Origin of the sequence: Pseudomonas sp. KCJK9111, from assembly GCF_046231935.1 — a bacterium.
Lineage (GTDB): Bacteria > Pseudomonadota > Gammaproteobacteria > Pseudomonadales > Pseudomonadaceae > Aquipseudomonas > Aquipseudomonas parafulva_B.
In genome coordinates, this window is the sequence record NZ_JBJJMO010000023.1 from 1 (window position 1) to 55,411 (window position 55,411).

Consider the following 55,411-nt stretch of genomic DNA (forward strand, 5'->3'; position numbering starts at 1 on the left):
TAACGCCAGGGCATTGCGTGCAGCCAAGGAGCGGCACTGATGTCCAGCCAAGCCCTTATTTCCTCCCGCGGCGTGCTCGACAGTGCACCGCCCTTGCTGCCAGCCAAGGTTCTGCACAGCGATGCCCAAGCGCTGCAAGCTGCACGTGAAGTCGCCGCTGTCGCGCGCGAACAGGCTGCCCGTCGGGATCAGCAACGCGAACTGCCCTGGGCCGAAATCGAATTGTTTACCCGCAGTGGCCTGGGGAGCATCAGCGTTCCGAAGGCCTACGGCGGCCCTGATGTGTCGTTCGAAACCGTGGCCGAAGTGTTCCGCCTGATCAGCGCTGCCGATCCCGCGCTGGGGCAGATCCCGCAGAACCAGTTCGGCATGCTGCAACTGCTGCGCCTGACAGCCACGCCGGCGCAACAGGCAGTGCTGTTTCGCAGCGTGCTGGACGGCTGGCGAATCGGCAATGCAGGCCCTGAGCGCGGTACCAAAGACACCCTCACCCTCAAGGCACGGATCAACCGCGCAGGTGACGGCTATCGCATCAGTGGCGAGAAGTTCTACTCCACCGGCGCGTTGTTCGCCCACTGGGTGGCGGTCAAGGCGCTGGACGAGGAAGGTCGCCAGCGCCTGGCCTTCGTGCGCCGCGGGACCCCCGGGTTACGTATCGTCGACGATTGGTCGGGGTTTGGTCAGCGCACCACGGCCAGCGGAACAGTACTGCTCGATGACGTTCCGGTAGAGGCAGACCTGGTTATCGACAACTGGCGTCAGCGGGAGGTACCCAATACCCAGGGCGCCGCCTCGCAGCTCATCCAGGCGGCCATCGACGCAGGCATTGCCGAGGCCGCCATCGATGACGCCATTGCTTTCGTGCGCACAAAGTCGCGCCCCTGGGTCGAAGCCCAGGTAGAGCGCGCCAGCGACGACCTCTATGTCATCGCCGACATCGGCCGCCTGAAGCTTGAACTGCATGCTGCCGAGGCGCTGCTGCGCCGGGCCGGGCAGGTGCTGGACGAGGTCAACGCAGCGCCGGTGGATGCCGAGTCGGCTGCCCGTGCGTCAATTGCGGTGGCCGAGGCCAAGGTACTGACCACCGAGATTGCCCTGCAGGCCAGCGAGAAACTGTTCGAACTGGCTGGCAGCCGCGCCACCCTGGCCGAGTTCAACCTCGACCGCCACTGGCGTAACGCCCGCGTGCACACCCTGCACGATCCGGTGCGCTGGAAATACCACGCGGTTGGCGCGTACCACCTCAACGGCACCCTGCCCGCGCGGCATTCCTGGATCTGATGGGTAGCCTGCAGGACCGCTGCGCGGTCCGGGGCACCGGAGACACACCATGACCACACGCATCATTACCAGCGACGGCGAAGCCTTGGCCGTCGCCTTGGACATCGCCCGCCAGCTACGCCCCGACAGCGCGGTGCGCGACCGTGAGCGGCGTCTGCCACACCCTGAGCTGGCGCTGTTCACACGCTCGGGCCTATGGGGTATCAGCGTACCCAAGGCCTACGGCGGGGCGGGCGTATCCAACGTCACCCTGGCCAAGGTCATCGCCATCATCGCGCAGGCCGACGGCTCGCTCGGGCAGATTCCGCAAAACCATTTTTATGCCTTGGAAGTGCTGCGGGTAAACGGCACGCCCGAACAGCAGCAGCGTCTGTACGCCGAAGTGCTGGCAGGCCGGCGGTTCGGCAATGCCCTGGCAGAACTGGGCACCAAGACAGCCAATGACCGCACCACACGCCTGAGCCGCGAAGGCGATGGCTTTCGCATCAATGGTCGCAAGTTCTACGCCACTGGCGCGCTATACGCCCAGCGCATACCCACCTCGGTGATCGATGACCAAGGCGTTCAGCACCTGGCATTCGTGCCTGCCGACAGCCCCGGCCTGCAGGTGATCGACGACTGGAGTGGCTTCGGCCAGCGTACCACCGGCAGCGGTTCGGTGGTGTTCGATAACGTCCCCGTCAGCGCACAGGACGTCGTACCGTTCCAGAGCGTGTTCGATCGCCCCACCCCGGTAGGCCCGCTGGCGCAGATTCTTCATGCCGCCATCGATACCGGCATCGCCCGGGCAGCCTATGAGGACGCCTTGCATTTCGTGCGGACCCGCAGCCGGCCATGGGTGGACTCAGGCGTGGAGCAGGCGAGCGACGATCCGTTGACCGTCAAGAGCTTCGGGCAGCTGGCTATCCGCTTGCACGCTGCCGAAGCCTTGCTCGAACGCGCAGGCCACTACCTGGACAACGCGCGTGACGACAGCACGGCCGAAGCCGTAGCCGCGGCTTCCATTGCCGTAGCAGAGGCACGGGCCATCAGCACGGAAATCGCCCTGTCCGCCGGCACCACGTTGTTCGAGCTCGGTGGCAGTCAGGCCACGCTGGCCGAACACAATCTCGACCGCCACTGGCGCAACGCCCGGGTACACACATTGCACGACCCGGTGCGCTGGAAATACCACGCCATCGGCAACTACTACCTCAACGAGCAAAACCCACCGCGCCGGGGGACCATCTGATGGCCCGGCAGATCCTGCTCAATGCCTTCAACATGAACTGCGTGGGGCACATCAACCATGGCTTGTGGACGCACCCGCGCGATACGTCGACCCAGTACAAGACCCTCGAATACTGGACCGATTTGGCGCGTCTGCTGGAACGGGGCCTGTTCGACGGTCTGTTCATCGCCGACATCGTCGGTACCTACGATGTCTACGGCCAGTCGCTGGACGTAACGTTAAAGGAATCCATCCAGTTACCGGTCAACGACCCTCTGCTGCTGGTGTCTGCCATGGCCGCCGTTACCCGCAACCTCGGTTTCGGCCTCACGGCCAACCTCACGTATGAAGCGCCTTATCTGTTTGCACGCCGTCTCTCGACCCTGGATCACCTGAGCAATGGCCGAGTCGGCTGGAACATCGTCACTGGCTATCTGGACAGCGCTGCGCGCGCCATGGGCCTGACCCAGCAGCCTGAGCATGACCGTCGCTACGACCAGGCCGATGAATACCTCAAGGTGCTGTATCAACTGCTTGAGGGAAGCTGGGCCGACGATGCCGTGCTGGCTGACCGCGGCCAACGCATCTACGCGCGCCCCGACAAAGTGCGCAAGGTCCATCACCACGGGGAGTTCTACGATGTCGAAGGCTATCATCTGTGCGAGCCGTCGCCACAACGTACGCCGGTACTGTTCCAGGCTGGCAGCTCCCCGCGCGGCCTGACGTTTGCGGGCAACCATGCCGAGTGCGTGTTCATCAGCGGCCAGGACAAGGCTTCAACCCGCGCCCAGGTGGACAAGGTGCGCGCCGCTGCCAGGGCTGCGGGTCGCGACCCAATGGCAGTCAAGGTGTTCATGGGCATTACGGTGATCGTGGCGCCCACCGAGCGACAAGCCCTGGCCAAGCACGCCGAATACCTGCGCCATGCCAGCCCCGAAGCCGGCGTCGCGCATTTTGCCGCCTCCACCGGCATCGACTTTGCGGCTTTCGATCTGGACGAGCCGATTGCCTTTACCCAAGGCAACGCCATCCAGTCGGCCACCCGCCAACTGCAGGAAAACACCTGGACCCGACGCCGCCTGCTGCAACAGCACGCCTTGGGCGGTCGCTACGTCACCTTGGTCGGCGACCCCGAGCAGGTGGCTGATGAGCTGATCGCATGGGCCGACGAAACCGGCCTGGACGGCTTCAACCTGACCCGCACCGTCACACCGGAAAGCTTTGAGGACTTCATCGACCTGGTGATTCCGCCGCTACAGGCGCGCGGCCGCTACAAGACCGCCTACGCCGGCGGCACGCTGCGCGAAAAGCTGTTCGCAACCGACCATCCCTACTTGCCAGCCGATCACCCTGGCTCGACCTACCGCTTTGCGCCTGCCCCCGCCTCGACTGGAGCCTTGCACCATGCTTGAAAAACTATTTCGTCCCATTGCGGCCGTCGCGATTGCCTTGGGCTTCTCCAGCGCAGCCCTGGCCGATGAGCCGCTTAAGGTCGGCACCACCTCAGCCTTTGCCATCCCGCTGGAAGCCGCCGTCGAAGAGGCGCACAAACAAGGGCTCGAGGTGAAGCTGATCGAATTCAGCGACTGGATAGCCCCCAATGTCAGCCTCAACAGTGGCGACATCGACGTGAACTACTTCCAGCACATTCCCTTTCTGGAAAACGCCAAGGCTGCTGCCGGTTTCGATCTGGTGCCCTACGCCCCAGGCATCATCAACAACGTGGGCCTGTATTCCAAGCGTTATAAAAGCTTCGCCGACCTGCCCGAAGGGGCCAGCGTCGCCATCGCCAACGACCCGATCAACAGCGGACGCGGCCTGCAATTGCTGGCCAAGGCTGGCTTGATCACGCTCAAACCGGGTGTGGGCTACAAGGCCACCGAACAGGACATCACGGCCAACCCGAAAAAGCTCAGGATCATTCAGGTCGAAGCGGTCCAGCTGGTACGGGCGTATGACGACGCGGACCTGGTGCAGGGCTACCCCGCCTACATTCGGCTGGCCAACAGTTTTGACGCCACCTCGGCCCTGCTTTTCGATGGCCTGGAGAACAAGGAATACGTGATTCAGTTCGTCATTCGCCCACAAAGCAAGGATGACCCTCGCCTGGCCAAGTTCGTCGACATCTACCAGCACTCGCCCGCTGTACGTGCGGCCTTGGACAAGGCTCATGGCACGCTCTACCAGGCCGGTTGGGAGTGACAGCGATGAGCCATTCCACTGCACGGCGAGCACTCGAGTCCCCTGCACCACCCCGTCAGGCTGAACACTTGGACCTGCGCCCTGACGTCAACCACGCCCATGTGCGGTTCATCGGGCTGGGCAAGACGTATCCAGGCCAGAGCCAGCCAGCCCTGCAAGGCATCGACCTGAACATCCGGCGCGGTGAAATCTTCGGCATCATCGGCCGCAGCGGGGCGGGTAAGTCGTCGCTACTGCGCGCCATCAACCGGTTGGAACAGCCTACGCAAGGCCGGGTGCTGATCGACCAGGCGGACATTGCCAGCTACGACGAGGACGCCCTGGTGGGGTTGCGCCGAAGCATCGGCATGATTTTCCAGCACTTCAACCTGATGTCAGCCAAGACCGTATGGCAGAACGTCGAGCTACCGCTGAAGGTGGCCGGCGTCGCCAAAGCGCAGCGCCAGCACAAGGTGCGCGAGCTGCTGCAACTGGTTGGCCTCGAGGACAAGCATCACGTTTACCCTGCGCAGTTGTCCGGCGGCCAGAAGCAGCGCGTGGGCATTGCCCGCGCGCTGGTGCATGACCCAAGTATCCTGCTGTGCGACGAAGCGACCTCGGCGCTGGACCCGGAGACTACCGCCTCAATCCTGCAACTGCTACGCGACATCAACCAACGCCTGGGCCTGACCATCGTGCTGATCACCCATGAAATGGCCGTGGTGCGCGACACCTGCCATCGGGTTGCGGTACTGGAGCGTGGCCAATTGGTCGAGCAGGGCGAGGTCTGGCAGGTGTTCGGCGCGGCACGGCACGCCACCACGCGCACGTTGCTGGCGCCCCTGCAACCGACCTTGCCAGAGGCCTTGACCGCGAACATCAAGGCTGCGCCAGCGAGCCCCGACAGCGCCATCGTGCTGAAGCTGACAGCGTTCGGCGAGCCCGATCTGTCGGCATTGTTCGCCGAGTTGGGCGGACGCGTGCGGTTGCTGCAGGGGGGTGTGCAATCCATCGGCGCGCATACGCTGGCGCAACTGATCGTGTCGGTGCAGCACTCGCCCCATGACGCCAACCGCCTCCTTGAACGCAGTCGGCGCTGGGCCGAAGACGTGGAGGTGCTGGGCCATGTGGGTTGATCGTCTGCTGGAGGGTTTGCTCGACACGCTGCTGATGGTGGGCGTTTCTTCGCTGATCGCCTTGCTGGTGGGCGTACCGATGGCCGTCATGCTGGTGACCAGCGACAAGGGCGGCATCTATGCGGCGCCGCTGCTCAACCGGGTGCTGGGCGCGTTCGTCAACCTGTTTCGCTCGGTGCCGTTTCTGATCCTGATGGTTGCCCTGATCCCCTTTACGCGGTGGGTGGTCGGCACAACCTACGGCGTCTGGGCGGCCATCGTGCCCCTTACCATCGCGGCCACGCCCTTTTTCGCCCGCATTGCCGAAGTCAGCCTGCGAGAGGTCGACCACGGCCTGGTGGAGGCGGCGCAGGCCATGGGGTGCCGACGCTGGCACATCGTCTGGCACGTGCTGCTGCCAGAAGCCCTGCCAGGCATCGTCGGCGGCTTCACCATCACCTTGGTGACGCTGATCAATTCATCCGCCATGGCGGGCGCCATCGGTGCCGGAGGGTTGGGGGACATCGCCTACCGCTATGGATACCAGCGCTTCGACAGCCAGATCATGTTGACGGTGATCGCCATGCTGGTGGCCCTGGTGGCACTGATCCAGCTCGGTGGCGACCGGCTGGCCCGAGGGTTGAACAAGCGATGAGCGAAGGCGAAGGGCTGCCGCCAAGCCAGCCCCTGGCCTCATTCCCAGCGCAGGTCCTTTGCGGCGACCGGCCGGCCGAACCAGTAGCCCTGCCCCAACTGGCACTGCTCCTGCAACAGGAAGCTGGCCTGCTCTTGCTGCTCGATGCCTTCGGCGTGCACTTGCATGCCCATGCTGCGGGCCAGGGCGATGATCACACGCACGATCGCGACATCATCTTCATCGCACGGCAGCCCGGTTACGAAGCCTTGGTCGATCTTGAGCTTCTGCACCGGCATGCGCTTGAGGCGTAGCAGCGAGGAATACCCGGTGCCGAAATCATCGATGGCCAAAGTCACCCCCAGCTCGCGCAAGCGGTGAAGCTGCTCCAGGGCCACTTCCGGGTCTTCCATCACCGCACTTTCCGTGACCTCCAGCTCAAGCAGCGCTGGCGCCAGGCCTGTTTCATGCAGCACATCGGCCACCTGCCGGTACAACTCATGCTGGCCAAACAGCCGGCTCGAGATGTTCACGGCCACGAATGCCAGTGGGCGGCCTTCCTGCTGCCAGTGCACCATCTGCAGGCACGCCTGGCGTAGCACCCAGGCATCGATTTCGGCAATCAGACCGGTGCGTTCGGCAATCGGAATGAATTCGCCCGGTGCCACCAGGCCCCGCTGGGGATGCTGCCAGCGGACCAGCGCCTCGACCCCAACCTGGCTGCCCAAGGCCAGGTCGTGCACTGGTTGGTAGAACACGCGTAGCTCATCCTGCTCAAGGGCGCGGCGCAATTCCCCGGCCGTTTCCACGCGCAACTGGGCGTGCGCGGTCAGCTCCTCGGTGTACAGGGCGTAGCAGGCACGACCGTTGGTCTTGGCCTTGTACAGCGCCGAATCGGCATTGCGCAGCAACTGCTCGGCACTCAGGGCGTCGCTTGGGAACAGGCTGATGCCTGCGCTGACGCTGATGAACAAGCGATGGCCCTCGAACAGGAAGGGCTCGCGCATGCGTTCGATGATGCGCTGGGCCAGCTTTGCCGCCTGCCCCAGGTCTTGGCAGTGCTCGGCCAGGACGCCGAACTCGTCGCCGCCTAGGCGCGCCAGGGTGACCCCGCTGCTCACCACTTCGCCCAGGCGGGCGCCCACCAACTTAAGCAACTGATCGCCGATCGTATGACCCAGCCCGTCGTTGATGCTTTGGAAATGATCGAGATCCAGAAGCAGCAGCGCACAACCGCGCTTCTTGGCCTGGGCCGCAGCCAACGCCTGTTGGACCCGGTCGGTGAACAACAGGCGATTGGGCAGGTCGGTCAGGGGATCATGGTGGGCCAGGTAGGCCAGCTCCTGCTCCGAATGCTTGATGGCGCTGATGTCACTGAATACCGCCACGTAATGGCTCAGTTCGCCTTCGTCGTCGCGAATGGCGCGGATGGTCTGCCATTGAGGATAGATTTCACCGCTTTTGCGGCGGTTCCAGATCTCGCCGCTCCACTCCCCAGTCTCGGTCAGGGCCGCATAGATCTGCTGGTAGAACGCGGCGCCATGGTGCCCCGACTTGAACTTGCTCGGGCGCTGGCCGATGACCTCATCCTGCTGATAGCCGGTGATGCGCATGAACGCGCGGTTGACGTGCACGATCACCCCCTGCCGGTCGGTCACAAGGACCCCTTCCAGGGTGCAGTCGAACACCGCTGCGGCCATGCGCAGGCGCTCACGGTCTTCGCCGCGCAGGCGCGCACCGGCACCGATGAAGTTCAATAGCCGCACGCGCGAGACGTAGATCAGCAAGGCGCTGAGCAACACCCAAACCACGACGTTGATCTGGCGCCCCACCGTCAGGGCCAGGGGGTCTTCAGTCATGCTGTGCAGCACCACCTCGGCCAGCACCAGCCAGAGGATCGAGAGCACCACATAGAGCGCAGCCATGCGCAAGGCGTCGCGAACGGAAACAGACATGTCGGGTGGAATTGCCCATGGAAAATGTTGGGGGATTATAAAGCTTCTGCTGCCCGACGTGCGGTTGCCGCTTTGCAAAGGACTGGCGCCAAGGCATGCCGGGCACCGCCGCCCCGCTGAAACATCGCGTGGTGAGCTTTGACTGGTTTTATTTCCCGACCCAGGGATAATCGCACCTTTCCCCTGAATTTCGAGGGTATCTCTACCTATGTGGTACAACGGCCTGCTCGACTTGTCGGCCTGGCAACTGGTCGGCATCACTTTGTTGATGACCCATGTGACCATCGTCAGCGTCACGGTCTACCTGCATCGCTATTCCGCGCATCGCGCGCTGGAACTCAATACCGGGCTCAAGCATTTCTTCCGCTTCTGGCTGTGGCTCACCACGGCGCAGAACACCCGTGAATGGACCGCTGTCCATCGCAAGCACCACGCCAAGTGCGAAACCCCGGACGACCCGCACAGCCCAGTCTACAAGGGCTTGAGCACGGTGCTTCGTAAAGGGGCCGAGCTCTACCGCGAAGAGGCGCGCAACCCTGAGACCCTGCGCATCTACGGCAAGAACTGCCCGGACGACTGGGTCGAACGCAACCTCTACTCCCGCTACAAGCTGGGCGGTATCGTGCTGATGGCGCTCATCGACCTGCTGCTGTTCGGTACCGCCGGCATCACGATCTGGGCCGTGCAGATGATGTGGATTCCCTTCTGGGCAGCCGGGGTAGTCAATGGCCTGGGCCATGCCGTGGGCTATCGCAATTTCGAATGCCGCGACGCTGCGACCAATCTGGTGCCTTGGGGCATCGTCATTGGCGGCGAAGAGCTGCACAACAATCACCACACCTACCCCAACTCGGCCAAACTTTCGGTCAGGCGCTGGGAATTCGACATGGGCTGGGCGTGGATTCGCCTGTTCTGCCTGCTGCGGCTGGCCAAGGTCCAGCGCGTGGCCCCCATCGCCCACCGCGTTGCCGGCAAGGCCAGCCTGGACATGGACACCGCCATGGCCATCCTGAACAACCGCTTCCAGATCATGGCCCAGTATCGCAAGCTTGTGATCGGCCCGCTGGTCAAACAGGAACTGGCCCGCGTCGATGCCTCGGTCAGCCACCACTTCCGGCGCGCCAAACGCCTGCTGTCCCGTGAGACCAGCTTGCTGGAGGATCGCCACCATGTCCGTATCGAGTCCATGCTGGCGCACAGCCAGGCATTGAAGACCATTTACGAGAAACGCCTGGCCCTGCAGCAGATCTGGGCGCGGACCAGCGCTAACGGCCACGACATGCTTGCCGCCATGAAGGATTGGGTACATGAGGCCGAGACCAGTGGCATTCACGCCCTGCGCGACTTTGCGTCACAGTTGAAAACCTACTCCCTGCGCCCGACCGCTGCCTGACCTCCGTTGATCGATACGCCCCGTTCTGGGGCGTAAGTTGAGGAACTTCACTGCTCTGTTTCGACTCGAACTGCCCACACCGGCCGGAAGGTGGCCGCACCTTTACCCGTCGAGCGCGCTCTGTGCACATGGCCAAGAACAATCCCAAGATTCTGCCCGGTACTCCTCCCCCCGACGCTGCTCAAACCCTGCTGGCACTGATGCATGCCCAAGGCGAAGTCGCCCGCCTCAGCGAACGTGAGCAGTTGTTCAGTTCGCTGCTCGAAAGTGTCAACGCCGTACTGTGGGCCTTCGATTGGGAAACGCGGCAAGTGCTCTACGTAAGCCCTGCGTTCGAGCGCATCTTCGGTCGCCCTGTCTGCCGGGTCATGGCCGACTTCAACGTATGGCGCGACAGCATCTATCCGGATGACCTTGAATTTGCCGAACAGAGCCTGGCCCAGGTACTGTCCACAGGCTCCGTGGAACACCGCGAATACCGCATTCTCAATGGCGATGGCGAACTTCGCTGGTTAAGCGACAAGTGCTACGTCAGCCAGCAGCCAGGTAGCGATCGGGTAACCATCGTTGGCATCGCCGAAGACATCACCGACAAGAAACGACTGGAAGGCGAGCTTCAGCGCCTGGCCACTACCGATGTCCTGACCCAGAGCAGTAACCGTCGCCACTTCTTCGAATGCGCCAAGCAGGCGTTTGACAAGGCACGCGAGGACGGTACACCGCTGACGTTCCTGCTTCTGGACATCGACGATTTCAAGAACATCAATGACAGCTATGGCCACCAGGAAGGCGACCAGGTGCTGCAGCGCATCGCCCACAGCGGCAGGACGGTACTGCGCCGAGGTGATCTGTTCGGCCGGATCGGGGGCGAAGAGTTTGCCGCGGTGTTCCCAGGCTGTACGGCCAAAGTGGCAGAACAGATCGCCGAACGGTTGCAGCGGGAGGTTCAGCGGCTGAGCTTCGGCCAAGAGGGCCAGACCTACAGCGTGACGGTGAGCCAGGGCCTGACGGGTTTGATGGATGACGATGACACCCTGAAGAGCTTGTATGCCCGCGCCGACGCAGCCATGTATCAAGCCAAGCGCCAAGGCAAGAATCAGATCGTTCAGGGGTGAGCATCGCCGCCGCCTGCCGTCTGTATATTGCTGACATGAAAAAACCCGCCGAAGCGGGTTTTTTTAAAGCCAGCTACATCAAGCGAGTTCAGCGAAGCACTCTTCGATGATGGCCAGGCCCTTGTCCAGCAGGGCGTCTTCGGCAGTCAGCGGCACCAGAATACGCAGGACGTTGCCGTAGGTACCGCAGGACAGCAGGATCAGACCCTTGTCGCGTGCCTTGGCAACGACCTGGGCGACAGCTGCAGCGTTAGGGGTATGAGTGCCTTTCTCGAAGACTTCGACGGCAATCATCGAACCCAGGCCACGCACGTCACCGATGATCGGGTGCTTCTGCTGGATTTCACGCAGGCCGGCAGTCAGGCGCTCGCCCACGGCCTTGCTGCGGTCCAGCAGGTTTTCTTCTTCGAATACATCGATGACGGCCAGGGCCGCAGCACAGGCGATTGGCGAACCGGCATAAGTGCCGCCCAGGCCGCCTGGTGCAATGGCGTCCATGTATGCGGCCTTGCCGCACACACCGGCCAGCGGGAAGCCGCCAGCAATCGACTTGGCGAAGGTCGTCAGGTCAGGCGCGACGCCCATCTGCTCCATGGCGAAGAAGGTGCCAGTACGGCCTGCACCGGTCTGCACTTCGTCGGCGATCAGCAGGATACCGTGCTGGTCACACAGGGCACGCAGACGCTTCATCAGCTCTTTAGGCGCTGGCAGGAAGCCGCCCTCGCCTTGTACGGGCTCGAGGATGATAGCGGCGATGTCACGTGGCTCGGCATCGTTCTTGAAGATGCGCTCGACCGAAGCGATGGCATCGTCGACGCTGACGCCATGCAGCTCGCTCGGGAACAATGCACGGAAGACGCCGCCTGGCATCAGGCCCATGCCTGCGGAGTACGGCACGACTTTACCGGTCAGGCCCAGGGTCATCATGGTACGGCCGTGGTAGCCGCCGGTGAAGGCGATCACGCCAGCGCGGCCGGTCGCGGCACGGGCGATCTTGACGGCGTTCTCGACCGCTTCGGAGCCGGTGGATACCAGCAGGGTCTTCTTGTCGAAGTCACCTGGTACCAGCTTGTTGATCTTTTCGCACAGTTCTACGTAGGGCTCATAGGCCAGCACCTGGAAGCAGGTGTGGCTGACCTTGGTGAGCTGCTCTTGCACCGCTGCAACCACTTTTGGGTGCAGGTGCCCGGTGTTCAGCACGGCGATACCGCCAGCGAAGTCGATCAGTTCGCGGCCTTCGACGTCGATGACGGTGGAGTTCTTGGCCGATTCAACGAAAATCGGGTGGATCTGGCCGACGCCACGTGGAACGGCGGCGACACGGCGTTGCATCAAGGATTCGTTGGTCTTGCTCATAATGCCCTCATTGCGCCGTTGAACATGGCGCTTTTATTCGGGGGTAGCTGGGGTTGCCCGCAGTCAGTATTCGTTGATCGACTGCCGCGAGCGCCCTGGCCACCAGGTGCTGCAATGTAAAAAAGGCCAGCGGAACGTCGCTCTCGCGCCCCGCTGGCAGAGGTAAAGCCTTTACCGTGCGATCAGACGCTGATGCACAGGTATTTGATTTCGAGGTAATCCTCGATACCGTACTTGGAGCCTTCGCGGCCCAGGCCAGAAGCCTTGATACCGCCGAATGGCGCCACTTCGTTGGAAATCAGGCCGGTGTTGATGCCTACCATGCCGTATTCCAGCGCTTCGGCGACACGGAACACACGGCTCATGTCGCGGGCGTAGAAGTAGGAGGCCAGGCCAAACTCGGTGTCGTTGGACATGGCGATGACTTCGGCTTCGTCTTTGAAGCGGAACAGCGGCGCCAGCGGGCCGAAAGTTTCTTCCTTGGCAACGGCAGCGGTCTTGGGCACGTCGACCAGAATGGTCGGCTCGAAGAAGTTACCTTCGATCAGCTTGCCGCCGGACAGGACCTTGGCGCCTTTGCTCACTGCGTCTTCGATGTGCTCCTGCACCTTGGCCACGGCCTTGCCGTCGATTAGCGGGCCAGTGGTGGTGCCGTCTTCCAGGCCGTTACCGATCTTGAGCTTGGCGACAGCGGCGGCCAGCTTCTGCGCGAACGCGTCATAGACGCCGTCCTGCACGTAGATACGGTTGGCGCAGACGCATGTCTGGCCGTTGTTGCGGTACTTGGAGATGATCGCGCCTTCGACTGCCTTATCCAGATCGGCGTCGTCGAACACGATGAACGGGGCGTTGCCACCCAGCTCCAGGGATACTTTCTTGATGTCCTTGGCGCATTCCTGCATCAGCTGGCGACCGATTTCGGTGGAGCCAGTGAAGGAGAGTTTGCGCACCAAGGCGTTGCCGGTCAGCTCGCCGCCGACTTCGCCAGCACTGCCGGTGACCACGCTCAGCACGCCCGCCGGAATACCGGCACGGTTGGCCAGTTCGACCAGGGCCAGCGCGGAGTACGGCGTCTGCGAGGCAGGCTTGAGCACCATGGTGCAGCCAGCGGCCAAGGCCGGGCCGGCTTTACGGGTGATCATGGCAGCCGGGAAGTTCCACGGGGTGATGGCCGCAGTGACGCCAATCGGCTGCTTGATGACGATCAGGCGCTTGTCAGGCTGATGGCCCGGGATGGTGTCGCCATAGACGCGCTTGGCTTCTTCGGCGAACCACTCGATGAAGGAGGCGGCATAGGCGATTTCGCCTTTGGCTTCAGCCAGCGGCTTGCCTTGTTCGGTGGTCATCAGGCGAGCGAGGTCGTCCTGATTTTCGATCATCAGTTCGAACCAGCGACGCAGCTTGGTCGAGCGCTCCTTGGCGGTCAGGGCACGCCAGGCCGGCAGGGCCTTGTCGGCTGCCTCGATGGCGCGGCGGGTTTCCGCAGTACCCATCTTCGGCACGGTACCAATGACTTCGCCCGTGGCAGGGTTGGTCACATTGATAGTCTGGCCGCTGTCCGCATCCAGCCATTCACCGTTGATGAAGGCTTGCTGGCGGAACAACTGAGCGTCTTTGAGCTGCATGTCGGCTTCCCGAATTGTTGATTGTTGAAAGCGCCCAGCGCAGGGCTCCGAGCGTTTGAAATCTCAAACGAATGCTAAGCGTCTGCTGGGGTGTTGGACAATAGGCTGTTCGAAAAAAAGAACGAGCGGTTGAACACCTTATCTGAAATCGGCCCGCTGGCCTGGCGTAATGCAGCCCGCGGGACCTGGGCGAGCACGAATCGAAAATTGTAGCCCTAGGCAGCAGCACCATGGAGGCGAAACACGGCAGCAGGTAAAAAGGGCTACAGATCAAGGCGATGGACGCCGACGAACGAGATAGGTATCATGCGTGCGCGTTGCACTCGTAGCTCAGCTGGATAGAGTACTGCCCTCCGAAGGCAGGGGTCGTGGGTTCGAATCCCGCCGAGTGCGCCATACATGAAAAGCCCCAGGCCAACGCCTGGGGCTTTTTCGTTTGTGCGCCATGTCACACGCCTGGTACTGCCGTACCACAGGTCATTGGTGTTAGCGTGAGGGCCTTCCCGCACGACGGGGCCTCATCAATGACTGGCGAAGGAATGCGTACATTCATGCACCTGAAAAAGCTCACCTCTGTTTCCCTGCTGGCGGCCAGCATCGGCTTGTTCACATTGCCTGCCCAGGCCAACCTCACCCAGCAGCAGTCTGCGGCGATCGTCAAGGCGTTCGATGGCACCGATCCGCATGACTTCAAGCAGTTTCTCGGCAAGCTCAAAGGCAGCGACCTGAACCAGGCCGATGGCCTGGGCGCCACCCTGGACACCTACCTGGCCGGCAAGCCGTTGGACGCCGAGCAGCAGAACGAGATCAATCGCCTGCTCGGGCTCTACACCCGCATCAAGTACGGCAAGGCCGCCACCCAGACGCTGCGCGAATTGGTAGCCATTCCCACGGTCACCGTCGAGGGCACACCTCAGCATGAAAACCCTGAGTTCCTGAAGATCGCCGACAAGATCAAGGCACTGGCCGACGGCTTTGGCCTGGCTTTTCGCAACGTCGACAACCGTGTCTACGAAATCTCCCTTGGAAGCGGCAAGGAAGTGGTCGGTATCCATGCCCATGCCGACGTGGTTCCCGTCACACCGGAAAACTGGAAGCTTGCCGACGGCACGCGCCTGGACCCGTTCAAGGTCACCCTGGTCGGTGATCGCATGTACGGCCGTGGTACCGAGGACGACAAGAATGGCATCGTCGTAGCGCTGTATGCCCTGAAGGTCGCCAAGGATGAAAACCTGCCCCTGGCGCGGCAATTCAAACTGCTGATCGACACCACCGAAGAAACCAGCGGCGATGCCATCCCGTACTACTTCGAGCGCAACCCTACGCCTGACTACAACCTCGCGCTGGATGGCGGCTACCCGGTAGTCATCGCGGAAAAAGGCTACGGCACCGTAATGGCGAATTTTGCCAAGCGTGCGGCCAGCGGCCAGGGGGCCGAAATCGTCAACCTCACCGGTGGGCTTGCTACCAACCAGATCCCGTCCACCTCGGTAGCGACCTTGCTCACCGACGACTCCAGCGCACTGGCGCAGCGACTGAACACGGCCGGTGCCGAGTACGTGAAGCAAAACGGTGGCGACTTCAGCATCGCTGCCAAACCCGACGGCAAGCAGGTGGTGCTCACCGTAACCGGTGTGTCAGCTCATTCCTCAGAACCGGAATCGGGCGTGAACCCTGTCGCGCGCATGCTGGACTTCATCAATGGCGTGGGCAAAACGGTGCCATTGAAGCAGAACCAGTTCACCGATGCTGCCCGCTATGCGGCGGACAACTGGGGCCTGGACTACCTGGGCAAGAAGCTGGGCATCGCCTATGACGATGCGTTCATGGGGCCGCTTACCGCCTCGCCAACCTTCGTCGGTGTGGATGACAAAGGCTTGAAGCTGGCGATCAATCTGCGCATTCCCAAGGGCAAGGCGGTCGCAACGATCAAGGATGAAATCGCCGACAAGCTCGGCAAATGGTCGCAGCAAAGCCATATCACGCCCGCCTACGACTACAGCCTGGATGAGCCGATGTACCGCAACCCTGAAGGCGAGTGGGTCAAGGCACTGCTGGCCGTGGCCAGCGAAAACCTGGGCATGGAGCACGCGTTCGGTACGTCCGCCGGGGCCACCTCGGTGCATGACCTGCCCAACGGCGTGCAGTTTGGTCTGGCCATGCCCGGTGTGAAGTACACCGGGCATAACGACAACGAGTTCAAGACCGTGGACCAGTTCATGCTGGACCTGCAGGTGGTCAGCGAAATGGTGGCGCGGATCGGGCAGATGCCGAAGCTCTGAAGCATCTGCCTTCTTGAGCCTGGGCTCTGCCTGCTTGTGCATGACGACCCGACCTTCGCGTTGGGATCGTCATGCAGCGCGAGCGCGTGCGAACAAGGCGGTGACGAGCCGGCGACCATAAAGCCCTACAACCAGACCGAGCATGATCAACGTTGCAGCCAATGCTATGCCTGCCGTCAAGCGTTCACCGAACACCAGAACCGACCCAACCAGGCCGAAGATCGGCACCAGCAGCGACAGCGGTGCAATCGTAGACAGGGGATAAGTCCTGAGCAAAGAGTTCCAGATCCAGTACGCGAACAATGTATTGGGATAGACCTGAAACAGAAGCGAAAAGACAGCAGTGCTGTTCATCTGGCGCAACAACGCGTCATAGCCTGCGCCGCCATGTACTGCATAATCCAGTATGAACAAAGGAACCGGCGCGACCGCGCTGGACCACACCAGAAATCCGAACACGTCGTTGGTTTGAGCCTTCTTGACGATGGTATTGGCGACACTCCAGCAGGCAGCACCGGCCAGCACGAACGCCAGACCAGGCCAGGTCACCGATCCACCGCTGAACTTTATGATGCACAGCAGGCCTGTGCTGGCGATCAGCATACCGAGCACTTGAAAACGGGTCAGTGCCTCCTTGAAAACCACTCCACCTAGCAGCAGCGTAAAAAAAGCGCTGAACTGTAATACCAGCGAAGCGACACCCGCTGACAACCCGGCTTGAATGCCGAGGTTCACCATACCCCAAAGCCCGACCCCGAAAACCAAGCCATACAAGATGATGAAGCGCCGGGGTACGTCGGGTTTACGGACAAAGAAGATAGCGGGCAACGCGCATAGCCCGAAACGCAAGCCGGCAAGAATGAGCGGATCGATCGCTGCCAAGCCCAGCTTGATCACCGAGAAATTGATACCCCATATCAATGTCACCAGTACAGCCAGCACTCCATGCAAGGGTTTCATTATCGGGTCACCTTAGGTATGGGCCTTGGAAATGTGGCACCTTTCACATTCGTACGCCTTCGCCAGCTGGTAGTGCATATCCAAACCGGCCGTAGACCAACGTTTCGACGCCACTAGACCGCCCCCCTCCTGCGTCAGCGCGTTTCGAACATCAACCACAGCCAGTAGATCAAGGCGGCGGCACTGATTGATGCGCCCACTAGGCAAACGGCTACCCAACCCGCCTGGGCGTAGGTATAGGTCGCCGCGATGGCGCCAAGCCCGCTGCCCAACGAGTAGAAGCACATGTACGCGCCAACGAGCCTGCTTTGTGCGTCTGGTCGTGCGGCGAAGATCAGGCTTTGGTTGGTGACGTGCACGGCCTGTACCGCAAAGTCGAGCATCACCACGCCCAGCACCATTGCCAGCAGCGAGATGTGGACGAACGCCGTCGGGAGCCAGGACAGGGTCAACAAGACCAGCGCAATGCCTGTGGTGCGATTGCCCAGGCCACGGTCTGCCAGTCGTCCGGCCCTCGCCGCGGCGAGGGCCCCTGCTACGCCGGCAAGGCCAAATAGCCCGATTTGGGTATGCGAAAGCGCAAGGTCTGGCGCACTGAGCGGCAGGACCATGGAGGTCCAGAGCACGCTGAAGGCTGCGAAGATGAGCAACGCGAACACCCCGCGCACGCGCAGGGTACGTTCGCTGAGAAACAGCTGCAGCACCGAACGGAGCAAGGCAAAGTAGCCGCCGCTGACCGAAGCCCGTGGAGGCGCGGGCAGCATGCGCCACAACACCAAGGCCATCCCCGCCATCAGCGCTGCCGACACGAAATACACGCTGCGCCACCCGGCCAGATCGGCCATCGCGCCAGACACGAAACGTGCAAGCAGAATCCCCAGGACCACGCCGCTGGTCACAGTCCCCACAGCCTGGCCACGTTGCTCGGGGCTTGCCAGTGCCGCAGCGTAGGCCACCACCACTTGCACCAGCACGGCCATCAATCCCATCAAAACCATGGCACCCAGCAGCACGGCCCAGGCCTGCGCCAGCCCTACGGCACAGAGGGCCAAGGCGCTGAGGAGCATTTGGCAGAGAATAAGTTTTTTCTGGCTGACCAAGTCGCCCAGCGGCACGATGAACAGCAAACCGACCGCATAACCTGCCTGGGTGGCCGTGACGACGATGCCGATGGTGCTGGCAGGCACCGCCAGGCTGCTGGCCATGGACTCGAGCAGCGGTTGGGCGAAGTAGACATTTGCCACGGCCATTGCGCAGGTGATGGCAAAGAGGAAGGTTTGGGAAGGACTGAGTGTGGTCTTACGCGGTATGTCGCAGCGCGCCGTGCCGTAACCGTTGCTAGACGCTTCGGCTGTCGCCGCGCGCTTGTCCGGGCTGTCTGGCCTGTACGGCATGCACTTCCGTCCTTGTACCTGGTTTTGAAAAGAAACCACTTGTAGCGACTTTTAACAAAACAGGTTTTAAAATGCAACAACTGACCACGAGCGTTTTCCCATATGGTTAGCGCTTTTCATCATCTGCTCACGGACAAACATGGCCAAACAGGAACAGCTAGCGCGCAGTGAATGCCCAGTAGCGCGCACCCTTGAAGCGATTGGGGACCGATGGGTATTGATGATCATCCGCGAAGCGTTCGACGACGTACGGCGGTTCAGTGATTTTCAGAAGCGACTTGGTGTCGCCAAGAACATCCTCACCGTAAAGCTCAAGGCAATGGTCGAATTGGGCGTGTTCGAGGTCCGGCCTGCTTCGGATGGAAGCGCTTACAAGGAGTATGTGCTGACCGAGATGGGGCGGGCCGCCTTCCCCATTGTCATCAGCATGCGCCAGTGGGGAGAGCGTTTCCTGTACGGTCCAGGCGAGTGCCATTCGATCATGCTGGATAACGTGACGGACGAGCCCATCGAGACGATCATCGTTCGATCCCGTGCAGGCCGGCAGTTGAGCCCCGAGGACTGTCACCGACGACTGATCACCCGAGAGGGTTGAGGCAAACGCCCTCTGCATGCTCATGACGTTTTTCAATCACCTCGATGCCGTTTCCTGCATTGCCGGACGGCGCCGGGTGGTCGATGCTTGCATGACCATCGCCAGTGTTCCCCTCCACCCGCAGAGGCCGCCATGAAAAACGTCGAACAAATCCTCAAGAGCAAGTCCGAACACCAGACCGTGTATACCATCGGCCCGGACGACTCAGTGCTCGACGCCCTTAGACTGTTGGCCGAGATGAACATCGGCGCATTGCCTGTCGTTGAAGGCAACGAGGTGGTAGGTATCGTCAGTGAACGCGATTATGCGCGCAAGCTGGTGCTCAAGGGACGCTCGTCGGCCGCCACGCCGGTGCGCGATATCATGAGCGCACCGGTGGTCACCGTGGAGCCGAAGCACAACCTTGAGTACTGCATGAACCTGATGACCAACCGGCATTTGCGCCATCTACCGGTGGTGAGCAACGGTGAGCTGTTGGGGCTGTTGTCCATTGGCGACCTGGTCAAGGAGACCATTGCGGAGCAGGCAGGGCTGATCTTGCAGCTCGAGCAGTACATCCGCGGTGAGTGAAACGCTTGGAAACGCGTTTGCCCGCAAGCGCCACAGGTAAGGCTGGCCGTCAGCCGAGTCCAGAACAGTCCACACCCTATGCCGCTTGAATGGCGGTAACGGCGCATTGACTAGGGCGACTCACGGCCACTTACTTTCTTTCGCTGCGGGTAACTTATTTCTTGGCCGGATGAAGTGCTTCGTTCAACTGGTCGATCATGGGAATCCAGTCGGCATCGGCAGTGTAGCTTTCCTTGAGAAAAGCACGCTGGCCTTCACTCCAGAACGGTGCATCGACCAACTTCACATCATCGTCGAGCGGCGAGTGGGTGGTGATGAAGCGCTCGATCTCGACCGGGTCGTCGTCCAGTCCAAGCTGCTTGAACAATTCGGAAAAGTGGTGAGTCGGTTTGTCCATGATTCCTCCGCAGTGCCGGCATGCGCTTCGGTGTAAGCGCCAGTCCTGTTTGAGAGCTTGCGCTCAAGGGTGGGCATCAGCGCCCCAGGCAGGATGACCGCAATCATCGTGCCTGGGAAATAGACAGCGCGCCAAAGCAGAAGACTCGATAAATCCCACCAATGTCCTGAGCAGATGGCTGTGAGCCAAAAGGCGCAGCCCCCCTGCCCTGGATTCACAGCGGCGCGCGGCGCAAGGTGGCCAGGAACGTGGCCGCACCGATGAACAGCCCGGCAAAGGTACGGTTAAGGCGCTTTTGCTGCCTGGGTGTGCGCAGCACCCGCAGTACGCGGGCTGCAAGCCCGGTATAGCCCGCCATCACCAGCATGTCGACGGCGACCATGGTCGCGGCGATGGCGATGTACTGTGGCAGCAAAGGCGCATGGGGATTGATGAACTGCGGCAGCACCGCCAACATGAACACCAGGGCCTTGGGGTTGCTGACGTTCACCAGAAAACCCCGGAACACCAGGCTCAGCGGTTTGCCGATGGGTCGTATACCGGATTCATCGCTCATGTCCATGGGCAGGGCGCGCCATTGCTTATAGGCCAAGTACACCAGATAGGCGACGCCGAACCATTTGATCACATGGAAGGCGGTAGCCGAGGCAGCCAGGATGGCCCCGACGCCTGCAGCAATGATTGCGATCTGCATCACCAGGCCGATCTGCAAGCCCAGCGCATTCCAGTAACCGCGCCAGAACCCGTATTGCAGCCCGCTGGACATCGAGGCGATAGCGCCCGCGCCGGGAGACAGACTGATTACCCAGCAGGCGGCAAAAAAGCCCAACCACACTTCCATCGACATCCCACACCTCGCTCATGCACATGTTTCAAAACATTAAGCTAAGGTGCCGATGAAAAAATGACCAGCGCAATTTGAACGATTCTGCAGCTCTGCTTGCGAGGGGCCGGTAGCAAAGCTCGCAGAGCGCGCGTCAGCTGAGCGCTTCGAGTTCGGCCTGCATGGCTTCAAGCGTTTCCAATGCCTGCATCCAGGCGTCTTCGAGGTCACCTTCACGCTGCTTGAGCGCAGTTTGCCGGGCCAGCAATTCACGCAGCTCGTCCTTGCGCGCAGCTTCGTAGAGACCACCATCACCCAACGCAGCCTCGATCTCGGCCAACTGTGCATGCACCTGGTTGAGTTCAGCTTCAAGCTTGTCAGCGGTCTTCTTGTGCGGTGCCAATTGTTGGCGCAATGCTGCCGCAGCCTGGCGCATGGCCTTCTTGTCGGTCTTGTCGGGGTTGGTTACCGCGCTACTGACCGGCGCGTTGCGCTGACGATAGTCCACGAGCCAGCGGCTATAGTCATCGAGGTCCCCGTCGAAGGGTTCGACCTTGCCATCGGCGACCAGCAAGAAGTCATCAGTGGTGCTTTTGAGCAGGTGCCGGTCGTGGGACACCACTACCACTGCCCCTGCGAATTCCTGCAAGGCCATGGTCAGGGCCAGGCGCATTTCCAGGTCCAGGTGGTTGGTGGGTTCGTCGAGCAGCAGCAGGTTCGGCCGCTCCCAGGCGATGAGCGACAGCGCAAGCCGTGCCTTTTCGCCACCTGAGAAATTCACGACCGGCTCGTCTACGCGATCGCCATGAAAATCGAAACCACCGAGGAAATCGCGCAGCGTCTGCTCGCGCTCGGTTGGGGCAATGCGCTGCAGGTGCAGCAAGGGGCTGGCCTTGTCGTCCAACGAGTCGAGCTGATGCTGGGCAAAATAGCCGACGGCGAGGTTTTCACCTCGCACCAGGCGCCCGGACAGCGGCTCAAGCTCACCGGCAAGGTTCTTGATCAAGGTGGACTTGCCTGCGCCGTTGGGGCCTAGCAGGCCAATGCGTGCACCTGGCACCAGCTGCAGCTTCACCTTCTCGAGGATGGCCTTGTCGCCGTAACCCAGTCGCCCTTCGGACAAGCTCAACAGGGGGCTGGAGATTTTCTGCGACTCGCGGAACACGAAATCGAACGGCGAATCCACGTGAGCAGCTGACAGCTCCTCCATGCGCTCCAGGGCCTTTATGCGGCTCTGTGCCTGACGCGCCTTGGTGGCCTGGGCCTTGAAGCGCGCAATGTATTTTTCCATGTGCGCGCGCTGCGCCTGCTGCTTCTCGTAGGCCTGCTGCTGTTGGGCCAGGCGTTCGGCACGGGTGCGCTCGAAGGCACTGTAGCCGCCCTTGTACAGGTTCAGCTTACGTTGTTCGACATGCAGCACGTGATCGACCACGGCATCGAGGAAATCCCTGTCGTGGGAGATCAACAACAGCGTGCCCGGGTAGCCCTTGAGCCAGTCTTCCAGCCAGAGGATGGCGTCCAGGTCCAAGTGGTTGGTCGGTTCGTCGAGCAATAACAGGTCGGAGGGGCACATCAATGCCTGGGCCAAGTTCAGGCGCATCCGCCACCCACCGGAGAAGTCGCCGACGCGGCGGTCCATCTGCTCGTTGGTAAAGCCTAGCCCCGCCAGCAGCTTGCGCGCTCGCGCATCGGCGGTATAACCGTCAGCACTGTCCAACTCACTGTGCAGCCGGGCCAGTGCCGTACCGTCATGGGCCTGTTCGGCCTCTGCCAACGCAGCCTGCACCCTGCGCAATCGCACATCGCCGTCGAGCACATAGTCCACGGCCACCCGGTCAAGGGTATCGACCTCCTGGCGCATGTGTGCGATCCGCCAGTCTGCCGGCAGGTGGCAATCACCGCCATCGGGCGACAACTCACCGCGCAGCAAGGCGAACAAGCTGGATTTGCCGGCACCGTTGGCACCGATGAGGCCGGCCTTGTGACCGGTGTGCAGGGTCATCTCGGCGCCATCTAGCAAGCGCTGAGGACCACGCTGTAAAGTGAGGTTGGATAGTCTGATCATGATGGTCGCGGAGTCTACCAGCTTCCTCGGCCCATAGCGCGAGTGGAACCATGCAAAGCGACTTGTGGGATCACGCCCTGAGCCTGTACGCCAGGCCCGGTGTGGAAGCGGCTTGCCTCGACCTGCAACGGCAAGGAGGCGATGTATGCCTGCTACTGTGCGCCACCTGGCTGCAGGCCAGGTCAATCGAGGTGCAGCAACTGCGCATCGAGGCATTGCAGGGCTGTGCAGGGCCCTGGCAACGGGATGTGGTATCGCCCTTGCGAAGCCTGCGCGAACAATGGCGAGAATCAGCCAAAGAGGATCAACCGTTGGCTGAACTTCGAGAGCAACTCAAAAAGCTGGAGCTTTCGGCCGAAAGAGCGCTGTTGGAGCGCTTGCAAGCCTGTGCATCACAGTGGCCCGCTGGCAGACCTGGACAAACGGGCGACTGGCTGGCTGGGCTTGCGCCGAGCCAGCTGCAAGATCACCGCGCGCTTGAACAATTGCGCGCGGCGGCACTGGCGCATCAGGCGTCGGTGGACGACGACTGAGCAGCACTTGCATCGGATACTGGTGTGGCAGGGCTCACCGAGTTGCCGGACGATGGGGCTTTCTCTTGCGCAGCTGTCGCCGGCTTGGCACTCGCGGAGCGGCTGCTGGCAGTGCGTGTCGCCGTTCTGGTAGCGGTGCCACGGGTGGAGGGTTTGGCAGGTGCGGGCTTGCTTGTGGCTTTTGCGCCCGCAGCGCCTGATGCAGACTTGGATGCAGCCTTAGCCGCCTGGGGACGGGCTGCATTAGGTTCGGTCGCGGAAGACTTGGCCGCCGTTGCTTTGGCAGGGGACTTGGCCGCGGTAGGCTTCGCGGCAGCCTTGGCCGCGGTAGGCTTCGAGGCCGATCTTGCAGCGGGTTTGGCTGCCACGGATTCAGCGTCGGCGGCCTTGGCCGCAGGCTTGGTCGCTGCGGTTCGCGCGGCTGGTTTGGCCTTGCCGGTGGCTTGGGTGGACGATTTGGCGGCTGTGGTCTTGGCAGCAGGTTTGGTAGCGGCTGGGGCGGCAGCCTGGGCTGCACGTTGGTCGAGGGCCTTGGTGGCAGCTTCACGCACCTTGCCAACGCCCTGGGCCAGTTTCAGGCTGTCCTGAGCATCGCGCTTTAGCTGCTGGATGTAGCCGCGAGTCTGGGTCTGACGGTCCTTGAGCGAGTCGAGCAGCGCTTCGAGCTCGGCAACTGCCTTCTTGGCCTTGTTTTGCGACTTGGCTTTGCCCGCCGTTGCTGCGTCCTGCAACTTCAAGCGACCGTTATGCAGTTTTTCCTGGGCCTTGCCGCGCTGCTTTTCCAACTTGGCCAACAGCTTCTCTGCATCAGCCAGCGCTTGCGAGCAGGCCTCTTCCAAATGTTCAAGCAAGCTACCCGAAAGTTGCTGAAGCAGGTGTAACGGCGTGCTGACTGGCTTTTTCTTGGCCGACATGACTTACCTCCTGACTGATGAGAGTGCGACTCATACTATGCTTCCGCTGCGCAGGCCGCTAGGGCATCTTGACCGCAATATCCATACACTGTTGCATATCAACGTCTGAGCACATTGCGCATCGCAAACACTGCAATCAACAACTCATCGCCGACGCGAACTGCCGTTGCTGAATGCATCATGTGCCCGGCACCGGGTCCGCCCGCACCGCCCTGGACACTGGCATACTTCGCCACCCACCGCCGTAGGAATTGGTCATGCTTCGATCCATTGTTCTAGGTTTTTGCCTACTGCCGATGTTGGCCGTGGCCAACACCGATGATCAGGACCTCGCCTACAGCCTGGGCGCCAGCCTGGGTGAACGGCTGCGACACGAAATGCCAGGGCTACAGCTCGATGCGCTCGTCGAGGGCTTGCGCCAGTCGTACCAGCAACAGCCCTTGAAGTTGAGCCAGGACCGCATGCAGGCGCTGCTCGAACAGCACCAACCGCAGCAGCAAGACGCTGTGCCCCAGGCGCCTGAAGCCGCAGAGGTACGTTTCATGGCCAATGAGCGGGCGCGTGCTGGTGTGCGTGAGTTGATGCAAGGCGTGCTGTACAGCGAGCTACAAGCAGGCAATGGCCCGCAGCCCAAGGCAGGCGCCAAGGTACTGGTGAATTACGTGGGGCGGTTGCCCAGCGGGGAGGTGTTCGACCAAAGCCGTGAACCGCAGTGGTTCAGCCTCGACTCGGTTATCGAGGGCTGGCAGGTGGCGCTGCCGCAGATGCGGGTGGGGGCAAAATGGCGACTGGTGATTCCGTCCGCACTGGCCTATGGCACCGACGGCGCGGGTGATTTGATCGCACCCTACACGCCGCTGGTTTTTGAAATCCAGTTGCTGCAAACCAAGGACTGAATGACCCTCAGACGGGCGCCAGGCCTTCTTCCTTGTGCGCGTTGTGCAGCACTTCAATCAGGCAGTCTTCAAGCTCGAAGCGCTCATGCAACAAGCTGCCAAGCTTGCCGAGCTTCTCGGCGAAGCGCTCGGTGTCCCTGCATTGAGCCTTGACGCAGTGATCGTTGAACGCCAGTGCAATCTGGGTAATGTCATCGATGCGTGGGCTGATCTCGCCTGCAAGGTCAAGGGCTCGGGTGTCTCCGAATGCCTTGGCCTCGCTGACCAGTTGTTCACAGATTTCGAAATGCCACGCCGAGACGTAGTCCACTAGCAACGCACAGAAGTCGCCGTTGGTGTCCTTGTCTGCAAAGGCAGGCTTGGCATCGCGCAAAGAACGATAGGCATGAACCAGTTGCTCGCGCTCGCTCAGCCAACGGTCGATCAGCGTGTTGACCCCGCCCCAGCGTTCCTGTGCATTCTGACAACTATCGAGCATGGCGATCTCTTCCCCTGTGAGCTGATGCCGCTGCTCCTCGCGTAGCGCTGCTATGGCACGAGACAGAATCAGCAGGACAGCATCAAACCTTGGATTTTCGGTATGCGTGCTCGGAGATTATTCCCACGCAAGCTGCCCTTCAAGGTACGCAGGGTAATAACTTCGTACAAGTGTTTAATAAACCGCCTGAACACCACCGGTCGTACGGCGGTTTAGCGTTGTTCGAGGTCATGGGTGACCAAGGCATGCAGGCGACTTGCAAGTAGATGGCCAAGCGGCAACGCAGCCAGGAGCACAAAGGCCATCAGGCTCCATTCGGGTAGCGTCAAGTCCATGAAACTCCAGGTCAAGGCATTGCAAGCAGGGGCCCCGGAAAACAGTTGCCGGGCAAGCTCGTTCCAGTACTGCCCGGCGTTGTGGTCGATGGCGATGGGGCACACCAGATCATCGACAACAACCCCCTGCAACCAGACATGCCTTGCGGCTACTGCAGCGCCACCCAGAGCAAAGCCAAGCGCTAGCTGGGCATAGCGGCGTTGGCCTTCAAGTGTCGGCCCATGCAGCACCGCGCTTAGACACACCAGGACATACCCTGCCAGCAGCACCCGTTGCGTCAGGCACAGTAGGCACGGCAAAAGCCCAAGCGCATCCTGCAGCTTGAATGCGGTGACCAGGGCAGTGAGCGCCAGCAGGCAGGCAGGGAAGAAGAAAGTACGCAGGCGGGCCGGCAGCATGGGCAGTGGGGGTCCCGGTATCGGTGGTCGTGGCTTGAAACGGTAGAGGAAACACATCCTTTGTTTCAAGGCACAACAGTCGAGACAATTCCCAGCGTTGCCTAGGAAATATCCAACTGCCGTGTAAGACGCGCCTTAAGAAAATACGTCAGGATTTCTCCACCCCAAACCGAAAGATTACCTGCCCATGAAGCCCGCGGCTTCCCGCGGGCCAGGGTCAGGTCAAGCGCGAACCGTCTCCGGCAAAGGCAGCGCCAGCAAACGCTCATCGAGCAAACCAAGCCCTTCCTGGAAAAGCTGGTTGCTGCGTTCGGTTTCGCCAAGGCCAGCGAGCAGACGCGCCAGCTCGGCGCAGGCTTCGGGGTTGCGCTCCATGCGCAAGCTGCTTTCCAGGTAGTCACGGGCCTTGCCCCACAACCGATTCTGCAAGCTGAGTCGACCCAGCGTCAGCAGCAGACTGGCATCCTGGGGATGGTCCTTGAGCCAAGCTTCGGCGGTCTGCAGCTGCCGCGCGGGATCTTCACCGCGCACCAGACCGTACAGCCGGGCAAGATGGCTTTCGTAGCTGCGCTTGAGCGCCGTACGCAACACCTGCTCGGCCTCGCCCTGGGCGCCGAGCTGGCGCAGTTGTTCGGCATAGGCCAGGACCAGTTGCGGCTCCTGACGCTGGGCGGAGGTCAATTGCTGCCAGGCACGCTCCAAGGCTTGGCGAGCCGTTTGCGCATCTTCGCCCCGGGTCTGTGCCAGGCTCAGGTTTTGCCCCCAGGCACGACGTTCGAGCGTGGCAAGCTCGGTAGCAGGCAGCACCTTGTTCTTGCGCAGGTCCGGCATCAGGCGAATGAGCGCAGGCCAGTCGCCGCGCTCGAGCTGCAAGCGTTGCAACAAACGCAGTACCTGAGTGTTGTGCGGATGACGCTCCTGCATGGCCAGCAACGTCTGAAGCGCCCCGTCGTTGTCGCCACGGTCCATTTGCAGTTGGGCATGGGTCAGGGCTACGGCAAGCTCCGCCTGAGGTTGCCGCTCCAGCGCACGCTCCAGCAGACCGTCGCTTTCCTCGACACGGCCCTGCTCGTTGGCGGCCTTGGCGGCGCCAAGGTAATACATCAGCGGTTGGCGTTCAGCCTCTGCGGCCCTGTGCAGATGACGCTGGGCACTAGCCCAGCGCCCTTCTGCCAAGTCCAGCTGGCCCTGTTCGATGGCAACGCGGTTACGCCGGCTGCGGTTGCGCCGGGACCAGGGGTTGACCGCCCCGCCAGAGGCCAGGACCAGGCCGACCAGAAAACGCAACACCAGCAGCGCCAGGATGACGGCCAGCAGCCCCAACAGCGCGGCCCAAAGCCCGGACTGGTAACGGAAGCTGCCATAGGAAATCATCACGTAGCCGCTGTGCTTGGCAACGGCCACGCCGAGGGCCGCCGCCACCACAATGGCCAATACCGCCAACAGGTAGACACGCTTCATGGCTTGTCTCCCTTATCCTCGGCAGGCAGATGCCGGCGCTGGATATAGGCCTGAACGGAGGCAAGGCTTTCACTGAGATCAGGGGTCACGACCGAAACGGGTTGCTTGGCCAGTGCGTTGAGGCTGTCGAGCATGGCTTTGCTCTGCGGGTTGTCGGCGTTGAAGTTGGCCAGCAGCACGCTGCGTGCATCATCCAATGCCTGGGCATAGACCTTCGCATCACCGTTGAGCGCTGCCCATTGCGCCTGCTCCAGCGTAAGGCTCAGCGCCAGGCGCAGCTGGTTGAGCTGCTGACCGGCGAGCAACGGTTTCACATTCTCGTCGGCATTGAATTCAATCTGGAAATACTTGGATATTTCCGACCACCATTTGGCCAGGCGACTGGCGCTATCGCCGTCACTGGTCAGCGCACCCATGGCATTGGCGTCATTGTCGAATTCGGGCGACTGGGCGCTCAGTTGCTGGACGAGCTCACGCTGAGCCGCCAATTTCAGGAACAGGCCGGTGCGGTCAGGTTGCTGGGTATTGTTGAGGGTGGCGAGGCTGCGGGCCAGTTGCTCGCGCGCGGCGAAGGCGCCAGGGTCGCTTTGTTCGCGCAAAATCTCGTCCGCGCCTTCGACCAGTGCCTTGGCGCTGGTGATGTCCTGCAAGGCCGACAGCCTCAGGGTCGCCAGGCGCAACAGGTGTTCGGCTTCGGCCAGGCGCCATTCCTTGCGGCTTTCACCGAGTACGGTCTCAAGCCGCTGACTCAGGCGCTGTTGATCGCCTTGGAGCTGCGCCACCAGGCGACGACGGTCTTCAAGCTCACTGGCTGCCGGCAGACCTGCCAACTGCGCGCTGATTTTCTGTTCGCGCTGCTGAAGTGCCTCGGCACGCTGGTTCAGCGCCTCCAGGTGCTGGCCCTGATCGAACTCGCTGCCTTGCAGTTGGTGCACTTGCCAAGCGCCCCAACCACCGATAGCGATGCCGGCAGCGCCCAACAACAGGGCCAGCGCGGCCAAGCCATTGCCGGAGCGCTTGGCGGGCACTGGGGTGACAGGCTCCGTCGGCGCCTGTGCCGATGTTTGATCCTTGTTGGACAAGACAGTCTCGCTCACGTATCCATCCTTTGCATGGGGGCGCGCCGCCTTAGAGCTTGGCGCCTGGGTCGGCAGGTGCAGCGCTGCGCTGCACGGCTGCCAGCAAGGCCGTGGCGCTGGCGCCACGGCAATCCACAACGTGTTGGGCACCTGCGGCCCGGGCCTGTTCAGCGACCCGCGGGCTCGGTACGAACACCGGCAAGCGTGCCAGCTGCGGCCATTGGCTACCAGCCAGTTGCTGCAAGTGTTCGAAACCCTGTCCACTGCTGACCACCAGGCCATTAAGGCGTTCCGCTTCGATGCGATGCAACAGGTAGCCTGCAGGGTACGGCGGCAGGTTGCGGCGATACAGTTCCAGATAATCGACGGTAGCACCTAGCTGAGCAAGACGCTCTGCCAGCAGTTCGCGACCTCCGACACCCCGCACGATCAAGATGCGCGGCGCTGGGTTCGCCAGTACCTGTTGCAGCGCAGGCAATTCGAGCAGGGCTTCACTATCGTCCCCGCATGCGGGGAAGCTGACATCAAGCTGTGCATCCTGCAGCACCGCAGCTGTAGCCGCGCCTACCGTGAACCAACCCTGGGTCGGTAGGTATAGCTGCCGCTGCTCCGCTGCCGCCAGCAGCAGCCGGGCGGCCGGTTTACTGACCACGATGAACCCCTGGTAAGTGGACAGTTCCTTGAGCAATTCCAACTGCGGCGGCTGCAGCATGACAGGTTCGATTGCCAGCAAAGGCATGCAGCTGCTGGCTATGCCGGCTTCGCCCAGTGTGTGGGCAAGCGCTGCACACTCCTCGGCGGGTCGGGTCAACAGCAGGCGCCAAGGGCTCACGAATGCCCTGCCTCGCCGTAGACTTCCTTGAGGATGGCCTCAGCGCCCTGATTGAGCAGGTCTTCGGCCACCTGCATACCGAGCGCTTCGGCTTGCAGACGAGGCGCCCGAGCTTGGGCGACCAATAGGGTACCGCCGTCTGGATGCCCTACCAGGCCGCGAAGCCACAGCTGGTCTTGTTCGAGCACGGCATAACAGGCGATCGGCACTTGGCAACCGCCGTTGAGGCGCTTGTTCAGGGCGCGCTCGGCTACCACACGATCGGCCGTATCGAGATGATGCAAAGGCGCAAGGAGCGCGTGGATCTCTGCGTCGGCGCTGCGGCACTCGATGCCGACGGCGCCTTGCCCCCCGGCAGGAAGGCTATCGTCGACGCTGATGCTGTCGGTGATTCGCGCTTCGAAGCCCAGGCGGATGAGCCCGGCTGCCGCCAGGATGATGGCGTCGTAGTCACCCGCGTCGAGCTTGGCCAGGCGTGTATTGACGTTGCCGCGCAGAAAGCGGATTTGCAGGTCGGGACGACGGGCCAGCAGTTGGGTCTGTCGACGCAGGCTCGAGGTTCCGACGATGCTGCCGGCGGGCAACGACTGGAGGCTGTCGAACCGGTTGGAAACGAAGGCATCGCGCGGATCTTCACGCTCGCAGATGCAATACAGGCCAAGGCCCTCGGGAAAGTCCATGGGGACGTCTTTCATCGAATGCACGGCAATGTCGGCTTCGTGCTCGAGCAGAGCGGTTTCCAGTTCCTTGACGAACAGCCCTTTGCCGCCGATCTTGGCCAAGGGTGCATCAAGCAGCTTGTCACCCCGACTGACCATGGGCACCAGGGAGACTTTCAGGCCAGGGTGGGCCTGTTCCAGGCGCGCCTTGACGTATTCGGCCTGCCACAGGGCCAGGGCACTTTTACGAGTGGCAATACGGATTTCGCGAGTGGACATGTAACGCCCCGAACCAGAGAAATGCCGCCGATGATAGCAGCATCATCGGCGGCACTAGCAGATACGGATCAACAGCATGGGTCGAAGCTGCCAATGACAGCCCGACTGGAGGCCTGCGCGCAACTCTCATTAGCGATGGCGCGTTACTGCCTCAAGCGCTCAGAGGGTCTGCATCATTTTGCGCACGCCTGCTACATGACGCCGGCTCACGATCAGGGCATCACCACCATCTAGCCCTCGAAGGTGCAGTTGGAAATGCCCCAGAGGTGTACGTTGCAGGCGTTCGATCCGTTCCCGCGCAACCAGCGCATTGCGGTGGATACGCGCAAAACGGTCGCCAAATTCATCCTCGAGCGCCTTGAGCGGCTCGTCGAGCAACACTTCGCCCGTTTCATGGCGCAGGGTCACGTACTTGTGATCGGCAATGAAATAGATGATCTGGGCGATAGGAATCAGCTCGATGCCTTTGCGGGTTTTGACGCTGATGTGGCTGCGGGGACCACTGCCCTCGTGGCGTGGACGTGTGAGCTCGGCCAGCAGGCCGCGGTTCGGCCGGTCTGCCCTGCGCAGTGCCTCGCGAAGCGCCTGCCCGTGAACAGGCTTGGTCACGTAGCTGAGGGGGGTTTCCTTGAAGGCATCTTCCCCATACTCGTCATCACCGGTACAGAACACGAGCGCAGGCGGCGCCTCACGCTCGCACAGTCGGGCGGCGACCTGCAGACCATCGAGGCCAGGCATTCCGATATCCAACAGAACAATGTCGGGTTTCAGGCTTTCGATCAGCGCCAGGGCCTCTTCACCATTGGTGGCACTTGGCTCCAGCACGGTATAACCCTCGAGTTCACCGAACATTCGGCTTAGGCGCTCGCGGCCTTGGGGTTCGTCATCAACGATCAGGACATTCATAATTGCGCTGGATTCCTGAGTGAGTCTCGCACGGTTAAAAGCGTAGACAGCTGTGTTTGAAGCGACGCTGCGTGTCACGCTCTAGACCGGTGCGATAGCCAAAGATTCACTGTGGCTGGCAGATTAGCTGCCCGCCTCTTTCAAACTGTAGACGGTCCATGGAACACTGCCGTTCAATCCGTAAAATCTCCGTTGCCTACACCGCGCTATGCCTTTTCCTCGCGCCCACCCTGCAGGCGCCCTGCGGCACTGGGCCTAACCCTGTTATCATCGCGGCAATTTTTCGTTCACGCCTGCAATGAGTGAAACCATGAGCACTGACAAGACCAATCAGTCCTGGGGCGGCCGCTTCAGTGAACCCGTAGACGCCTTCGTCGCCCGTTTCACGGCCTCGGTCGATTTCGACAAGCGCCTGTACCGCCACGACATCATGGGCTCCATCGCTCATGCCACCATGCTGGCGCAAGTCGGTGTGCTCAGCGATGCCGAGCGCGACACCATCATCGATGGGCTCAAGACCATCCAGGGCGAAATCGAGGCTGGCACCTTCGACTGGCGCGTCGACCTGGAAGACGTGCACATGAACATCGAAGCACGCCTGACCGACCGCATTGGTATCACCGGCAAGAAACTGCACACCGGCCGTAGCCGCAATGACCAGGTCGCGACCGACATTCGCCTGTGGCTGCGTGACGAAATCGACCTGATTCTGGCCGAAATCACCCGCCTTCAAGAAGGGCTGCTGGAACAGGCCGAACGCGAAGCCGAAACCATCATGCCTGGCTTCACGCACCTGCAGACGGCGCAGCCGGTGACCTTCGGCCACCACCTGCTGGCCTGGTTCGAAATGCTCAGCCGCGACCATGAACGCCTGGTCGACTGCCGCAAGCGTACCAACCGGATGCCATTGGGCAGTGCTGCGCTGGCCGGCACGACCTACCCCATCGACCGTGAGCTGACCTGCAAGCTGCTGGGCTTCGAAGCCGTGGCAGGCAACTCCCTGGACGGCGTGTCGGACCGTGACTTCGCCATTGAATTCTGCGCCGCCGCCAGTGTGGCGATGATGCACCTCTCGCGCTTCTCCGAAGAACTGGTGCTGTGGACCAGTGCCCAGTTCCAGTTCATCGACCTACCCGACCGATTCTGCACCGGCAGCTCGATCATGCCGCAGAAAAAGAACCCGGACGTGCCCGAGCTGGTGCGTGGCAAGAGCGGGCGCGTCTTCGGTGCACTGACTGGTTTGCTGACCCTGATGAAAGGCCAGCCGCTGGCCTACAACAAGGACAACCAGGAAGACAAGGAACCGCTGTTCGATGCCGCAGACACGCTGCGCGATTCGCTGCGTGCCTTCGCCGACATGATCCCGGCCATCAAACCCAAGCATGCCATCATGCGCGAGGCCGCCTTGCGCGGGTTCTCGACCGCAACGGACCTGGCAGACTACCTGGTGCGCCGTGGCCTGCCGTTCCGTGACTGCCACGAAATCGTGGGCCACGCGGTGAAGTACGGGGTCGATAGCGGCAAGGACCTGGCAGAGATGAGCCTGGAAGAGCTGCGTCAGTTCAGTGACCAGATCGAACAGGACGTATTCGCCGTCCTTACGCTGGAAGGCTCGGTAAATGCCCGTGATCACATCGGTGGTACGGCACCAGCGCAGGTACGTGCAGCGGTGGCGCGCGGCAAGGCGTTGCTGGCCGCACGCTAACGGCGCTGAGTGACGGGGCGAGGGCTACCCTGCCCCGTCGCTTTGCCAAAAATATTCAGATTGACGGGGGCTGTAACACAAGCCCCCATCTGGTCGGACTAGCCCGCCGCCTCAGCGCCTGTTGCGCATCATTTCCAGGAAGGACGGCATTGCCGCTTCCTTGTCTGCGACGATTTTCGCCATGTGGGGGTTCTGCCCCATTAGTTCGAGCAATGCCTTGGCCTGAGGGAAATCTTCAAGGAAGTCGATGTTGAGCACTTTCTTGCCTACGGCGCATGCCAGGTCGACCGAGAAGCAGAACATCAGGTCGGCCAGGGTCAATTGCTCGCCTGCCACGTAAGGCGCAAAACGCCCGTTGCGCTTGAGCGTGGCGAAACCTGCCAGAAGCTCGGTGCGCGCCTTTTCCTTGACCAATGGTTCCACGGGCATGCCAAAGAATGCTTCGGCGTAGCATGTACGCGCAGGGAGCTCGATGTACAGCTCGATCTCCTTGACCAACTCATGCACCTTCGCCTTTGCATACGGATCAGCGGGAAGCAGCGCCTTGCCGCCCTGGGTCTGCTCGATGTAGTCGAGGATCACCGTGGTTTCGCTGAGAAAGCCGTGCTCGGTCTGCAGTACCGGCACCTTGCCCCGTGGGCTGACTTCCAGCACTTGAGGCGTCTGACCGCTGAAGAAGAGGACTTCTTCGAAAGGCGCGCCCTTTTCCAGCAAGGCCAATTTGACCATGTTGTAGTAGTTGCTGACAGGGAATCCGTGGAGCTTGAGCATGGTTCGACAGCCTCCGGGCCGTATGGGAATGGCAGGGCTGTTATAGCCCTTTGGCCATCGGCTGACCAGCGTCATGCACCTGGTCGATGACCAGGCATTGCCACCACGGACGTGGCAAACTGTAGCGCCCACGACAGGAGTAAACCCATGAGCGAGCCCACCGATATCGACAATGACGATGAAGCGTTCGCCGAAGCCACGCTGACCCAGGCCATCGAAAACCAGATTGAAAGCGGCGAGCCGGCTGCGGCGAAGGCTACGTTCAACAAGCTGACACTGGTCGGGTATGAGCGCGAGGATATCCTCAACCTGATGGCCCACGTGCTGGCCTTCGAGATCGACAACATGCTGGCGCAGGACCGAGCCTTCGATAGCCAGTGGTATGAAAACGCCTTGCGCGCGCTACCCGAACTGCCTCCTGAGATGGATCAAGGCGACGGCGAATAACCCGGCTACACTCCAGATTCAGGCACCCCCGCGGTGCCGCTATCCTCGTCTGGAAGTCAGGAGTCGCCATGTCCTTTTCACCCGAACTGATCGCTGAACTGGAAGTGCTTGCACTGTTCAATCTCGACAGCAGCCAGGAAGGCATCAAGATTCACAACACCGCATCCCCGACGCTCATCGCCGCCGCGCAGCGGCTGCACGAAAAAGGCCTGACCGATCAACCCGACGGTGGCTACCTGACCAGCCTGGGTCACGATGCGGTCGAAAGTGTTCAGTTACTGCAGAACATTCTGAGAGCGCCCCAGCCGGCCTGACCGTGTGATTGACTGGGGCTGCGCTGCAGCCCCTGCTGTACATTGGCCGCGGAACGCTCATTCACAAGCCGTAAACTCTGTTTTCTCGGCTGCGCGCGCTTTGCCTGACTCTTGTCTCGATACTTTTCACACAGACTTTATTTTCCCCTCAGTGCTCGATGGGACGCTTCCAACCGCCTCCAAGCGCCAGAAACACGCCAACCTGCCCCATTGCAACCTGGCTGTTCGCAGCCGCCAACTGCGCACGCATGTCGGTATAGGTCCGCGTCGCCTGCAAGTCCGCCAGAAATGACTCACGCCCAGCCTGGTAGTACCGGTGCGTCTGGTCGGCCGCTTCCCGAGCAGACTTCTCTGCCTCGGCCAGTGCATCGCGCCGGTCCAGCAGTGCGCTGTATTGAGCCAGCCGTGTCTGGGTTTCGCGTATGGCATTGAGTACCACACCATCGAAATTCGCCAAGGCCGCCTGGGTGGACGCTTCAGCCATGCGAATTCGGGCCCGCGTGCCGTTGGTGGGGATGCTCCAGCTGATCTGCGGGCCGAAGCCCCAGCGGTTGGTCGCAGGCTCGCCCAGGTTGTCCAGGATGCCGATGGTCCCGACCTGCGCGCCGATGCTGATCTGTGGATAAAGCGCGCCGGTCGCCACACCGATATTGGCGGTGGCAGCCGCCAATTGACGCTCTGCCTGGCGTACGTCGGGGCGACGTTTGAGCAACGCGGCGCCATCGCCCACCGGCACTAACTGGGTCAGCTGCGGCAGTTCAGAGCAATCGGCAGTTCCTGCTGGCAGCTTCTGCACGGGGACCGCCAGCAATGCGGCCAGGGTATACAGGCCTGTCTCACGCTCGGCCTTGAATCGCGGCAGCTCGGCGCCCAACGACTTGAACTGGGTTTGCGACCGCGTCACCTGCGTTTCATCACCACGCCCCGCATCGCGCAGGCGCTGGCTGAGCCTGACGCTTTGCGCCTGTAAATCGAGCGACTCACGGGCAATGTGGTATTCCTCGTTGGCCGAGCACACTTGGGTATAGGCCTTGACCACATCCGCCACCAGCGTGATCCGCGCCGTGTCCGCTGCGGCCTGTACCGCATCGGCACTGGCCCTGGCAGCCTCCGTACCGCGTTTGAAGGTGCCCCACAGGTCGAACTGGTAGGACGCGCTGATGATCGCCTCGCCGATGTTCGCCACAGGCACCTTCTCGGGCTGCAAGAAAGCCTCCCCAGATTCCTGCAGGCGCTGGGCACCTAGCTTCACTCCACCGTCGAAGCCCCCTTGAGATTCAGCGATGTCGACCTGCGCACGGGCCTTGGCGATGTTCGCCGCTGCTACGCGCAATTCGGCATTGGCACTCAGGGCCTGGCGTACCAGCGCGTTCAACCGCGGGTCGTGATACAGCTGCCACCAATCTTCCGGCACCGGTGCCGACACCACGCTGTCGGCATCTTGGCGCAGGGGGCCGTTGAGGTCAGTGCGCTGGATTGCCGCTTCTTTGGGCAGCTCGTAGTCTGGCCCGACCGTCATGCAGGCGCCGAGCGACAGGCATAGCCCTGCGAGCATCAGCCGTTTCATGGGTGCATGTCCTCGACGATCGAGACGGTGGCGGTTCGCCCGGCAATCATGCGGAAATCCTGCGGGACTTCGTCAAAGGCGATCCGCACCGGAATCCGCTGGGCCAGCCTCACCCAGCTGAAGGCAGGGTTGACGTTGGGCAGCAGGTTGGTGCCGCTGCTGCGGTCGCGGTCCTCGATGCCGGCTGCAAAGCTTTCCACATGCCCACGCAGGCGGGTGTTGTCGCCCATCACACGAATATCCACCACGTCCCCGATGTGAATGCCCCCCAGCTTGGTTTCCTCGAAGTAGCCATCGACGTGATAAGAAGCACTGTCGACCACCGACAGCACCGGTCGCCCGGCGGTTACGAACTCATGGTTGCGCGGCGCGCGATCGTTGAGATAACCGTCCACGGGGCTGCGCACCACCGAGCGATCCAGGTTCAACTGGGCACTGTCGACAGCCACCTGCGCCTCGCTGACCGCCGAGCGGGCGCGCGCTTGGCGCGACTGGCTTTCTTCGAGCTGTTCGGCCGCGACCAGGTTGCCCAACTTGCGATTACGGTTCACCTCCCGCGAGGCCTGGGCCAAGGTTTCCTGACGCTCGCCGAACGTGGCCTTGGCCTGACGCAGCGCCAGGGTGAAACGGTCCTGGTCGATGGTGAACAGCACATCGCCACGCTTGACGGTCTGGTTGTCGCGCACCTCGACCTTCTGGATCAACCCGGATACGTCCGGGGCGATCTGGATCACATCGGCGCGAATGTGGCCATCGCGCGTCCAGGGTGCGAACAGGTAGTACACAACCATCTGCCAGACGAGTACGGCGGCAAATGTCACGACCAACAGAGTAAGGACCACACGGCCCAGGGTCAGCAAAGGTTTTTTCATGGCAGCATCAGGCTTCGACAGAAGTGGTCCACCGCACCGAGCAGCACGGCGTAGAGGGCAACGTTGAACAATGCCCGGTGCCAGACCAGGCGATAGAAGTGCACACGCACCAGTACGGCGTGGACACCCAGAAACAGCAGGTAGGTTCCAATCATCATCACCAGCAGCGTGGGCAGGAATACCCCACTGATATCCAGTTCACCGATCACAGGGGTGCTCCATCCAGGCCAGACGGTAGTTGCAGTTGCTCCGCAGGCTCGAGCATGACCTCGACGCCCGGCAGCAGCGCCAGGCGCAGGCCAGCCAGCGCATGCAACAAATGCGGGCGGGTGTCGAGCCGTTCGCAGGGCTCATCGAGACTGAGCGCCAGCCGGGCCCTTTCCATGTTGCGCAAGAGTGCAGGTGGCGCGTGCAGCCGCTCACCGGCGCGCAGGCAGGCCGCGTAATGGGCACCCACTTCAGCGATCACCAAGGCCAGTCGTTCACGGGCGACCTGACCGGCACGCGGCATGTACGCCAGCAAGTCGAGCAGGTTCAGCCCAACACGCAAGTCCCGTAGCGCCACGCTGCTGTCCTGGCCGGTTTGCGACAGGCGAGGTAAATGCTGCATCAGGCGATCGAGCATTTTTACACCCACCTTGCGATGCTCGGCCAAGGTTGCGTGCTCGGTCACCTCGACGATGTCGCGCCAGGCGAAACGGGTCATGCGCTTGGCAGCCAGCTCCACACCGAAGGGGCGCATGACCAGGGTCCAGATGAACGCGAAGAGCAGGCCAACCGGGCCGGCGAGGTTGGAATTGAGGAAGGTGAAGAAATCGGCGTCGTAGGCACCCTGGATGCTGATGAAGGTCGAGGTGTTGACGATGGTCAGCAATGTCCCTAAGTAAAAGCGTGGCTGTACCGTCAACGTGCCGATGCAGATGAAAGGCACGGCGAAGGCCAGTACCAGCATCGGGAAGTCATGCAGGTTGGGCAGCACGAGGAACAAATACAGGCTCGAGAAAATGACCGACAGCAGGGTCCAGAAGAAAAAACGGTAGATCTGTGGGGCCGGGTCGTCCATCGCCGCGAAGAAGCTGCAGGAGACGGCCGCCAGGATCACCGCGCTGGCGCCGTCATTCCAGCCCAGGCCGATCCACAGGCCGCAGGCAACGATGATGGCCAGGACGGTGGAGGTGACCGAGTAGAGCATCAGGCCCCGGTCGAAGAATGGCCGCAAGCGTGCCAGGCGCCAGTGCCGGTAAACGGCGCGCCAGGGGGTGGCGTCGTCGGTACGCAGGGCATGCTGCAAGGTGCAGCAGTCCTGCCACAGGTCTACCCATTCGGTAAGCCGATAGAGCGCGTTGGACAGCAACAGCTCGGCCCGTTGGTCCAGTGCAGCCGCACCCGGGCGCAGGTCGTCGATCCTTTGATGCAGTGCTGCCCACCGCTGGACAGAGGGGCTGTCTGCGGTGCCCTTGAGCCATTCACGTGCAGCATCGAGCACAGGCAGGATGTGTTCGAATTGCTGCGCAGCGCGCCCTTGCAACGCCGCCAATGCATCGTCCAGCGCGTCGATGACCGGCAGCAGGTGGATCATGCGCCCACGCAGCTCACGGGCGTTTTTCAAGGTATGGGGGCCGGTACCTTCATGGCCGAGCTGGCCGATCATCAACTCCAGTGAGTTGAAGGTCGCCACCATCGCCCCGCGCATGCCACCGACATCGACTGTGCTCTGCTGACGGGCCAGATAGCTGTCGCTGTAGCGAATGGCATCGTTGAACCAGTTGCCAGTCGCCCCCACCACCACGGGCGCCAGCCGTCGCGGCCAGAAAATGGCCCCGACCACGGCTGCGCAGACGATCCCCAGGCAGATTTCCTGGGCCCGCGAGGAAGCTACGTCGAACACGGCCAATGGGTTATCGACCACTGCCAGGGCGATCATCGGCAAGGTATACCCGGCCAGCATGAACACGTAGTTGTTGGCCGTGCGCACATTCAGCGAGAGGAACAGCAACGTCCCCGTCCACAGGGCCACTGCGATGCTCAGCAGCAGCGGCGACTGCACCAGGGGCGGTACCAGCAGCACTGCCCCAGCGGCGCCCAGCAAGGTGCCGAGGGCGCGGTACAACGCCTTGGAGCTGGTAGGCCCCAGGAAGGGGCTGGAAACGATATAGACGGTCGCCATGGCCCAGTACGGACGCGGCAACTGCATGAGCAGGGCGATATACAGCGCGATCATGGAGGCGGCGAATGTGCGCACGCCGTAGAACCAATCGCGCGCCGGTGGCACCGAGCTGAAGAAGCCGTTCATGCGACCCCGCCCGTGCTGCCCAGCCCGGCTGCTTCAAATGCGCGCAGTACACGCAGCGTGGCCTGCAGGTCTTCTGGATCGAGCCGACTCAGCACATCACCGCGCACCCTCACCAACTCCGCCTCGATGGCCTCGGCCAGCACGCGCCCTTCAGCCGTAAGGCTCAGGGCCTTGGCGCGCCTGTCCATCGGATCTTCGCTACGCAACACCAACCCGGCCCTGCACAGCTGGTCGAGCAAGCGCACCAGGGACGGGCTTTCCAGCCCGGCCGCCTGGGCGACCGCCACCTGGTGCACACCATCGCCCAGGCGCACGATCATCAGCAGTGGCGCGGCACAGGCTTCGGAAATGCCGTAGCCGGTCAGTGCCATGTGGCAGATGCGGCGCCAGTGCCGAGCGGCAACGACCAGGCCACTGCTGACCTGAAGACGCAGAAGATCAAGGGACATGGGAATCACATATATTCATAGTTTGCTAACTATCAATATACGCCTGGTGCTCCCCCTTCCGTCAACCGGGGGCGACGAAGCGCCTGCATGAAATCTTGTTCACACGGCCATACCAAGCGCTACCCACGCTACTACTTCAAGGCTGGACCTGATCTTCCAGCTTCATGGTCAGGGCCAAGGTACTGCCCATCTGCACGGCGCGATCGCGCCATTGCTGATAGCGCTCCTGATCGCGTCGACTGAAGTGCACGGCCAGTTCTTCTGCCGCCTGCACTACACCCGCAGCGGCCGCCAGTTCGAGCCAGTATAATGCTGGCTTGAGCTCCGGTTGCACATGCAGGCCGTGAATCAGCCGGTAGCCAACCTCGAAACGACAGCGTGCCTCACCCTGTTCGGCACCCTGCAGGAACCATCGGTAGGCCAGCTGCGGATCGATCTGCCATTGCATACGGCCGTCGCACACTTCTTCTTCGTACAAGTCTCCCAGCGCAGCGGCCGCATGCGACATGCCTCGCTCGAACGCCTGGCGGTAGCATTCGGCGGCTTGCGTGTAGGAACGATCCACACCTTTGCCGAAGTAGTGCTGCTGCCCCAGGTTGAACCAGGCCACGGCACTGCCTTGCAATGCCGCCATGCGCAGAAGGTGCCCGGCCAACACCGTATCAGCATGCCAGTACTTGCCATTGAGCCAGATCCAACCCAGGTCGTTCAGCGCTGCCACGTTCCCCTGCAGGGCTTGCAGGCGCAGATCCTGGTAGACCGCTTGCAGGTCACTGGCTTCGTCCAGACGGCTGACCAGCATCGTCCGTTGACTGGGCATGCCGACACCTGCAAACAGCCGCTGGCGTCGGGCGACAGCGGGCGGAACGATCACCTGTGCCGGAAGCAGGCGGGCGAGCAGCGAATGGATATTGCCGACAGCAGACATGTTCATCCTCATTGAACGACGCACAACCTCAACCTTCGGCTGTGATGAGGCGTGATTCTGCGCAACAGGACGTCAAAACCTGTCGCGAACGATTCGGCGGCAGGCAACCAACCGTCACTTACTTGATCTGAGCGGTCCGTGGCCAATTGCCATGCCCCTCGCGTGCCGCCATCCTAGAGCGGCAAGCCTAGACAAGGACGTTACCTTTTGCCGTTCGCCACCACTCGCGCCACCCTCAGCCGTCAGTGGGCGCTGCTGCGCCAGCTTCCGGGCCGTTCTCCAGGCCTCACCAGTTCCGAGCTGGCTTGCCGGCTACGAGACCTGGGCTTTACCGTCAGCAAGCGAACCGTGGAGCGCGACCTCAATGACCTGTCGTTGATCTTCCCGCTGGAGCGCAATGACAAGAGCATTCCCTACGGGTGGCACTGGGCCGCGGGCGTTGTGAGCGAGCTGCGCGGCACCACCGATCTGCTGGCGCATCTCAAAGGAGAAGCGCTGCAAGCGCCACCGGGCGAAGGCATTGAATTGGTGGCGCGCATCAGTGACCCACTGGCGCGCCAGCTCAGAGAGGCTCCACTGAGCAGCGACATGCAGTTGACCGCCCATGACCAGGGGCATCGGCTGCGGGCCACGGTGAGCGACGGGAGCTCGTTGCGCTGGTGGCTTTTGAGCCGTGGGGACGAACTGGTGGTCGAGCAGCCTGCGCAGTTGCGCGAAGAGATCGGCAAGATTCTGGCTAATGCGGCAGCCCAGTACGCAAACTCATAGTCTGGCGCCATACCCCTTGAAGCAGCCGGGCTGTTCAACCCCGGGGCGACGCTGCTGCCGGCCTCCACGCCGTGAGCATGGGAAGACTGCCGGCTAGATCAAACAGGCCAAGGACCCGAGTGGGCGCGGCAAGGTCGCCCTTGGAACCGTATCGAAACGGCAGTCCACTAGACCTTTGTTGACTACGCCAAAAAAACGATATGATCTGAAGTATTTGGATAGCATAAAAAAGTCAAGGTTGGACACGCAAAGAGCCGCTTTAAAAACAGACGATATAAAGCTTGACTCTAGAGCAGAAGTTTTTTTAAAGACGGAAAGGTATATTAATACGCTCAAAGGCATGCTCCGCGATGTACAGAGCAAACCCTCAGCACATCAAAACAGTTACATAGATTTGATAGCTGCCTCCATATACGACCAAGCCAGCGCCAACGGTGTGCCCATAAAAGATGCCCTAGGTATTCACTGGAGAACTTATTATGGGAGATACCTCAAGGGCATAGCCCAGAACTTCCGTATCGAATGGGGCGCAACCTTGAAGGACAGCAGAATCTTCCATAGGCATCCCCTGACACTCCCCCCTGATCCGGCTTCAATACGACAGCCTGGACCACTTGTGATTAATATTGACTGATGGGTAGGGTCCAGCCTCACGCAGCCGTCTACTGCAGACCTTCACTGCTGGATGCCCCAGCGATTTACCGTTAATCTTTCCAGCGTGTTGAATACCGCCCCCTCAACCAGCAGCCCGATCAGGATGACCACCGCAAGGCCTGCGAACACCTTGTCGGTATAGAGTTCGTTGCGGTTCTGAAAGATGTACCAACCCAGGCCACCTTTGCCGCTGCTGGCACCAAAGACCAGTTCTGCGGCAATCAGCGTGCGCCAGGCGAACGCCCAGCCGATCTTGAGCCCGGACAGAATCGAGGGCAACGCCGCCGGCACCAGTATGTGCATCACCAGCCGTAGCCCTTTGAGGCCGTAGTTGCGCCCGGCCATGCGCAGGGTGTCGGAAACACCCTGGAACCCTGCATAGGTATTGAGCGCCAGGGCCCAGAGCACCGAATGCACCAGGACGAAGATCAGGCTGTTGTCGCCTAGCCCGAACCACAGCAAGGCCAATGGCAACAGAGCGATGGCAGGCAGGGGGTTGAACATCGAGGTCAAGGTGCTCAGCAGGTCGCGCCCAAGCTGGGTGGAGACGGCCAGGCTGGTGAGACCAAAGGCCAGGATAATCCCTAGCAGGTAGCCCTTGAGCAAGATCACCAGCGACACGCCGACCTTGGCCGGCAGCTCTCCACTGACCAGGCCTTCCCACAGCGCGGCAGCTGTCTGCAGGAAGGTCGGTAGCAGCAGGTCGTTGTCCTGATAACGGGCGACGGCTTCCCACAGCAATGCGATAACTATCAGGATGACGGCCTTGCGCAGCCAACCGTGCTGCCAGAGGCGCTGACTCAACGACAGGTCGCGTTCCACAGGCACGCTGAGCAATGGCTCCAGCTGCACCTCGTATTCCTGGCGCACAGGGGTTGTGGTCATGGCTCAAGCTCCTGATCAGTAGGCAATGCGGATGTCGTTGAAACCAATGTCATCGACTTGAGCGGGGTCGGCCGCTTCATCGAACAGCAAACGGTGTATGCGCAGGGCACTGGCCTGGAAATCGCTGCCCCCCAGGCTGCCCAGGTCATATTGGTGGCTGTGCACCTCGGCGCGTACCCGGCCGGGGTGAGGCGAGAGCAGCAAGATGCGGTTGCCCACCACCAAGGCCTCTTCGATGGAGTGGGTGACGAACAGCAAGGTGAAGCGTACTTCCTCCCACAGCAGCAGCAGCTCTTCCTGCATCTTGCGCCGGGTAAGTGCATCAAGGGCGGCGAACGGTTCGTCCATCAGCAATATCTTCGGCTGCGTGGCCAAGGCCCTGGCAATCGCCACGCGCGCTTTCATGCCGCCTGACAGCGTATGCGGATAGGCATCGGCAAAGGCTGCAAGACCAACTTTCTCCAGGTAGTGAAGCGCCCGTTCTTCGGCATCGGCCCGCTTCAATTGGCCCGATACCAACAGTGGAAACATGACGTTGTGCTTCACCGTCTTCCAAGGCGGCAACTGGTCGAATTCCTGGAACACCACGATGCGGTCCGGCCCCGGGCCGCTGACGGGTTGCCCCTGAAGCAGGATCTGTCCTTCACGGGGTTCGATGAAGCCGGCCACGGCTTTGAGCAAGGTTGACTTGCCACAACCGGATGGCCCCAGCAGGACGAAGCGATCAGCCTGATCCACCTCGAAACTGACCTGATGGGTAGCGCGTACCACCCGTTGCCGGGTCCGGTATTCAAGGGTAAGGCCCTGCACGTTCAACAACGGCGGTGCTATGGGATGGCTCAAGGTGCTGACCGTGTGGCCTGGCAATGGCGCAGTCATGGCTCAGCTCCCCTGCAGCGGGCGTTCATCCTGGAAGAAATAATCCTTCCACGACGCTGGCTTGTGCTTGATCGCGCCGACCCTGTAGAGAAATTCGGCGAGCTTGTAGGTGTTCTTTGGCGTGACGGTAAATTCGTACCGAGGGTTGTCGATCAGCTTGATGAGGCTTGCGCGGTCGATCTTGGCGTTGGTCACACGGATGTAGGTATCGGCGGCTGCCGCCTTGTCGTTCTGGGCAAACGTGGCCGCTTCGGCGATGGCATCGACGAAGGCTTTGTACGTCTTGGGGTTGTCCTTGCGGAACTTTTCGGTGGCAAACAGCAGCGTGGGCGAATTCGGCCCGAGCAAGTCGTAGCTGTCGAGCACGATGTGCACGTTCTTGTTGGCCAGCGCCTGGTCCTGGAACGGCGGGTTGGAGAAGTGCCCGTTGAGTTCGGTACCGCCTGCCAGCAAGGCGGCCGTCGCATCAGGATGAGGAACCGCCAGGGTGTACTTGTCCAGGCGGTTGTATTGCTCGTCTCCCCATTGCTGCGCCGCGGCGTATTGCAGCAAGCGCGACTGCACGGACACCCCCACCGCCGGCACGGCGATGCGGTCCTTGTCGGAAAGATCCGCAATGGTCTTCACAGCCGGATTGCTGCTGACCAGGTAATACGGGAAGTTGCCCAGCGAAGCCACGGCCTTGACGTTCTGTCGCCCTTGGGTTCGATCCCAGACGGTGAGCAGCGGGCCTACGCCAGCACCTGCGATATCCACCGAGCCGGACAGCAATGCGTCGTTGATGGCCGAGCCACCGGAAAGCTGTGCCCACTCGACGTCGATGTCAATGCCTTGCGCCTTGCCGTGCTTTTCGATCAGGTGCTGGTCACGCACCACATTGAGCAGCAGATAGACGATGCCGAACTGTTCGGCGATACGAATCTTGCCTTCTGCCTGGGCGGCGGCGGGGGCCACGAGGCTGCCAATGACGAGGCTTGCGCCCAGCCCGATGCTTGCCGCCAGGCGGCTGATGGATTTGCGCATGATGGAATCCTTGTCGTCAGAACGGGGCATCGCCCTGGATGGTGGTGCGGTAGAGCTTGCGCCGCAGGTGTGCAGGGCAACCGGCAGCCAGGTGGATCAGGGAGCGGTTATCCCAGAACACCAGGTCGTGGGGCTGCCATTGATGGCGGTAGACGTTGTGCTCCAGCACGCTCAAGGCATACAGCTGCTGCAGGACATCCCGGCTTTCGTCCTCCGGCAGCCCGACGATGCGGGTGGTGAACCCTTCACTGACGAACAATGCCTGGCGACCGGTTTCGGGGTGGGTACGCACGACGGGGTGGATGACTTCCTGCACCTGAGCCAGTTGCTCGGCTGTCAGCGCAGGGCGCCAATTGCCTTCGAATCGGGTTTCGGCGTAGCGGGCGGTGTAGGAATGAGCGGCACTGCGCCCGGCTACCAGCGTGCGTAGCGCAGCGGGTACTGCGTCCCAAGCCTTGTGCATGTCGGCGAACAACGTGTCCCCGCCCTCGTCAGGGAGTTCCTGGGCATGCAGCATCGAGCCCAAGCTGGGCAGTGTCTTGTAGGAGAGGTCCGAGTGCCAGAACTTGCCCGCATCGCCCAGGCCGATGTTCTGGCCGTTCTCGATGATGTTGGAAACAATCAGGATTTCAGGGTGCCCCTGGAGCAGGAACTGCTTGAGCACATGAATCTGCAGTTCGCCAAAGCGGCGGCTGAACGCGATCTGCTGCTCAGGCGTGATGCGCTGATCGCGAAAAACCAGAACATGATGATCGAGGTGGGCGCGATGAATGCGCGCGAAGTCCTGGGCATTGAGCGGCCTGGATAGGTCGAGGCCGATGACTTCGGCGCCGACGGCGCCGGCGAACGGGTGGACTTCAAAATGTTGTGACGGCGCGCTATCGATGAGCGACAGGGCGTTCAAGGCGGTCGGCATGTTTCACTCCCACGCAGTGCGCGACTTCATGACGCGCGACGATCGGAAACGCACGGGGGACTCCCGTGTGGGTTCGAGTCGTGCGGCGCATCGATTGGTCGACGGGTACGCAGTGGGTGAACTATAAGGTCATAAGAAAGATATTTTAAATACCTTTAAAGCATAACCATAGTCCGGCCGGTGCATGGGCTGGGTGTCAGATCAGGCCACCCTCTTCTTCTTCCTCTATCAGGTTGTTGAGGCTGCTCAGCGCCTTGCGCGCCGTCGAACGGTTGAGCAGTTTGGCCTGGGCGCCAGGTGGCAGATCGGTGATCTTGAACACGCCTTTGGCGGTCAGGACATCGATCAGGTCTTCAAGCACCCGGATCATGTCCAGGTCGCTTTGCTTGAGCTGATTGAGGCTGTTTTCCACGACGTCATCGGCAAACCATTCCTGGATGTCGGCATGGTCGGCCGGAAGCATTTCGGTAAATTCGTCGAACGCAGCAGCTTCCACTCGCTGCAACTGGCCAGCGGCGTCGCGTTGCACGTAGAACATGGCGATGTCCCTCGTCACATGGATTCCTTAAGGGTAGACAGCAGCATAGGCAAAAAGCACCGTACGCGTGGATGCGGCGCGAAAGTATGCGCTGTGGGAGTGCGTGGCGGGAAGGCCTGCCCAGGCAGTTGCGCCAGGTCAAGGCATACCGGGGCAACCTTTTACGGTTGCCCCGGTGATGGGCCATCAGCTGTCTTTGTTGTGGATGATGATGGTCGGGTCGGCACCGCTGATCAACGAGTTGATCGTCTGGTTGGACCAGTTCACACCTTCAAGCTTGATGGTGACGTCAGCATTGGCCAGCCCGCCATCGGTGTTGAGCTTGCCTTCGCTGCTGACCTGCAGCGTCGTGGTGCCCTCCACGGTCGACAGCTTGAGGTAGTTGTCGATGGTGCTGCCTTTCTCGTTTTGCAGCAGGTCCTTGAGGTCGATGCGGTCACCTTCGGAGCGGTTGAAGTCCTTGATGACGTCATTGCCATAATCGCCGGCCTTCCAGACGAAGGTATCGGCACCGCTGCCGCCGATCAGGATGTCGTTACCCGGGCCGCCGATGAGGGTGTCGTTGCCCGAGCCACCCAGCAGGATGTCATTGCCTTTGCCGCCATCGAGGATGTCATTGCCGCCCTGACCGAACAGGATGTCGTTACCGTTGCCGCCCGACAGGATGTCGTTGCCGTCATTAGGCCCTGAAATATCGAACTCGGTGTAGTGCTCAGCGATGTATTGGTGGACATTACTAGTCGTGACAGCACTGGCATCTACCCCTGTTTTCTGGGCGACATACGTTTGCAAGGCTTGATAGCCCTCGCTGACGACACCGTTCAAGGTAATCAAGTCACCAAAGATGATGTCGTTGCCATTCCCACCGTCGACAGTATCGGCACCAGGCAACGTCGCCTCAGTATGTCCAAGGATAGCGCTTGCCAGTTTGGATGGATCTATATTGATCTGCGGTTTGCCCGCCGTGTCGTACGGCTTGAGATCAGCGAGGCTGACCTCAGAATTCAATCCAATAGCCTGCACCTTACTCAGTCCAGGTACGGTAGAACTACCACCGAGCAACATGAAACTATCAGTTGTATTTTTGGCCGAATCACTCCAATTAGTGGATGAATTCTTGCCAGTACCGCCCAAACTGGACAACTCGTAGGTGCCATCCCCTTGGGCATGTATTGTCCCGATAGTGTTTGAGGAAATGGCAACAAGTGAACCCCAAAGATTGTAGCCATACGTTGTGACTTTTAGTTGTCCAGCACTGTTTATATCAACCTTGTGAGTTGAGTCAGCCCACTCACTGAACGTGGTACCAACCTTGTAGTTGTTAACATTAACAACCTCATCCAGCATTTTGCCATTCGTCCACAGCCGAGCATCGGTCTGCTCGCCACGCTGGTAAAAGGTCGGCTTACCATCGGTAATGAAGTACGTCAGATTCTCAGCGTTCGTGTTGCCCACCGCCATCTTGCTCTTGAAGAAGTTAGCTGTAGTTTTAAACGCATCCTCATAATTGGTACCGCCGCCGTAGTCGCCGCCCTGCATGGAATTCAGAACACTCTGAAGTTGGCTCAAAGCATCCGCGTCCGATAGATTGACGGCTATGTTTTGGTTTACCTGAGTATCGAAATCTACCAGGAAGATATTAACCGTTCCCGACGTGTCGGCCCCCACGCTCGCTTTGAGTGTCTTGAATACAGACTCCAGCTGTGTCTTCGCAGCAGCCACTGAGTCGTCGGTCATACTGCCGGAGCTGTCAACAATGAATGCAATATTGTAGTTTTTACCGGCCACCACGTTCAGGCCAGATACATCCGCCACGATGATGTCGTGACCTTCACTGCCATTCAGTACGTCGCTGCCCGATGTACCAACACTGGCTTTGTAAACGCCGCCATAAACCGTAACCGGAATACGGCCCACGGTGCTGGCGGAGTCACCTAGACTTTCAGTAGCAGTTGAGGTGACCGTTATGTCAAACGAGCCCTTGAAGTAGGCAGGGGGGGTAAGGGTCAAGCCACTGAGTTTCCACCCTGTTACGTTGATCGGCCCATCGCTGACTGTAGCCGTATGGCCTGCACTGTCAGTTACCACCGTTCCTTTTGGTAAGCCACCCAACGTCACTTTCAGCGTCTCGGAACCGTCGGTATCGGTCAGGGCAGTCGAGATACCGACCAGTTTGACCGTACCGTTCTCTGGGCCTTCGTTGAGCTTGTAGCCATCGTAGTAGGTTTGACCATTGACCGTGTGCACGTCGGACACGGTCAGGCCAGCGTTGGCCATCTCGGTCACGTTCTGATACATGCGGATGTTCGAGCTACTCAGGTCCGTCACGCCGCCAGAGCCGACCTGAATGTTCAGGTCATAGCTGCCTGGGCCGGACTGGTTGGCATGGTAGACCTCGATCGGGTAGTAGCCGGTCGCCGTAGGCGTGAACGACCCCGTCACCTGGCCGCCGCCGCCCCACGTGGCCGTGACCACGGTCTTGCCACCGATATTGACCAGGAAGCTGTCGTCGGCAGTACCACTGAAGGTGTAGGTCTTGCCAGCTTCCAGGTAGATCAGGCCGGAGGTCTTCGAACCGCTGCCCCCATTCACGCTGCCGTCGGACTGGACGTTGGTGGTGGTTGCACTGGAGGTGGCGCTGCCGGAGTTGGCAAAGACCGTCTTCAGTGCATCACCGGTGATGCCATTGCCGTTGGTGCCCAGGTCCTTAAGGGTGGTCCACACTTCCTTGGTCAAGCCTTTGGACACTACATCGGCGCTGCCGATGGCCAGCGTCGGCATGTCTGCCACAGGGCTGATGTCGACCTTCATGGTCGTTTCGGTACCCAGGTTGGTCCCGTCGTTGGGCTTGTACTTGAACTGCGCGTAGTCGGCCTGCTGGTTGCCCACGCCGGTGCCACCGTAGCCATCAGCGCCGGACTGGTTGAGCAGCGGCACGAACTTCAGTTTGCTGGCGGCGATATCGGCCTGGCTGATCACCTGGCCGACAGTAACGTTGGTCCAGCTGCTGCCGTTGAAGTACTTGAGGCTGCCTGCAGCCGGCAGCGAGGTGATGGTCACGGCCAGACCGGTATTGCCATCCGGGTCGGTGACCTTGAAGTCACCCCAGGCGAATACGTAGTCGGTGTCTTCCACGCCATACACGGCACCGCCTTGAGATACCGGCAGGTTGTCGTTGTCGAGGATGGCGGTGGTGACGCTGCCTTTGCTGCCGTTTACCTGCAAGTTCTCGAAGTTGCCACCGGTGGCGCTTTCGATCTTGACCGTGAAGTTCTCGGTGCCTTCGACCAGCTTGTCGTCGATCGTCGGCACATCGAAGGTCACGCCGGAGCTGTTGGCCGGGATTTTCACGGTGGTGACACCCGTGAAGTCTTCGCCGTTCTTGGCCGTGCCCGAGTAGCTGAGGGTCACAGTGACTTCGGACTGGGACGGGTTGCTCAACGTCAGGGTGTAGTGTGCCGTCTCGCCTTCGGTGAGCGAGGTGGTGCCACTGATACCGACGGTGGTCACGTCGCCCTGGCCGCTCGGCTCGTCGGTCACGGTCGTGGTCACGGCAGTCTTGCTGCCCACCAGGCTCTCGAACTGCTTGTCACCGGCAACGCTGATGTCGGTGATGGCCTTGGTGATGGCAGGCTGGCCACCGACGTACACGTCATCCGGCGCGTTGATGCTGACCGTACCGCTTGCGGAACCCGCGGCAATGAACACTTGCGTGCCACCGGTCAGGGTCACGGTCACGCCGCCGTGGCCTGTCACAGGCAGGCTGCTGTCTTCACTGACCAGCGTCACGGTGTAGGTGATCTTGCCACCCTCGACGACGGTTGTGTTATCCACAGCCAGCACAGCAGTGACCTTGCTGATGGTGTCAGTGATGTTGACCGAGGCAGGCGCGCCCAGCACCAGGTTCTCGAACTTGGCGTTTGGTACTTCGGCCTTGGTGATGCCGATCTCCAGCTTGCCCTCGTCCTTGAACACGTCATCACCCTGAGCTGGCGCGACGTAGGACTTGCTGGTCTCCCCGGCCTTGAACACAACGGTGGCGTTGTTGCTCAGGGTGACGGTGAGGTCCTTGTCCAGCACACGGTTCAAGGTCAGGGTGAACAGAGGCGGCGTGGCTTCATTGACCGAGGCCTGGTTGGCCACGATGTTGACCAGTACCAGGTCACCCTGGCCGGCCGGCTCATCGGTCACCGCCGTGGTGACCGTGTTCTTGCTCGCCACCAGGTTCTCGAACTGCTTGTCACCGGCGACGGTGAGGTCAGTGATGGCCTTGGTGATTGCAGGCTGACCGCCGACGTATACGTCATCCGGTGCATTGATGCTGACGGTACCGCTGGCAGACCCGGCGGCGATGAACACCTGGGTGCCGCCGGTCAGGGTGACGGTCACGCCACCATGGCCGGTGACCGGCAGGTTGTTGTCTTCACTGACCAAGGTCACGGTGTAGGTGATCTTGCCGCCTTCAGCCACAGTGGTGTTATCCACAGCCAGCACAGCGGTGACCTTGCTGATGGTGTCGGTGATGTTGACCGAGGCAGGGGCGCCCAGCACCAGGTTCTCGAACTTGGCGTTCGGCACCTCGGCCTTGGCAATGCCGATCTCCAGCTTGCCCTCGTCCTTGAACACGTCATCGCCCTGCGCCGCAGCGGTGTAGGTCTTGGTCATCTCGCCAGCCTTGAACACAACGGTAGCGTTGTTGCTCAGGGTGACGGTCAGGTCCTTGTCCAGCGCACGGTTCAGGCTCAGGGTGAAGGTTGGGGCCGTGGCTTCGTTGACCGACGCTTGATCCGCAACGATGTTCACCTGCACCAGGTCGCCCTGGCCAGCCGGCTCGTCGGTGACGGTGGTCGTGACTGCCGCCTTGCTGGCCACCAGGTTCTCGAACTGCTTGTCACCGGCGACGGTGATATCCGTGATGGCCTTGGTGATGGCAGGCTGGCCGCCGACGTACACGTCGTCCGGCGCATTGATGCTGACGGTGCCGCTGGCAGACCCGGCGGCGATGAACACCTGCGTGCCACCGGTCAGGGTGACGGTCACGCCACCATGGCCGGTGACCGGCAGGTTGTTGTCTTCACTGACCAAGGTCACGGTGTAGGTGATCTTGCCGCCTTCAGCCACAGTGGTGTTATCCACAGCCAGCACAGCGGTGACCTTGCTGATGGTGTCGGTGATGTTGACCGAGGCAGGGGCGCCCAGCACCAGGTTCTCGAACTTGGCGTTCGGCACCTCGGCCTTGGCAATGCCGATCTCCAGCTTGCCCTCGTCCTTGAACACGTCATCGCCCTGCGCCGCAGCGGTGTAGGTCTTGGTCATCTCGCCAGCCTTGAACACAACGGTAGCGTTGTTGCTCAGGGTGACGGTCAGGTCCTTGTCCAGCGCACGGTTCAGGCTCAGGGTGAAGGTTGGGGCCGTGGCTTCGTTGACCGACGCTTGATCCGCAACGATGTTCACCTGCACCAGGTCGCCCTGGCCAGCCGGCTCGTCGGTGACGGTGGTCGTGACTGCCGCCTTGCTGGCCACCAGGTTCTCGAACTGCTTGTCACCGGCGACGGTGATATCCGTGATGGCCTTGGTGATGGCAGGCTGGCCGCCGACGTACACGTCGTCCGGCGCATTGATGCTGACGGTGCCGCTGGCAGACCCGGCGGCGATGAACACCTGCGTGCCACCGGTCAGGGTGACGGTCACGCCACCATGGCCGGTGACCGGCAGGTTGTTGTCTTCACTGACCAAGGTCACGGTGTAGGTGATCTTGCCGCCTTCAGCCACAGTGGTGTTATCCACAGCCAGCACAGCGGTGACCTTGCTGATGGTGTCGGTGATGTTGACCGAGGCAGGGGCGCCCAGCACCAGGTTCTCGAACTTGGCGTTCGGCACCTCGGCCTTGGCAATGCCGATCTCCAGCTTGCCCTCGTCCTTGAACACGTCATCGCCCTGCGCCGCAGCGGTGTAGGTCTTGGTCATCTCGCCAGCCTTGAACACAACGGTAGCGTTGTTGCTCAGGGTGACGGTCAGGTCCTTGTCCAGCGCACGGTTCAGGCTCAGGGTGAAGGTTGGGGCCGTGGCTTCGTTGACCGACGCTTGATCCGCAACGATGTTCACCTGCACCAGGTCGCCCTGGCCAGCAGGTTCGTCCGTCACGGTGGTGGTCACTGGCGACTTGTTGGCCACCAGGTTCTCGAACTGCTTGTCACCGGCGACAGTGATATCCGTGATGGCCTTGGTGATTGCAGGCTGGCCGCCGACGTATACGTCATCCGGTGCATTGATGCTGACGCTACCGCTGGCAGACCCGGCGGCAATGAACACCTGCGTGCCACCGGTCAGGGTGACGGTCACGCCACCATGGCCGGTCACTGGCAGGTTGTTGTCTTCGCTGACCAAGGTCACGGTGTAGGTGATCTTGCCGCCTTCGGTCACGGTGGTGTTATCCACAGCCAGTACCGCAGTAACCTTGCTGATCGTGTCGGTAACGTTGACCGAAGCCGGGCCGCCAATGACCAGGTTCTCGAAGGTGGCGTTCGGCACCTCTGCCTTGACGATGCCGACCTCGATCTTGCCTTCGTCCTTGAACACGTCATCGCCCTGCGCAGCGGCGGTGTAGGTCTTGGTCATCTCGCCAGCCTTGAACACAACGGTAGCGTTGTTGCTCAGGGTGACGGTCAGGTCCTTGTCCAGTGCACGGTTCAGGCTCAGGGTGAAGGTCGGTGCCGTGGCTTCGTTCACCGACACCTGGTTAGCGACGATATTGACCTGCACCAGGTCGCCCTGGCCGGCAGGTTCGTCGTGCACGGTGGTGGTGACCGGCGACTTGTCCGCCACCAGGTTTTCGAATTGCTTGGCGCCTGCGACCGTGATGTCGGTAATCGACTTGGTGACCGCAGGCTGGCCGCCCACGTACACGTCATCTGGCGCATTGATGGTGACGGTACCCGTGGCAGAGCCAGCGGCGATGAACACCTGGGTGCCACCGGTCAAGGTAACGGTCACGCCGCCGTGGCCAGTCACCGGCAGGTCGCTGTCTTCGCTGATCAAGGTCACGGTGTAGGTGATCTTCCCGCCTTCGACGACCGAGGTGTTATCCACAGCCAGCACAGCCGTGACTTTGCTGATGGTGTCGGTGACATCGACCGATGCAGGTGCGCCTAGCACCAGGTTCTCGAAGGTAGCGTTCGGCACTTCGGCCTTGACGATGCCGATCTGGATCTTGCCTTCGTCCTTGAAGACGTCATCACCCTGGGCAGGTGCGACATAGGACTTGCTGGTCTCGCCGGCCTTGAACACAACTGTGGCGTTGTTGCTCAGGGTGACGGTGAGATCCTTGTCCAGCACGCGGTTCAGGGTCAGGGTGAACAGGGGTGGCGTGGCCTCGTTGACCGAGACCTGATTGGCCACGATGTTAACCAGAACCAGATCACCCTGGTTGTCATTGCCTGGCGTACCCGAGCCTGGCTCGTCGGTGACTGCGGTGCTGACCGGGGTCTTGTCCAAGGTCAGCTGCTCGAATTTCCAGACATCCGGACCGCTGACCGCCGCGATCGACTTGACGACCGGGTCGTTGGCGCCGATGTAGACGTTGTCAGGTGCGATGACGGTGACCGAGCCGGTCGTACCATTGGCCGGGATGGTGATGGTGGTTTTGCCATCGTCCAGGGTGAAGGTCAGCGCGCCGTGCTTGTCGATTGGCAGGCCGTCCTTGTTGGTCAGGGTCACGGTGTAGGTGATTTGACCGCCTTCGGCCACGGAGTCGGTCGCAGTCAGTTTCGCGACTACTTCGTCGATGGTGTCGGTGACTTTGACCGACGCCTCGTTACCCAGTTGCAAGTTCTCGAAGGTGCGACCAGCCGCGTCGGCTGCCGACTTGATGCCCAGGCTGATTTCACCCGAGTCTTTATAAACGTCGTCGCCTTGCGCTGCGTGGGTGTATTGGGCGCTGGTTTCGCCGGCCTTGATAGTGACCTTCTCGTTGTTGCTCAGGGTCACGACCAGATCATTGGCCAGTGCGGTATTCACGTGCACAGTGAACGTCGGCTTGACGTTCTCGGCGACAGAGGTCTGGTCGGCCGTGATGGTCACGTGGACCAGGTCGCCCTGGTTGCCAGTGCCAGGGACTCCCGAGCCTGGCTCGTCGGTAACCTGGGTGGTGACAGGCGTTTTGTCGAGCGTCAGCTGCTCGAACTTGCCAACATCTGCGCCGGCAACGGAGGCGATCGATTTGACGACCGGGTCATTCGCACCGACATAGACGTTGTCAGGCGCTGTGACGGTGACCGAACCGGTTGTACCGTTGGCTGGGATGGTGATGACAGTTTTGCCATCGTCCAGGGCGAAGGTCAGCGCGCCGTGCTTGTCGATTGGCAGGCCGTCTTTGTTGGTCAGGGTCACGGTGTAAGTGATCTGACCGCCTTCGGTGACCGAGTCGGTAGCGGTGAGCTTGGCTACAACTTCGTCGATGGTGTCAGTCACTTTGACCGAGGCATCGTTGCCCAACTGCAGATTTTCGAACGTGCGGCCGCCAGCGTCGGCTGCCGACTTGATACCCAGGCTGATTTCGCCGGAGTCTTTGTAAACGTCGTCGCCCTGCGCTGCGTGTTCGTAGGAAACAGCAGTCTGACCGGCCTTGATAGTGACTTGAGCGTTGTTGCTCAGGGTCACGACCAGGTCGTTGGCCAGGGCC

At 61.3% G+C, this 55,411-nt stretch carries 46 protein-coding genes and 1 tRNA gene; 18 read left to right on the forward strand and 29 right to left on the reverse strand.

Annotated features, from left to right (window positions below; translation table 11 throughout):
* Positions 1 to 39: 39 nt before the first annotated feature.
* The 6 genes from ACK59L_RS10345 to ACK59L_RS10370 are packed head-to-tail and all read left to right on the forward strand — an operon-like array spanning position 40 to position 6,442.
* On the forward strand, positions 40 to 1,281 hold the full coding sequence (locus tag ACK59L_RS10345) for an SfnB family sulfur acquisition oxidoreductase (RefSeq protein WP_409273423.1): 1,242 nt from the start codon (positions 40 to 42) through the stop codon (positions 1,279 to 1,281).
* A gap of 49 nt (positions 1,282 to 1,330) precedes the next feature.
* A complete protein-coding gene (locus tag ACK59L_RS10350) occupies positions 1,331 to 2,512 on the forward strand; it encodes an SfnB family sulfur acquisition oxidoreductase (RefSeq protein ID WP_409273425.1) in 1,182 nt (393 codons plus the stop codon).
* Complete coding sequence (locus ACK59L_RS10355; protein WP_409273427.1) at positions 2,512 to 3,903, forward strand: LLM class flavin-dependent oxidoreductase; 1,392 nt, start codon at positions 2,512 to 2,514, stop codon at positions 3,901 to 3,903. Before ACK59L_RS10350 ends, ACK59L_RS10355 begins: the two co-directional genes overlap by 1 nt.
* A complete protein-coding gene (locus tag ACK59L_RS10360; protein ID WP_196135952.1) occupies positions 3,896 to 4,693 on the forward strand; it encodes a MetQ/NlpA family ABC transporter substrate-binding protein in 798 nt (265 codons plus the stop codon). The genes ACK59L_RS10355 and ACK59L_RS10360 overlap by 8 nt, the downstream gene beginning before the upstream one ends.
* A gap of 5 nt (positions 4,694 to 4,698) precedes the next feature.
* Positions 4,699 to 5,808 carry a methionine ABC transporter ATP-binding protein gene (locus ACK59L_RS10365; RefSeq protein ID WP_196135953.1) on the forward strand — a complete coding sequence of 370 codons (1,110 nt, stop codon included), beginning with the start codon at positions 4,699 to 4,701 and terminating at the stop codon, positions 5,806 to 5,808.
* On the forward strand, positions 5,798 to 6,442 hold the full coding sequence (locus ACK59L_RS10370) for a methionine ABC transporter permease (RefSeq protein WP_058604699.1): 645 nt from the start codon (positions 5,798 to 5,800) through the stop codon (positions 6,440 to 6,442). The genes ACK59L_RS10365 and ACK59L_RS10370 overlap by 11 nt, the downstream gene beginning before the upstream one ends.
* A 38-nt stretch (positions 6,443 to 6,480) precedes the next feature.
* On the opposite strand, the gene dibA is transcribed toward ACK59L_RS10370, so the two are convergent.
* Positions 6,481 to 8,376 carry a phosphodiesterase DibA gene (gene dibA, locus ACK59L_RS10375; protein WP_409273430.1) on the reverse strand — a complete coding sequence of 632 codons (1,896 nt, stop codon included), beginning with the start codon at positions 8,374 to 8,376 and terminating at the stop codon, positions 6,481 to 6,483.
* A 208-nt stretch (positions 8,377 to 8,584) separates the two neighbouring features.
* Between dibA and desA the strand changes: the two genes are divergently transcribed.
* Together desA and ACK59L_RS10385 are read left to right on the forward strand one after the other, a co-directional pair.
* Complete coding sequence (desA, locus tag ACK59L_RS10380; protein WP_196135955.1) at positions 8,585 to 9,769, forward strand: delta-9 fatty acid desaturase DesA; 1,185 nt, start codon at positions 8,585 to 8,587, stop codon at positions 9,767 to 9,769.
* A 128-nt stretch (positions 9,770 to 9,897) separates the two neighbouring features.
* Positions 9,898 to 10,884 carry a sensor domain-containing diguanylate cyclase gene (locus ACK59L_RS10385; RefSeq protein WP_196135956.1) on the forward strand — a complete coding sequence of 329 codons (987 nt, stop codon included), beginning with the start codon at positions 9,898 to 9,900 and terminating at the stop codon, positions 10,882 to 10,884.
* Positions 10,885 to 10,962: 78 nt separating this feature from the next.
* On the opposite strand, the gene gabT is transcribed toward ACK59L_RS10385, so the two are convergent.
* Together gabT and gabD are read right to left on the reverse strand one after the other, a co-directional pair.
* Positions 10,963 to 12,240 (reverse strand): 4-aminobutyrate--2-oxoglutarate transaminase, encoded by a 1,278-nt coding sequence (gene gabT, locus ACK59L_RS10390; protein WP_409273433.1) that lies wholly within the window; start codon positions 12,238 to 12,240, stop codon positions 10,963 to 10,965.
* Positions 12,241 to 12,422: 182 nt separating this feature from the next.
* Positions 12,423 to 13,865 carry an NADP-dependent succinate-semialdehyde dehydrogenase gene (gene gabD, locus ACK59L_RS10395; protein WP_023535744.1) on the reverse strand — a complete coding sequence of 481 codons (1,443 nt, stop codon included), beginning with the start codon at positions 13,863 to 13,865 and terminating at the stop codon, positions 12,423 to 12,425.
* A gap of 319 nt (positions 13,866 to 14,184) precedes the next feature.
* Between gabD and ACK59L_RS10400 the strand changes: the two genes are divergently transcribed.
* Positions 14,185 to 14,261 (forward strand) — tRNA-Arg (locus tag ACK59L_RS10400).
* Between the two features lie 155 nt (positions 14,262 to 14,416).
* On the forward strand, positions 14,417 to 16,147 hold the full coding sequence (locus ACK59L_RS10405) for a dipeptidase (protein WP_409273472.1): 1,731 nt from the start codon (positions 14,417 to 14,419) through the stop codon (positions 16,145 to 16,147).
* 69 nt (positions 16,148 to 16,216) lie between these two features.
* Here the strand turns inward: ACK59L_RS10405 and ACK59L_RS10410 are convergent, their stop codons facing one another.
* Both ACK59L_RS10410 and ACK59L_RS10415 read right to left on the reverse strand, forming a co-directional pair.
* Positions 16,217 to 17,107: an EamA family transporter gene (locus ACK59L_RS10410; protein ID WP_409273435.1), complete on the reverse strand. Its 891-nt coding sequence runs from the start codon at positions 17,105 to 17,107 to the stop codon at positions 16,217 to 16,219.
* Positions 17,108 to 17,241: 134 nt separating this feature from the next.
* Complete coding sequence (locus tag ACK59L_RS10415; RefSeq protein ID WP_409273437.1) at positions 17,242 to 18,501, reverse strand: MFS transporter; 1,260 nt, start codon at positions 18,499 to 18,501, stop codon at positions 17,242 to 17,244.
* A 139-nt stretch (positions 18,502 to 18,640) separates the two neighbouring features.
* Here ACK59L_RS10415 and ACK59L_RS10420 point away from each other — a divergent pair, with 139 nt between their 5' ends.
* Complete coding sequence (locus ACK59L_RS10420; protein ID WP_197844576.1) at positions 18,641 to 19,096, forward strand: helix-turn-helix domain-containing protein; 456 nt, start codon at positions 18,641 to 18,643, stop codon at positions 19,094 to 19,096.
* A gap of 132 nt (positions 19,097 to 19,228) precedes the next feature.
* Positions 19,229 to 19,666 (forward strand): CBS domain-containing protein, encoded by a 438-nt coding sequence (locus tag ACK59L_RS10425; protein ID WP_023535729.1) that lies wholly within the window; start codon positions 19,229 to 19,231, stop codon positions 19,664 to 19,666.
* A 154-nt stretch (positions 19,667 to 19,820) separates the two neighbouring features.
* On the opposite strand, the gene ACK59L_RS10430 is transcribed toward ACK59L_RS10425, so the two are convergent.
* The 3 genes from ACK59L_RS10430 to ACK59L_RS10440 form a co-directional block, all read right to left on the reverse strand.
* Positions 19,821 to 20,063, reverse strand: a complete 243-nt coding sequence (locus tag ACK59L_RS10430; RefSeq protein WP_058637047.1) for a DUF2789 domain-containing protein — start codon at positions 20,061 to 20,063, stop codon at positions 19,821 to 19,823.
* Positions 20,064 to 20,277: 214 nt separating this feature from the next.
* Positions 20,278 to 20,910, reverse strand: coding sequence for a LysE family transporter (locus tag ACK59L_RS10435; protein ID WP_058604691.1), 633 nt, complete (start codon positions 20,908 to 20,910; stop codon positions 20,278 to 20,280).
* A gap of 130 nt (positions 20,911 to 21,040) precedes the next feature.
* Positions 21,041 to 22,951 (reverse strand): ATP-binding cassette domain-containing protein, encoded by a 1,911-nt coding sequence (locus ACK59L_RS10440; protein WP_326383693.1) that lies wholly within the window; start codon positions 22,949 to 22,951, stop codon positions 21,041 to 21,043.
* A gap of 50 nt (positions 22,952 to 23,001) precedes the next feature.
* Here ACK59L_RS10440 and ACK59L_RS10445 point away from each other — a divergent pair, with 50 nt between their 5' ends.
* The gene (locus tag ACK59L_RS10445; RefSeq protein WP_409273441.1) at positions 23,002 to 23,484 is read left to right on the forward strand and encodes a TIGR02444 family protein; all 483 of its coding nucleotides are present in this window, start codon (positions 23,002 to 23,004) and stop codon (positions 23,482 to 23,484) included.
* Here ACK59L_RS10445 and ACK59L_RS10450 read toward each other — a convergent pair.
* Positions 23,460 to 24,398, reverse strand: coding sequence for an AlgP family protein (locus ACK59L_RS10450; RefSeq protein WP_409273443.1), 939 nt, complete (start codon positions 24,396 to 24,398; stop codon positions 23,460 to 23,462). The genes ACK59L_RS10445 and ACK59L_RS10450 overlap by 25 nt on opposite strands.
* A gap of 257 nt (positions 24,399 to 24,655) precedes the next feature.
* On the opposite strand from ACK59L_RS10450, the gene ACK59L_RS10455 reads away from it, so the two are divergent.
* The gene (locus ACK59L_RS10455) at positions 24,656 to 25,294 is read left to right on the forward strand and encodes an FKBP-type peptidyl-prolyl cis-trans isomerase (RefSeq protein WP_409273445.1); all 639 of its coding nucleotides are present in this window, start codon (positions 24,656 to 24,658) and stop codon (positions 25,292 to 25,294) included.
* Between the two features lie 7 nt (positions 25,295 to 25,301).
* On the opposite strand, the gene rsd is transcribed toward ACK59L_RS10455, so the two are convergent.
* The 7 genes from rsd to ACK59L_RS10490 all read right to left on the reverse strand — a co-directional run bounded on the left by rsd (position 25,302) and on the right by ACK59L_RS10490 (position 31,722).
* Positions 25,302 to 25,772 (reverse strand): sigma D regulator, encoded by a 471-nt coding sequence (rsd, locus tag ACK59L_RS10460; protein ID WP_144966069.1) that lies wholly within the window; start codon positions 25,770 to 25,772, stop codon positions 25,302 to 25,304.
* Between the two features lie 212 nt (positions 25,773 to 25,984).
* Positions 25,985 to 26,506, reverse strand: coding sequence for a disulfide bond formation protein B (locus ACK59L_RS10465; protein ID WP_196135965.1), 522 nt, complete (start codon positions 26,504 to 26,506; stop codon positions 25,985 to 25,987).
* A gap of 222 nt (positions 26,507 to 26,728) precedes the next feature.
* Complete coding sequence (locus ACK59L_RS10470) at positions 26,729 to 27,967, reverse strand: heme biosynthesis HemY N-terminal domain-containing protein (RefSeq protein ID WP_058604684.1); 1,239 nt, start codon at positions 27,965 to 27,967, stop codon at positions 26,729 to 26,731.
* Positions 27,964 to 29,064, reverse strand: coding sequence for a uroporphyrinogen-III C-methyltransferase (locus ACK59L_RS10475; protein ID WP_058637039.1), 1,101 nt, complete (start codon positions 29,062 to 29,064; stop codon positions 27,964 to 27,966). Before ACK59L_RS10475 ends, ACK59L_RS10470 begins: the two co-directional genes overlap by 4 nt.
* A gap of 31 nt (positions 29,065 to 29,095) precedes the next feature.
* On the reverse strand, positions 29,096 to 29,878 hold the full coding sequence (locus ACK59L_RS10480) for a uroporphyrinogen-III synthase (protein WP_409273448.1): 783 nt from the start codon (positions 29,876 to 29,878) through the stop codon (positions 29,096 to 29,098).
* On the reverse strand, positions 29,875 to 30,816 hold the full coding sequence (gene hemC / locus ACK59L_RS10485; protein ID WP_023535732.1) for a hydroxymethylbilane synthase: 942 nt from the start codon (positions 30,814 to 30,816) through the stop codon (positions 29,875 to 29,877). Before hemC ends, ACK59L_RS10480 begins: the two co-directional genes overlap by 4 nt.
* A gap of 159 nt (positions 30,817 to 30,975) precedes the next feature.
* On the reverse strand, positions 30,976 to 31,722 hold the full coding sequence (locus ACK59L_RS10490; protein WP_409273451.1) for a LytR/AlgR family response regulator transcription factor: 747 nt from the start codon (positions 31,720 to 31,722) through the stop codon (positions 30,976 to 30,978).
* A gap of 310 nt (positions 31,723 to 32,032) precedes the next feature.
* Here ACK59L_RS10490 and argH point away from each other — a divergent pair, with 310 nt between their 5' ends.
* Positions 32,033 to 33,427, forward strand: coding sequence for an argininosuccinate lyase (gene argH, locus ACK59L_RS10495; protein WP_058604679.1), 1,395 nt, complete (start codon positions 32,033 to 32,035; stop codon positions 33,425 to 33,427).
* A 111-nt stretch (positions 33,428 to 33,538) separates the two neighbouring features.
* On the opposite strand, the gene ACK59L_RS10500 is transcribed toward argH, so the two are convergent.
* Positions 33,539 to 34,198, reverse strand: a complete 660-nt coding sequence (locus tag ACK59L_RS10500) for a glutathione S-transferase (protein WP_144966059.1) — start codon at positions 34,196 to 34,198, stop codon at positions 33,539 to 33,541.
* Between the two features lie 147 nt (positions 34,199 to 34,345).
* Here ACK59L_RS10500 and ACK59L_RS10505 point away from each other — a divergent pair, with 147 nt between their 5' ends.
* Positions 34,346 to 34,645 (forward strand): hypothetical protein, encoded by a 300-nt coding sequence (locus ACK59L_RS10505; RefSeq protein WP_144966057.1) that lies wholly within the window; start codon positions 34,346 to 34,348, stop codon positions 34,643 to 34,645.
* A gap of 68 nt (positions 34,646 to 34,713) precedes the next feature.
* Positions 34,714 to 34,959, forward strand: coding sequence for a TIGR02647 family protein (locus ACK59L_RS10510; RefSeq protein WP_023535777.1), 246 nt, complete (start codon positions 34,714 to 34,716; stop codon positions 34,957 to 34,959).
* Between the two features lie 148 nt (positions 34,960 to 35,107).
* Here ACK59L_RS10510 and ACK59L_RS10515 read toward each other — a convergent pair whose 3' ends face one another.
* The 6 genes from ACK59L_RS10515 to ACK59L_RS10540 all read right to left on the reverse strand — a co-directional run bounded on the left by ACK59L_RS10515 (position 35,108) and on the right by ACK59L_RS10540 (position 41,068).
* Positions 35,108 to 36,526, reverse strand: a complete 1,419-nt coding sequence (locus ACK59L_RS10515) for an efflux transporter outer membrane subunit (protein WP_409273454.1) — start codon at positions 36,524 to 36,526, stop codon at positions 35,108 to 35,110.
* Entirely contained in the window at positions 36,523 to 37,398 is an 876-nt protein-coding gene (locus ACK59L_RS10520; protein ID WP_409273456.1) for an efflux RND transporter periplasmic adaptor subunit, read from the reverse strand. The genes ACK59L_RS10515 and ACK59L_RS10520 overlap by 4 nt, the downstream gene beginning before the upstream one ends.
* A complete protein-coding gene (locus ACK59L_RS10525) occupies positions 37,395 to 37,607 on the reverse strand; it encodes a DUF1656 domain-containing protein (RefSeq protein WP_023535833.1) in 213 nt (70 codons plus the stop codon). The genes ACK59L_RS10520 and ACK59L_RS10525 overlap by 4 nt, the downstream gene beginning before the upstream one ends.
* Positions 37,604 to 39,691 carry an FUSC family protein gene (locus tag ACK59L_RS10530; RefSeq protein ID WP_409273459.1) on the reverse strand — a complete coding sequence of 696 codons (2,088 nt, stop codon included), beginning with the start codon at positions 39,689 to 39,691 and terminating at the stop codon, positions 37,604 to 37,606. Before ACK59L_RS10530 ends, ACK59L_RS10525 begins: the two co-directional genes overlap by 4 nt.
* Entirely contained in the window at positions 39,688 to 40,140 is a 453-nt protein-coding gene (locus ACK59L_RS10535; protein WP_058604673.1) for a MarR family winged helix-turn-helix transcriptional regulator, read from the reverse strand. The genes ACK59L_RS10530 and ACK59L_RS10535 overlap by 4 nt, the downstream gene beginning before the upstream one ends.
* A gap of 136 nt (positions 40,141 to 40,276) precedes the next feature.
* Positions 40,277 to 41,068 carry a tetratricopeptide repeat protein gene (locus ACK59L_RS10540; RefSeq protein ID WP_409273461.1) on the reverse strand — a complete coding sequence of 264 codons (792 nt, stop codon included), beginning with the start codon at positions 41,066 to 41,068 and terminating at the stop codon, positions 40,277 to 40,279.
* A gap of 207 nt (positions 41,069 to 41,275) precedes the next feature.
* On the opposite strand from ACK59L_RS10540, the gene ACK59L_RS10545 reads away from it, so the two are divergent.
* Positions 41,276 to 41,836, forward strand: a complete 561-nt coding sequence (locus tag ACK59L_RS10545; RefSeq protein WP_196135977.1) for a WYL domain-containing protein — start codon at positions 41,276 to 41,278, stop codon at positions 41,834 to 41,836.
* Between the two features lie 675 nt (positions 41,837 to 42,511).
* Here the strand turns inward: ACK59L_RS10545 and ACK59L_RS10550 are convergent.
* From ACK59L_RS10550 to ACK59L_RS10575, 6 genes are all read right to left on the reverse strand, one after another.
* On the reverse strand, positions 42,512 to 43,375 hold the full coding sequence (locus ACK59L_RS10550; RefSeq protein WP_196135978.1) for an ABC transporter permease: 864 nt from the start codon (positions 43,373 to 43,375) through the stop codon (positions 42,512 to 42,514).
* 15 nt (positions 43,376 to 43,390) lie between these two features.
* Entirely contained in the window at positions 43,391 to 44,254 is an 864-nt protein-coding gene (locus ACK59L_RS10555; protein WP_409273464.1) for an ABC transporter ATP-binding protein, read from the reverse strand.
* A 3-nt stretch (positions 44,255 to 44,257) separates the two neighbouring features.
* Positions 44,258 to 45,277 carry an ABC transporter substrate-binding protein gene (locus tag ACK59L_RS10560; RefSeq protein WP_409273466.1) on the reverse strand — a complete coding sequence of 340 codons (1,020 nt, stop codon included), beginning with the start codon at positions 45,275 to 45,277 and terminating at the stop codon, positions 44,258 to 44,260.
* 16 nt (positions 45,278 to 45,293) lie between these two features.
* Positions 45,294 to 46,193, reverse strand: coding sequence for a TauD/TfdA dioxygenase family protein (locus ACK59L_RS10565; protein WP_409273468.1), 900 nt, complete (start codon positions 46,191 to 46,193; stop codon positions 45,294 to 45,296).
* Between the two features lie 196 nt (positions 46,194 to 46,389).
* Complete coding sequence (locus tag ACK59L_RS10570) at positions 46,390 to 46,731, reverse strand: hypothetical protein (RefSeq protein WP_023535786.1); 342 nt, start codon at positions 46,729 to 46,731, stop codon at positions 46,390 to 46,392.
* A 186-nt stretch (positions 46,732 to 46,917) separates the two neighbouring features.
* The coding region (locus tag ACK59L_RS10575; protein WP_409273470.1) for an immunoglobulin-like domain-containing protein at positions 46,918 to 55,411 on the reverse strand (8,494 nt) is incomplete at its 5' end.

Coding starts and splice junctions, on each gene's coding strand:
- ACK59L_RS10510 (WP_023535777.1), top strand. CDS start 34,714: ATGTCCTTTTCACCCGAACTGATCGCTGAACTGGAAGTGCTTGCACTG.
- ACK59L_RS10535 (WP_058604673.1), bottom strand. CDS start 40,140: ATGTCCCTTGATCTTCTGCGTCTTCAGGTCAGCAGTGGCCTGGTCGTT.
- rsd (WP_144966069.1), bottom strand. CDS start 25,772: ATGCTCGATAGTTGTCAGAATGCACAGGAACGCTGGGGCGGGGTCAAC.
- ACK59L_RS10570 (WP_023535786.1), bottom strand. CDS start 46,731: ATGTTCTACGTGCAACGCGACGCCGCTGGCCAGTTGCAGCGAGTGGAA.
- ACK59L_RS10520 (WP_409273456.1), bottom strand. CDS start 37,398: ATGAAAAAACCTTTGCTGACCCTGGGCCGTGTGGTCCTTACTCTGTTG.
- ACK59L_RS10555 (WP_409273464.1), bottom strand. CDS start 44,254: ATGACTGCGCCATTGCCAGGCCACACGGTCAGCACCTTGAGCCATCCC.
- ACK59L_RS10450 (WP_409273443.1), bottom strand. CDS start 24,398: ATGTCGGCCAAGAAAAAGCCAGTCAGCACGCCGTTACACCTGCTTCAG.
- ACK59L_RS10455 (WP_409273445.1), top strand. CDS start 24,656: ATGCTTCGATCCATTGTTCTAGGTTTTTGCCTACTGCCGATGTTGGCC.
- ACK59L_RS10490 (WP_409273451.1), bottom strand. CDS start 31,722: ATGAATGTCCTGATCGTTGATGACGAACCCCAAGGCCGCGAGCGCCTA.
- ACK59L_RS10370 (WP_058604699.1), top strand. CDS start 5,798: ATGTGGGTTGATCGTCTGCTGGAGGGTTTGCTCGACACGCTGCTGATG.
- dibA (WP_409273430.1), bottom strand. CDS start 8,376: ATGTCTGTTTCCGTTCGCGACGCCTTGCGCATGGCTGCGCTCTATGTG.
- ACK59L_RS10405 (WP_409273472.1), top strand. CDS start 14,417: ATGCACCTGAAAAAGCTCACCTCTGTTTCCCTGCTGGCGGCCAGCATC.
- gabT (WP_409273433.1), bottom strand. CDS start 12,240: ATGAGCAAGACCAACGAATCCTTGATGCAACGCCGTGTCGCCGCCGTT.
- ACK59L_RS10500 (WP_144966059.1), bottom strand. CDS start 34,198: ATGCTCAAGCTCCACGGATTCCCTGTCAGCAACTACTACAACATGGTC.
- ACK59L_RS10505 (WP_144966057.1), top strand. CDS start 34,346: ATGAGCGAGCCCACCGATATCGACAATGACGATGAAGCGTTCGCCGAA.
- ACK59L_RS10445 (WP_409273441.1), top strand. CDS start 23,002: ATGCAAAGCGACTTGTGGGATCACGCCCTGAGCCTGTACGCCAGGCCC.
- ACK59L_RS10355 (WP_409273427.1), top strand. CDS start 2,512: ATGGCCCGGCAGATCCTGCTCAATGCCTTCAACATGAACTGCGTGGGG.
- ACK59L_RS10345 (WP_409273423.1), top strand. CDS start 40: ATGTCCAGCCAAGCCCTTATTTCCTCCCGCGGCGTGCTCGACAGTGCA.
- desA (WP_196135955.1), top strand. CDS start 8,585: ATGTGGTACAACGGCCTGCTCGACTTGTCGGCCTGGCAACTGGTCGGC.
- ACK59L_RS10360 (WP_196135952.1), top strand. CDS start 3,896: ATGCTTGAAAAACTATTTCGTCCCATTGCGGCCGTCGCGATTGCCTTG.
- ACK59L_RS10515 (WP_409273454.1), bottom strand. CDS start 36,526: ATGAAACGGCTGATGCTCGCAGGGCTATGCCTGTCGCTCGGCGCCTGC.
- ACK59L_RS10365 (WP_196135953.1), top strand. CDS start 4,699: ATGAGCCATTCCACTGCACGGCGAGCACTCGAGTCCCCTGCACCACCC.
- ACK59L_RS10425 (WP_023535729.1), top strand. CDS start 19,229: ATGAAAAACGTCGAACAAATCCTCAAGAGCAAGTCCGAACACCAGACC.
- ACK59L_RS10420 (WP_197844576.1), top strand. CDS start 18,641: ATGGCCAAACAGGAACAGCTAGCGCGCAGTGAATGCCCAGTAGCGCGC.
- ACK59L_RS10550 (WP_196135978.1), bottom strand. CDS start 43,375: ATGACCACAACCCCTGTGCGCCAGGAATACGAGGTGCAGCTGGAGCCA.
- ACK59L_RS10465 (WP_196135965.1), bottom strand. CDS start 26,506: ATGCTGCCGGCCCGCCTGCGTACTTTCTTCTTCCCTGCCTGCCTGCTG.
- hemC (WP_023535732.1), bottom strand. CDS start 30,816: ATGTCCACTCGCGAAATCCGTATTGCCACTCGTAAAAGTGCCCTGGCC.
- ACK59L_RS10435 (WP_058604691.1), bottom strand. CDS start 20,910: ATGTCGATGGAAGTGTGGTTGGGCTTTTTTGCCGCCTGCTGGGTAATC.
- ACK59L_RS10430 (WP_058637047.1), bottom strand. CDS start 20,063: ATGGACAAACCGACTCACCACTTTTCCGAATTGTTCAAGCAGCTTGGA.
- ACK59L_RS10530 (WP_409273459.1), bottom strand. CDS start 39,691: ATGAACGGCTTCTTCAGCTCGGTGCCACCGGCGCGCGATTGGTTCTAC.
- ACK59L_RS10440 (WP_326383693.1), bottom strand. CDS start 22,951: ATGATCAGACTATCCAACCTCACTTTACAGCGTGGTCCTCAGCGCTTG.
- ACK59L_RS10385 (WP_196135956.1), top strand. CDS start 9,898: ATGGCCAAGAACAATCCCAAGATTCTGCCCGGTACTCCTCCCCCCGAC.
- gabD (WP_023535744.1), bottom strand. CDS start 13,865: ATGCAGCTCAAAGACGCTCAGTTGTTCCGCCAGCAAGCCTTCATCAAC.
- ACK59L_RS10410 (WP_409273435.1), bottom strand. CDS start 17,107: ATGAAACCCTTGCATGGAGTGCTGGCTGTACTGGTGACATTGATATGG.
- ACK59L_RS10560 (WP_409273466.1), bottom strand. CDS start 45,277: ATGCGCAAATCCATCAGCCGCCTGGCGGCAAGCATCGGGCTGGGCGCA.
- ACK59L_RS10470 (WP_058604684.1), bottom strand. CDS start 27,967: ATGAAGCGTGTCTACCTGTTGGCGGTATTGGCCATTGTGGTGGCGGCG.
- argH (WP_058604679.1), top strand. CDS start 32,033: ATGAGCACTGACAAGACCAATCAGTCCTGGGGCGGCCGCTTCAGTGAA.
- ACK59L_RS10540 (WP_409273461.1), bottom strand. CDS start 41,068: ATGTCTGCTGTCGGCAATATCCATTCGCTGCTCGCCCGCCTGCTTCCG.
- ACK59L_RS10350 (WP_409273425.1), top strand. CDS start 1,331: ATGACCACACGCATCATTACCAGCGACGGCGAAGCCTTGGCCGTCGCC.
- ACK59L_RS10565 (WP_409273468.1), bottom strand. CDS start 46,193: ATGCCGACCGCCTTGAACGCCCTGTCGCTCATCGATAGCGCGCCGTCA.
- ACK59L_RS10415 (WP_409273437.1), bottom strand. CDS start 18,501: ATGCCGTACAGGCCAGACAGCCCGGACAAGCGCGCGGCGACAGCCGAA.